46 protein-coding genes and 1 pseudogene (2 of these 47 only partly in view) are annotated in these 57671 nt (G+C 71.0%); 25 read left to right on the forward strand and 22 right to left on the reverse strand.

The genetic code is table 11. The features are described 5' to 3' along the window. From ACYVF7_RS31205 to ACYVF7_RS31215, 3 genes and pseudogenes are all read left to right on the forward strand, one after another. Positions 1–862, forward strand: the end of a protein-coding gene (locus ACYVF7_RS31205) for a condensation domain-containing protein (protein WP_460347785.1). Its footprint begins 923 nt before the window's first position; the window shows 862 of its 1785 coding nt (coding positions 924–1785); its start codon lies off the left edge, out of view; it ends in the stop codon at positions 860–862. Beyond that, positions 859–1523: pseudogene (locus ACYVF7_RS31210) on the forward strand (beta-ketoacyl [acyl carrier protein] synthase domain-containing protein); the annotation flags it as partial. The gene ACYVF7_RS31205 and the pseudogene ACYVF7_RS31210, both read left to right, overlap by 4 nt. Before the next feature lie 105 nt (positions 1524–1628). After that, positions 1629–13217 carry a type I polyketide synthase gene (locus tag ACYVF7_RS31215; protein WP_460358187.1) on the forward strand — a complete coding sequence of 3863 codons (11589 nt, stop codon included), beginning with the start codon at positions 1629–1631 and terminating at the stop codon, positions 13215–13217. 2 nt (positions 13218–13219) lie between these two features. Here ACYVF7_RS31215 and ACYVF7_RS31220 read toward each other — a convergent pair whose 3' ends face one another. Continuing rightward, on the reverse strand, positions 13220–14263 hold the full coding sequence (locus ACYVF7_RS31220; RefSeq protein WP_460347787.1) for a LuxR C-terminal-related transcriptional regulator: 1044 nt from the start codon (positions 14261–14263) through the stop codon (positions 13220–13222). A 462-nt stretch (positions 14264–14725) separates the two neighbouring features. Between ACYVF7_RS31220 and ACYVF7_RS31225 the strand changes: the two genes are divergently transcribed. Both ACYVF7_RS31225 and ACYVF7_RS31230 read left to right on the forward strand, forming a co-directional pair. Then, positions 14726–16093 (forward strand): ATP-binding protein, encoded by a 1368-nt coding sequence (locus tag ACYVF7_RS31225; protein ID WP_460358189.1) that lies wholly within the window; start codon positions 14726–14728, stop codon positions 16091–16093. Positions 16094–16211: 118 nt separating this feature from the next. Further along, entirely contained in the window at positions 16212–17546 is a 1335-nt protein-coding gene (locus ACYVF7_RS31230) for a helix-turn-helix transcriptional regulator (protein WP_460347789.1), read from the forward strand. 250 nt (positions 17547–17796) lie between these two features. Here the strand turns inward: ACYVF7_RS31230 and ACYVF7_RS31235 are convergent, their stop codons facing one another. The 3 genes from ACYVF7_RS31235 to ACYVF7_RS31245 are packed head-to-tail and all read right to left on the reverse strand — an operon-like array spanning position 17797 to position 20725. Next, positions 17797–18918: a hypothetical protein gene (locus ACYVF7_RS31235; protein ID WP_460347791.1), complete on the reverse strand. Its 1122-nt coding sequence runs from the start codon at positions 18916–18918 to the stop codon at positions 17797–17799. Further along, positions 18915–19973 carry a serine hydrolase domain-containing protein gene (locus ACYVF7_RS31240; RefSeq protein ID WP_460347793.1) on the reverse strand — a complete coding sequence of 353 codons (1059 nt, stop codon included), beginning with the start codon at positions 19971–19973 and terminating at the stop codon, positions 18915–18917. Before ACYVF7_RS31240 ends, ACYVF7_RS31235 begins: the two co-directional genes overlap by 4 nt. Beyond that, positions 19970–20725, reverse strand: a complete 756-nt coding sequence (locus ACYVF7_RS31245; RefSeq protein WP_460347795.1) for an IclR family transcriptional regulator — start codon at positions 20723–20725, stop codon at positions 19970–19972. The genes ACYVF7_RS31240 and ACYVF7_RS31245 overlap by 4 nt, the downstream gene beginning before the upstream one ends. A 172-nt stretch (positions 20726–20897) precedes the next feature. Here ACYVF7_RS31245 and ACYVF7_RS31250 point away from each other — a divergent pair, with 172 nt between their 5' ends. From ACYVF7_RS31250 to ACYVF7_RS31275, 6 genes are read left to right on the forward strand one after another with little or no spacing between them, the layout of a single operon-like run. Continuing rightward, the gene (locus ACYVF7_RS31250; protein WP_460347797.1) at positions 20898–22451 is read left to right on the forward strand and encodes an ABC transporter substrate-binding protein; all 1554 of its coding nucleotides are present in this window, start codon (positions 20898–20900) and stop codon (positions 22449–22451) included. After that, on the forward strand, positions 22448–23431 hold the full coding sequence (locus ACYVF7_RS31255) for an ABC transporter permease (RefSeq protein ID WP_460347799.1): 984 nt from the start codon (positions 22448–22450) through the stop codon (positions 23429–23431). The genes ACYVF7_RS31250 and ACYVF7_RS31255 overlap by 4 nt, the downstream gene beginning before the upstream one ends. Continuing rightward, positions 23431–24339, forward strand: coding sequence for an ABC transporter permease (locus ACYVF7_RS31260; protein ID WP_460347801.1), 909 nt, complete (start codon positions 23431–23433; stop codon positions 24337–24339). The genes ACYVF7_RS31255 and ACYVF7_RS31260 overlap by 1 nt, the downstream gene beginning before the upstream one ends. After that, positions 24336–25604, forward strand: a complete 1269-nt coding sequence (locus ACYVF7_RS31265; protein WP_460347803.1) for a threonine synthase — start codon at positions 24336–24338, stop codon at positions 25602–25604. Before ACYVF7_RS31260 ends, ACYVF7_RS31265 begins: the two co-directional genes overlap by 4 nt. Before the next feature lie 2 nt (positions 25605–25606). Beyond that, entirely contained in the window at positions 25607–26632 is a 1026-nt protein-coding gene (locus tag ACYVF7_RS31270; protein WP_460347805.1) for an ABC transporter ATP-binding protein, read from the forward strand. Then, a complete protein-coding gene (locus tag ACYVF7_RS31275) occupies positions 26629–27654 on the forward strand; it encodes an ABC transporter ATP-binding protein (RefSeq protein WP_460347807.1) in 1026 nt (341 codons plus the stop codon). The genes ACYVF7_RS31270 and ACYVF7_RS31275 overlap by 4 nt, the downstream gene beginning before the upstream one ends. A gap of 45 nt (positions 27655–27699) precedes the next feature. Here ACYVF7_RS31275 and ACYVF7_RS31280 read toward each other — a convergent pair whose 3' ends face one another. The 9 genes from ACYVF7_RS31280 to nagZ are packed head-to-tail and all read right to left on the reverse strand — an operon-like array spanning position 27700 to position 36385. Then, positions 27700–28710 carry an ABC transporter ATP-binding protein gene (locus ACYVF7_RS31280; protein WP_460347809.1) on the reverse strand — a complete coding sequence of 337 codons (1011 nt, stop codon included), beginning with the start codon at positions 28708–28710 and terminating at the stop codon, positions 27700–27702. Positions 28711–28741: 31 nt separating this feature from the next. Continuing rightward, entirely contained in the window at positions 28742–29773 is a 1032-nt protein-coding gene (locus ACYVF7_RS31285; RefSeq protein ID WP_460347811.1) for an ABC transporter ATP-binding protein, read from the reverse strand. Then, the gene (locus tag ACYVF7_RS31290) at positions 29770–30654 is read right to left on the reverse strand and encodes an ABC transporter permease (RefSeq protein ID WP_460347813.1); all 885 of its coding nucleotides are present in this window, start codon (positions 30652–30654) and stop codon (positions 29770–29772) included. The genes ACYVF7_RS31285 and ACYVF7_RS31290 overlap by 4 nt, the downstream gene beginning before the upstream one ends. Continuing rightward, the gene (locus tag ACYVF7_RS31295) at positions 30651–31628 is read right to left on the reverse strand and encodes an ABC transporter permease (RefSeq protein WP_460347815.1); all 978 of its coding nucleotides are present in this window, start codon (positions 31626–31628) and stop codon (positions 30651–30653) included. Before ACYVF7_RS31295 ends, ACYVF7_RS31290 begins: the two co-directional genes overlap by 4 nt. Beyond that, a complete protein-coding gene (locus tag ACYVF7_RS31300; protein ID WP_460347817.1) occupies positions 31625–33268 on the reverse strand; it encodes an ABC transporter substrate-binding protein in 1644 nt (547 codons plus the stop codon). Before ACYVF7_RS31300 ends, ACYVF7_RS31295 begins: the two co-directional genes overlap by 4 nt. A 7-nt stretch (positions 33269–33275) precedes the next feature. After that, positions 33276–33977, reverse strand: coding sequence for a PIG-L deacetylase family protein (locus ACYVF7_RS31305; RefSeq protein WP_460347819.1), 702 nt, complete (start codon positions 33975–33977; stop codon positions 33276–33278). Then, on the reverse strand, positions 33974–34216 hold the full coding sequence (locus ACYVF7_RS31310; protein ID WP_460347821.1) for a GNAT family N-acetyltransferase: 243 nt from the start codon (positions 34214–34216) through the stop codon (positions 33974–33976). The genes ACYVF7_RS31305 and ACYVF7_RS31310 overlap by 4 nt, the downstream gene beginning before the upstream one ends. Beyond that, positions 34114–34926 carry a GNAT family N-acetyltransferase gene (locus ACYVF7_RS31315; RefSeq protein ID WP_460347823.1) on the reverse strand — a complete coding sequence of 271 codons (813 nt, stop codon included), beginning with the start codon at positions 34924–34926 and terminating at the stop codon, positions 34114–34116. Before ACYVF7_RS31315 ends, ACYVF7_RS31310 begins: the two co-directional genes overlap by 103 nt. A 7-nt stretch (positions 34927–34933) precedes the next feature. Continuing rightward, a complete protein-coding gene (nagZ, locus tag ACYVF7_RS31320; protein ID WP_460347825.1) occupies positions 34934–36385 on the reverse strand; it encodes a beta-N-acetylhexosaminidase in 1452 nt (483 codons plus the stop codon). A 181-nt stretch (positions 36386–36566) separates the two neighbouring features. On the opposite strand from nagZ, the gene ACYVF7_RS31325 reads away from it, so the two are divergent. The 3 genes from ACYVF7_RS31325 (at position 36567) to ACYVF7_RS31335 (ending at position 39315) form a co-directional block, all read left to right on the forward strand. Continuing rightward, entirely contained in the window at positions 36567–37718 is a 1152-nt protein-coding gene (locus tag ACYVF7_RS31325; protein WP_460347827.1) for an exo-beta-N-acetylmuramidase NamZ family protein, read from the forward strand. A 144-nt stretch (positions 37719–37862) separates the two neighbouring features. Then, positions 37863–38504 carry a VanZ family protein gene (locus tag ACYVF7_RS31330; protein WP_460347829.1) on the forward strand — a complete coding sequence of 214 codons (642 nt, stop codon included), beginning with the start codon at positions 37863–37865 and terminating at the stop codon, positions 38502–38504. 73 nt (positions 38505–38577) lie between these two features. Continuing rightward, a complete protein-coding gene (locus tag ACYVF7_RS31335; protein ID WP_460347831.1) occupies positions 38578–39315 on the forward strand; it encodes a VOC family protein in 738 nt (245 codons plus the stop codon). Between the two features lie 131 nt (positions 39316–39446). Here ACYVF7_RS31335 and ACYVF7_RS31340 read toward each other — a convergent pair whose 3' ends face one another. Then, complete coding sequence (locus tag ACYVF7_RS31340; RefSeq protein WP_460347833.1) at positions 39447–39641, reverse strand: hypothetical protein; 195 nt, start codon at positions 39639–39641, stop codon at positions 39447–39449. A 162-nt stretch (positions 39642–39803) separates the two neighbouring features. On the opposite strand from ACYVF7_RS31340, the gene ACYVF7_RS31345 reads away from it, so the two are divergent. The 4 genes from ACYVF7_RS31345 to ACYVF7_RS31360 all read left to right on the forward strand — a co-directional run bounded on the left by ACYVF7_RS31345 (position 39804) and on the right by ACYVF7_RS31360 (position 43571). Further along, positions 39804–41204, forward strand: coding sequence for a glutamate decarboxylase (locus ACYVF7_RS31345; protein ID WP_460358191.1), 1401 nt, complete (start codon positions 39804–39806; stop codon positions 41202–41204). Between the two features lie 45 nt (positions 41205–41249). Then, positions 41250–42431 (forward strand): cytochrome P450, encoded by a 1182-nt coding sequence (locus tag ACYVF7_RS31350; RefSeq protein ID WP_460347835.1) that lies wholly within the window; start codon positions 41250–41252, stop codon positions 42429–42431. A 101-nt stretch (positions 42432–42532) separates the two neighbouring features. Continuing rightward, positions 42533–43090, forward strand: a complete 558-nt coding sequence (locus tag ACYVF7_RS31355; protein ID WP_460347837.1) for an EF-hand domain-containing protein — start codon at positions 42533–42535, stop codon at positions 43088–43090. 298 nt (positions 43091–43388) lie between these two features. Further along, positions 43389–43571, forward strand: a complete 183-nt coding sequence (locus tag ACYVF7_RS31360) for a hypothetical protein (RefSeq protein WP_460347839.1) — start codon at positions 43389–43391, stop codon at positions 43569–43571. 1 nt (position 43572) lies between these two features. Here ACYVF7_RS31360 and ACYVF7_RS31365 read toward each other — a convergent pair whose 3' ends face one another. Continuing rightward, positions 43573–44538, reverse strand: a complete 966-nt coding sequence (locus ACYVF7_RS31365; protein ID WP_460347841.1) for a LysR family transcriptional regulator — start codon at positions 44536–44538, stop codon at positions 43573–43575. A 125-nt stretch (positions 44539–44663) separates the two neighbouring features. Here ACYVF7_RS31365 and ACYVF7_RS31370 point away from each other — a divergent pair, with 125 nt between their 5' ends. The 7 genes from ACYVF7_RS31370 (at position 44664) to ACYVF7_RS31400 (ending at position 52481) form a co-directional block, all read left to right on the forward strand. Continuing rightward, complete coding sequence (locus tag ACYVF7_RS31370; protein ID WP_460347844.1) at positions 44664–46016, forward strand: MFS transporter; 1353 nt, start codon at positions 44664–44666, stop codon at positions 46014–46016. Beyond that, positions 46013–47386, forward strand: a complete 1374-nt coding sequence (locus ACYVF7_RS31375) for an acyclic terpene utilization AtuA family protein (RefSeq protein ID WP_460347846.1) — start codon at positions 46013–46015, stop codon at positions 47384–47386. Before ACYVF7_RS31370 ends, ACYVF7_RS31375 begins: the two co-directional genes overlap by 4 nt. Then, on the forward strand, positions 47383–47721 hold the full coding sequence (locus ACYVF7_RS31380) for an AtuA-related protein (RefSeq protein WP_460347848.1): 339 nt from the start codon (positions 47383–47385) through the stop codon (positions 47719–47721). The genes ACYVF7_RS31375 and ACYVF7_RS31380 overlap by 4 nt, the downstream gene beginning before the upstream one ends. Further along, the gene (locus tag ACYVF7_RS31385) at positions 47718–49322 is read left to right on the forward strand and encodes a tannase/feruloyl esterase family alpha/beta hydrolase (protein WP_460347850.1); all 1605 of its coding nucleotides are present in this window, start codon (positions 47718–47720) and stop codon (positions 49320–49322) included. Before ACYVF7_RS31380 ends, ACYVF7_RS31385 begins: the two co-directional genes overlap by 4 nt. Positions 49323–49462: 140 nt before the next feature. Then, the gene (locus ACYVF7_RS31390; RefSeq protein ID WP_460347852.1) at positions 49463–50665 is read left to right on the forward strand and encodes an acyl-CoA dehydrogenase family protein; all 1203 of its coding nucleotides are present in this window, start codon (positions 49463–49465) and stop codon (positions 50663–50665) included. Next, the gene (locus tag ACYVF7_RS31395; RefSeq protein ID WP_460347854.1) at positions 50641–51696 is read left to right on the forward strand and encodes a phosphotransferase family protein; all 1056 of its coding nucleotides are present in this window, start codon (positions 50641–50643) and stop codon (positions 51694–51696) included. Before ACYVF7_RS31390 ends, ACYVF7_RS31395 begins: the two co-directional genes overlap by 25 nt. Positions 51697–51722: 26 nt before the next feature. Continuing rightward, positions 51723–52481, forward strand: coding sequence for an SDR family NAD(P)-dependent oxidoreductase (locus ACYVF7_RS31400; RefSeq protein WP_460347856.1), 759 nt, complete (start codon positions 51723–51725; stop codon positions 52479–52481). A 27-nt stretch (positions 52482–52508) separates the two neighbouring features. On the opposite strand, the gene ACYVF7_RS31405 is transcribed toward ACYVF7_RS31400, so the two are convergent. The 7 genes from ACYVF7_RS31405 to ACYVF7_RS31435 form a co-directional block, all read right to left on the reverse strand. Beyond that, a complete protein-coding gene (locus ACYVF7_RS31405) occupies positions 52509–53549 on the reverse strand; it encodes an MBL fold metallo-hydrolase (RefSeq protein ID WP_460347860.1) in 1041 nt (346 codons plus the stop codon). Between the two features lie 92 nt (positions 53550–53641). Next, positions 53642–55138, reverse strand: a complete 1497-nt coding sequence (locus ACYVF7_RS31410; RefSeq protein ID WP_460347862.1) for a class I adenylate-forming enzyme family protein — start codon at positions 55136–55138, stop codon at positions 53642–53644. Positions 55139–55187: 49 nt separating this feature from the next. Next, positions 55188–55508: an EthD domain-containing protein gene (locus tag ACYVF7_RS31415; RefSeq protein ID WP_460347864.1), complete on the reverse strand. Its 321-nt coding sequence runs from the start codon at positions 55506–55508 to the stop codon at positions 55188–55190. An 18-nt stretch (positions 55509–55526) separates the two neighbouring features. Then, the gene (locus ACYVF7_RS31420) at positions 55527–55904 is read right to left on the reverse strand and encodes a hypothetical protein (RefSeq protein ID WP_460347866.1); all 378 of its coding nucleotides are present in this window, start codon (positions 55902–55904) and stop codon (positions 55527–55529) included. Further along, a complete protein-coding gene (locus ACYVF7_RS31425) occupies positions 55901–56311 on the reverse strand; it encodes a hypothetical protein (protein WP_460347868.1) in 411 nt (136 codons plus the stop codon). The genes ACYVF7_RS31420 and ACYVF7_RS31425 overlap by 4 nt, the downstream gene beginning before the upstream one ends. 286 nt (positions 56312–56597) lie before the next feature. After that, positions 56598–57224 carry a TetR/AcrR family transcriptional regulator gene (locus ACYVF7_RS31430; RefSeq protein WP_460347870.1) on the reverse strand — a complete coding sequence of 209 codons (627 nt, stop codon included), beginning with the start codon at positions 57222–57224 and terminating at the stop codon, positions 56598–56600. A 79-nt stretch (positions 57225–57303) separates the two neighbouring features. Further along, a protein-coding gene (locus ACYVF7_RS31435; RefSeq protein WP_460347872.1) for an acetyl-CoA C-acetyltransferase crosses the window boundary here: on the reverse strand, positions 57304–57671 show its 3' portion. 781 nt of this gene lie beyond the right edge of the window; only the last 368 of its 1149 coding nucleotides appear in the window; the start codon falls outside the window, past its right edge; it ends in the stop codon at positions 57304–57306.

Here is a 57671-nt window from a genome sequence, read left to right on the forward strand (position 1 = left end):
GATCGGCACGGAGACGCACGACTACGTCGGCACCTTGGCGCAGGACAGTCTGCTCGCGGTCGACGCGGACACCACCAGCTTCGACGAGCTGACTCGGCGGGCCGGCGGTGCGACGCTCCGGGCGGCCATGCACGGGCTGTACGACGTCGGACTGCGCTGGGCGCTTCAGTCCGAGATAGGCCACCGTCGCGGCGTGATGTTCCAGCGCGACTGCGCCTGCAACATCACCATCTTCGGCGACGAGGCGCGGCCGGCCGGGCCGCCGGAAGAGGTGCAGGCGGCGCTCGCCCGGACGGCCCTCCGCTGGCACATACCCCCGTACTTCCGGGTGCTGCTCCTGCTGCGCGTCATCGACTCCGACGGTGAGCCGCTGCTCGGCCTCACCACCGGCCACGCCGATCTGGTACCCGCCGCCGAGATCGAGTCACTGCTGCTCGGGATCGACCGGCTGCTGGCCGCGGCCGCCGTCGGGGACGTCGACCTGCGCCGCATGACCGAGCTCACCGGGCTGACGCCGATCGCCCGCGGCCCGGAGTGGCAGCGGGTGGACGGCTGCTGGATCGAGCTGCCGGCGGTACAAGGGCTGGTCGACGAGGCCGTCCGGGCACCGGCCCGGGTGTTCGCCCTCCCGGACGACGACGGCCGACCCACCCTGACCGCCTACATCGCCGCGGGTGGCTCCGTTCGGACACCGCACGAGGCCCACCGCGCCTGCATGAGCCTGCTGCTGGGCCGGTACACCGCGATGACTCCCGGCCGGTACGTGATCTGCGCCGAGGCGCCCCGGGATCCGGACGATCCGGCCGCTTGGCGCCGGCAGACCGTCCTCGCCGAGGGAGACGGCCGGGAGGAGCGGCGATGAGTCGCGTAGAGCCGATCGCCGTACTCGGCCTGGCCTGCAGGCTCCCTCAGGCGCCCGACCCGGACGGCTTCTGGCGGCTGCTGAGGACGGGCACGGACGCGATCACGGATCCGCCTCCGGGCGGCCGGAGGTCGCCCCGGGACACCGGCGAGGCGGATTCCTCGACCGGATCGACGATTTCGACGCCGAGTTCTTCGGGATCTCACCGCTCGAGGCCGCCGCCATGGACCCCCAGCAGCGGCTCATGCTGGAGCTCGCCTGGGAGGCCCTGGAGAACGCCCGAATAGCGCCGACCTCGATCCAGGACCGGCCGATCGGCGTGTTCGTCGGCACGATGTCCGGCGACTACGGCACGGTGCTCCACCGCAACGGACCGTCCGGAATCACCCAGCACACCCTGACCGGCTCCAGCCGCGGCGTCATCGCCAACCGGATCTCCTACCACCTCGGCCTGCGCGGCCCGAGCTTCGCCGTGGACAGCGGCCAGTCCTCGTCGCTGCTGGCCGTGCACCTCGCCTGCGAAAGCCTGCGCGGCGGGGAGTCGGAGCTGGCCATCGTGGGCGGGGTCAACCTGAACATCGTGCCCGAGAGCACCGTCAGCGCGGACCGGTTCGGCGGGTTGTCCCCCGACGGACGTTGCTTCACCTTCGACGCCCGCGCCAACGGATACGTCCGCGGCGAAGGCGCCGCCGCCGTCGTTCTCAAGCCGCTGAGCCGCGCTCAGGCCGACAGGGACCGGATCCACTGTGTGATCCTGGGCAGCGCCGTGAACAGCGACGGCAGCACAGGCACGCTCACCGTCCCGAACCTCGAGGCGCAGGAACGGGTGATCGAGCTGGCGACGCGCCGGGCGGGCGTCGGCCCCGACGAGATCCAGTACGTCGAACTGCACGGCACCGGCACGCGAGTCGGCGATCCGATCGAGGCGTCCTCGCTCGGCGCGGCCCTGGGGACGAGGCGGCCGGACGGCGACCGGCTGGCCGTCGGCTCCGCCAAGACCAACGTGGGACACCTGGAGGGCGCGGCGGGCATCGTGGGGTTGCTCAAGGTGGCCCTCAGCCTCGCGCATCGGGAGCTCCCGCCGAGCCTGAACTTCGTCACACCGAACCCGCGGATCCCGCTGGAGCGGCTGGGCCTGCGGGTCCAGACCGAACTCTCGCCGTGGCCGAAGCCCGACCGGCCGCTGGTGGCGGGCGTTTCCGCGTTCGGCATGGGCGGTACGAACTGTCACGTCGTACTGGGAGAGCCTCCGGCGCGACGCCCGGCGGTACGCGCGGCCGGCGGTGACCTGCTCCTCCCGTGGGCGCTGTCCGCGAAGACCGAGCAGGCCCTGCGGGCCCAGGCCGAACGCCTCCGCGAGTTCATCGAGGCGGACCCACGACTCCTGCCGGCGGACGTGGGGCGCTCGCTGGCCGTGACGCGGGCCTCCCTGCGGGAGCGCGCCGTCATCCTGGCCACCGATCGCGCGGAGTTCCTGACCTGCCTGTCGGCGGTGGCACGGGGCATTCCCGTCGACAACGTCGTACGAGGTGGGACCGACGACGGCGGCAAGGTGGTCCTGGTGTTCCCCGGGACGCGGCCCGGCGACGCTCTCGTCCACCTCACCGCCACGGCCGGCCTGCTGGACTCGGCCACGGGCCCCGGACGGGTGTTCCGCCGCCGGCTGGACGCGTGCGCCGAGGCGCTCGCGCGGCTCACCGGCTGGTCACCGCTCGACGTACTTCGGAGCACACCCGGATCACCCGACTTTGCGAGGCCGGAGGTCGCCCGGCCCACGGCGTGGGCCGTCGCGGTGGCGTTCGCCGCGACACTGCGATCATTCGGCGTACGGCCCGACGCGGTCGTCGGCCACCTCGACGGAGAGGTCGCGGCCGCCTGCGTGTCCGGTCTGCTGAGCATCACCGAGGCCGCCGAGCTGATCGTCCGCCGCGCCGGCACGGACGCCGGGCGAACCGACACGGACGGCGGGCGGGGCGGCGCGGGCGTCGAGCCCGGCAGCGCGGGCGATGGGCGAGCCGACGGGGGCCTCGGGCGGGCCGAGACGCCTGCCTCGACCGTGCCGGGTGCCGGGGAGATCCCCTGTTATTCGACGCGTACGGAGGACCGGCTCGACCGAGCCGCCGTCCATGCGGCGCCCGGAGACGCCTCCGACCGGCTCAGCCCTCTCCTCGACGCTCTGATCCGCGACGGGCACCGGGTCTTCATCGAGGCCGCGGCGGAACCGGTGCTGAGCGGCGCGATACGCGCCGCGCTGGACGCGACCGACCTGGACGGCGAGGCGAGCGGCGGCACGGCCGTCGCCGCCGGACCCGATCGCTCCGGCGTGCTGCGCTCGATCGCCCTGGCCCACGTCCACGGGGCCGACGTCGACTGGTCCGCCGTCTTCGAGGCGGAGGCGGCTCTGGTCGATCTGCCGACCTACGCCTTCCAGCGCACGCCGCACTGGATCACACCGGCCGTCAACGGGCCAGCCGTCACCGAGGCGGCCGTCGCCGGGCCGGCCGAGCCGGGCCCCTCCCCCGCTACGGTCACGACGTCGGCGCGGGCGGACGGCGCGGGCACGTGGCGAGGCATGATGGCCGGGCTGCCGGAGGGTGAACGGCGCAGGGCGGCGATCGCGCTGGTACGCGCGCAGGTGGCCGGCGTTCTCGGCCACGCGACGCCGGAGGCCGTCGGCGCGCGGCAGGCCTTCGGCGACCTCGGCTTCGACTCCGTCGCCGGCGTCGAGCTGAGCCACCGCCTGAACGCCGCGACCGGGTTGCGCCTGCCGGACACGCTGGTCTTCGACCATCCGACGCCGACCGCACTCGCCGATCACCTGGTCCGGGAGGCGCTCGGCACCGCGGCCGATCCAGTGGCGGCGGCCACCGCGGGGATGGGCGGTGAGCCGATCGCCGTGGTGGCGATGGCCTGCCGGTTCCCCGGCGGCGTACGTTCGCCGGAGGATCTGTGGCGGCTGGTGGACTCCGGCGTCTGTGCGGTGTCGGACGTACCCGCCGACCGTGGCTGGCAGGTGCCCGCCATCGGCGGATTCCTGGCGGACGCGGCCGGCTTCGACGCCGGCTTCTTCGGGATCTCGCAGCGCGAGGCGCTGGCCATGGATCCGCAGCAACGGCTGATGCTCGAGGTCGCCTGGGAAGCCCTGGAACGCGCCGGGATTCCCGCCGGAGCGCTCGCGGGCGGCGACACGGGCGTCTACGTCGGTGCCATGCCACAGGAGTACGGCCCGCGCGCGCATGAGGGGCCCGACGAGCTCAAGGGCTACCTCATGACGGGTGGCACCGGCAGCGTCATCTCCGGCCGGATCGCCTACACCCTCGGCCTCGGCGGTCCCGCGGTGACCGTCGACACGGCCTGCTCGTCGTCACTGGTCGCCGTGCACATGGCCTGCCAGGCGCTACGCCTCCGCGAATGCGGCCTGGCACTGGCCGGCGGCGTGACCGTGATGACCTCTCCCGCGATGTACACGGAGTTCGGACGGCAACGCGGGCTGGCCGCCGACGGCCGGTGCAAACCGTTCGCCGCCGCCGCGGACGGCACGAGCTGGGCCGAGGGCGCGGGGCTGCTGGTGCTCGAACGGCTGTCCGACGCCCGGCAGAACGGCCATCCCGTCCTGGCGGTGATCCGCGGCAGCGCCGTCAACCAGGACGGTGCCAGCAACGGGCTGACCGCGCCCAGCGGTCCCGCCCAGCGGCGGGTGATCCGTGCGGCCCTGGCCGCCGCCGGGCTCGGACCCGCGGACGTGGACGCCGTCGAGGCGCATGGCACCGGCACCTCGCTCGGCGATCCGATCGAGGCCGAGGCCCTGCTGGCCACCTACGGCCGGGACCGGCGGGCCGACCGGCCGCTGCTGCTCGGCTCGGTGAAGTCCAACATCGGGCATTCCCAAGCCGCCGCCGGTGCCGCCGGCGTCATCAAGATGATCACGGCCATGCGCGAGGGGGTCCTGCCCGAGACACTGCACGTCGACCGCCCCAACCCACGTGTGGACTGGTCCTCGGGCGCCGTCCGGATCCTGACCGAGGCGACCGGTTGGCCGGACACCGGCCGCCCCCGCCGCGCGGCGGTCTCGTCCTTCGGCATCAGCGGCACCAACGCGCATCTCATCCTCGAGCAGGCCCCGGCCACCGCGCCGCCACAGAGCGCCCCCGCTGACGGCGGTTCGCCCGCGGCCTGGCTGGTCTCGGCCAAGACGGAGGCGGCCCTCCGGGCGCAGGCGCAGCAGCTGAGGGACTATGTGGCCGCCCGCCCCGGCCTCGACACGAACGCCGTCGCAGCCGCCCTCGCGACGGGCCGTACCGTGTTCGAGCACCGCGCGGTGATCACGGCTTCCGGCCGATCGGGCCTTCTCTCCGGCCTCGGCGCGCTCGCCGCCGGTGAATCCGCTCCCGGCGTGCTCCGCGCCGCCGGCCCGGGCGGCAAGACCGCCTTCCTGTTCGCGGGGCAGGGCAGCCAGCGGCCCGGCATGGGCCGTGAGCTGTACGAGGCGTCCGAAGTCTTCGCGGCCGCGCTCGACGAGGCCTGCGCGCACCTCGACGCGTACCTGGACCGGCCGCTGCGCGACGTCATGTGGGCACCCGCCGGATCACCCGACGCGGAACTGCTCGGCCGGACCCGCTACACCCAGCCCGCGCTGTTCGCCCTGGAGACCGCGTTGTACGCGATGGTCCGGGAACGTGACATCACGCCGGACTATCTCATCGGCCACTCGATCGGCGAGCTCACCGCCGCTCATGTCGCGGGCGTGCTGTCGATGGCCGACGCCGCGGTGCTGGTGACCGCACGGGGGCAGCTGATGCAGGAGCTGCCGCAGGGCGGCGCGATGGTGTCGATCCGTGCCGCCGAGGACGCCGTACGCTCGCTGCTCACCGGTCATGAGAAGGACGTCGACCTGGCGGCCGTCAACGGCCCGGCCTCCGTCGTCATCTCCGGCGACACCGACGCCGTGCTCGCCCTCGCGCGGCGCTGCGCGGAACTGGGCTGGGCGACCCGGCGGCTGCAGGTCAGCCACGCCTTTCACTCACCGCACATGGACGGCATGCTCGACGGCCTCCTCAAGGTCGCCGGCGCCCTGACCTTCCGGCCGCCCACCATCCCCGTCATCTCCAATCTCACCGGCCGGATCGCCACCCCGGAGGAACTGTGCTCGCCCGCGTACTGGGCGCGGCACGCGCGCGAGGCGGTGCGTTTCCTCGACGGCGTCCGCCGGCTCGCCGAACAAGGCGTCACCTCGTACCTGGAGCTGAGCCCCGACGCCGTGCTCGCCCCGCTCGCACGGACGACCCTCGCGGGCCTGTCGTCCGCGCCCGACCCGGTGCCCAAGCCTGGTCCGTCACCCGCGCCCGGCCCGGTGCCGGAGGCCATGCCGATCCTGCAGCGCGGGCGTCCGGAGGTCGAGACCGTCGACCGGGCCGTCGGCTGGGCCCAGGCCCGCAGCGCCGACGTGACCCGGCACCCGCGCCGCGCCGAGCGGTCGGTCGCCTGCGCCGATCTGCCCACCTATCCCTTCCAGCGGCGGCGGTACTGGCTGACCGCCGCGTCCGAGTCACGACCGTCCCCGGAGGTTCCCGCCGAAGCGCGTTTCTGGGACGCGGTGCGCAGCGGCGACACCGGTGCCGTCGCCGACACGCTCGGAGTCACCAGCGCCGACGAATCGCTGCGCGCCGTCGTCCCGATCCTGTCGGACTGGCATCGGCGGCACCGCGAACGGGCGGCCACCGACGGACGGCGGTACCGCGTCACCTGGCGGCCGATCCCCACAGCGGTGGCTCCCGCTCCCCACGGCACCTGGCTCATGGTGGTTCCGGCCGGGTACACCGACCACGAATGGGTGGCCGCGTGCGCGGACGCCCTCGCCGACGGCGGCGCCGACGTCCGCAGGATCGTCGACGTCGACGGCGACATCGACCGAGGGACGCTGACGTCGCGGCTGCGCGCCGAACTCGGCGACGGCGCAGCGAGGCCGGGCGGCGTGCTGTCCCTGCTGGCGTTCGACGACCGCCCGCACCCGCGTCACCCGGAGATCTCGCGTGGCCTGTCCGCGACGCTGACGCTGGTGCAGGCCCTCGGCGACGCCACGCTCGACGTACCCCTGTGGATGCTGACACGCGGCGCGGTCGGCACCGGCCCCATGGATCCCCTCAAAGCCCCGGCGCAGGCGCAGATATGGGCACTCGGCCGATCTCTCGCCCTGGAACGCCCGCGGTCGTGGGGCGGCCTGATCGACCTCCCCGCCGACACCCGATCCGCGCACCTGCTGCGCACGGCCCTGAGCGGGCCCGGTCAGGAAGAGGAGATCGCGATCCGCTCCGCCGGGCTGTTCGGACGCCGGCTGGTCGCGGCGCCGCAGCCGGCCTCCGCCCGCGAACCCTGGCGTCCCGGCGGGACCGCCCTGGTCACCGGTGGCACCGGCGGTCTGGGCGCGCACGTCGCCCGTTGGCTGGTCGCCGGCGGTGCCGAACACCTGGTACTCGTCAGCCGCCGGGGAAGGGCCGCGCCCGGTGCCGCGGCCCTCGAAGCGGAGCTCACCGCGCGCGGCGCCGCCGTCACCATCGCCTCCTGCGACGTGGCCGATCGCGCGGCGCTGGCCGGCCTCATCACCACCGTGACCGCCGAACACGGCCCCATCCGGTCGGTGTTCCACACGGCGGGAGTCGGGCGGCGCGTACCGATCGACGAGCTCACCGCGAGTGAGCTGGCAGCGGCCTGCTCGAAGGCGGCCGGCGCCGCCAACCTGGACGACCTGCTCGGCGAGACCACGCTGGACGCGTTCGTGCTGTTCTCCTCGATCGCCGGCACCGGCCTGTGGTCCACCACCGGCCAGGCCGCGTACGCGACCACCAATGCCTTCCTCGACGCCCTGGCCGAGCGACGCCGCGCGCGCGGCCGCGCCGCGACCTCGATCGCCTGGGGTCTGTGGGCCGGCCCGGGGATGGGAGCGGATCCCGCGTTCGCCCGCCACCTGGGTCGGCACGGCGTCGAGGCGATGCCGCCCGAGCAGGCGCTCGCCGCGCTGCAAGCCGCGCTGGACGACGACGACGCTTGCGTGACCGTCGCCGACATCGCCTGGGAGCGGTTCATACCCCCGTTCACCGCGGCCCGCCCCCGTCCGCTGCTGAGCGACCTGACGGCGGCACAGGACGTACTGAGTCCGCCGGCGAACACGCCCGGCCGGGGACTACGGCAGGAGCTCGCGCCCCTTCCCGCCGCCAAGCGGCGGTCCCGCATTCTGCAGGTGGTGCTGAGCCACACGGCGGCGATCGTCGGCGGCTCCGCCGAGACGGTCGACCCGCGACGGCCGTTCCGCGATCTCGGCTTCGACTCCCTGATGACCGTCGAGTTGCCGGAACGGCTCACCGCCGCCACGGGCCTGGCGCTTCCCGCCACGCTCGCGTACGACCATCCGACGCCGGCCGCGGTCACCGACCACCTGTACGCCGAGCTCACCGGCGAGCGCTCGCACCTCGTGGGTCCGGCCGGCGCGGCGCCCGTACCCGAAGACCCTGTCGCCATCGTCGCGATGGCCTGCCGGTATCCGGGCGGTGTGCACTCCCCCGAAGATCTGTGGGACCTGCTGATGGCAGGCACCGACGCGGTGTCGGAGTTCCCCGCCGACCGGGGCTGGGATCTGGACGGGCTGTACGATCCGGCCGGCGAGCGGCCGGGCACGTCGTACACGAACCTCGGCGGCTTCCTGCACGACGCCGGGGAGTTCGATCCCGCCTTCTTCGACATCAGCCCGCGTGAGGCCCTGGGGATGGACCCGCAGCAGCGGCTGTTGCTCACGCTCGCGTGGGAGGTCATGGAACGCGCCGGGATCGACCCCGCCGCCCTGCGGGAGAGCGACACCGGTGTCTTCGTTGGAATGTCGCCGCACCAGTACGGCGGCGATGGCGCGCACGTTACCGAGGACGTGGCCGGCCATCTGCTGACCGGCACCGCGGCGAGCGTGAGCTCCGGCCGCATCGCGTACGGCTTCGGCCTTCGGGGACCGGCCCTGACGGTGGACACCGCCTGTTCGTCGTCCCTGGTCGCCGTGCACCTCGCCTGCCAGGCGCTCCGCTCCGGCGAGTGCGGGATGGCACTGGCCGGTGCCGCCACGGTAATGGCCGCCCCGATCGTGTTCACCGAGTTCAGCAGGCAACGCGGGCTGGCTCCCGACGGGAGGTGCAAGCCGTTCGCGGCGGCCGCCGACGGGACGGCGTGGGGCGAGGGGGCCGCGGTACTCCTCCTCGAACGGCTGTCCGACGCGACCCGCAACGGCCACCAGGTCCTCGGCCTCATCCGCGGCAGCGCCGTCAACCAGGACGGCGCGAGCAACGGGCTGACCGCGCCCAACGGGCAGGCGCAGGAACAGGTCATCGGCCAGGCACTCGCCGCGGCGGGGCTCGGCCCGGCGGACGTGGACGTCGTGGAGGCGCACGGCACGGGCACCACGCTCGGCGACCCCATCGAGGCCAGGGCGCTGCTCGCCGCCTATGGCCAGGACCGGGACGCGGGGCTGCCGCTGTTGCTGGGATCGATCAAGTCCAACATCGGGCACACCCAGGCGGCGGCCGGAATGGCCGGCGTCATCAAACTGATCATGGCGATGCGACACGGCGTGCTGCCGAAGACCCTGCATGTCGACCGGCCCACCCCGCACGTCGACTGGTCCTCGGGGACGGTTCGCCTGGTGACCGAGCCGACCGCCTGGCCCGGTGCGGGCCGGCCGCGACGCGGCGGAGTCTCGTCGTTCGGCATCAGCGGCACCAACGCCCACGTCATCATCGAGCAGGCCCCGCCGAAAGAGGACGGCTCCGTGGCAGCGGGACGCGTGCCGGAGCCGGAGACACCGGCGCCGGTGCCGTGGCTCATCTCGGCACGGACGGAGACGGCGTTGCGGGCACAGGCCGGCCTTCGCGACTTCGCCCGGCGTCACCCGGAACTCTCCCTCGACGACATCGCGCACGCGCTCGCCACGAGCCGGCACGCGTTCGAGCATCGAGCCGCCGTCGCCGGCCGGACCCATGCGGAACGCGTCGAGGCGCTCGACCGTTTCGTTCGCGACGAGGGGCCTTCCGGCGTCGTCCACGGCGTCGCGAAGGCGGCATCCACGGCGTTCCTCTACCCCGGGGAGAGCGTTCGGCGAACCGAACTCGAGCTGTACGAGGCGTTTCCCGTGTTCGCCACGGAGTTCGACGCCGTCTGCGCCGCGCTGGACGTCCATCTCGACGGTCCACTGCGCGACGTGCTCCGCACCGCCCCGGAGGGCCTCCGCTCCGCCCACGCGTACGCGGCACGTTTCGCGGTCGACGTCGCACTCACCCGGCTGCTCGAGCACGTCGGGCCGACCCCCGAGTGCGTCCTCGGGATCGGGGGCGGAAAGCCGGCCGCCGCGTACGTCGCCGGTGCCCTGTCCCTTCCGCACGCCGCGGCTCTGACCACCGCCTTGGGGCGGCTCACGCGAGGGCGCGATGACGCGGCTGCACTCCGCGAGTTCCGCGCGATCGTCGGGCGCACCCGATTCGGCGAGCCTGCCATCCCGATCGTCTCCGGCTCCACCGGCCGGCTCGTGACAGCGGAGGATCTGCGCGTCCCCGAGTACTGGACTCGCAGGGAGAAGCCCTGGAGCGGCGCCCGGCCGCTCGACGGCCGCGTCATGGTGCTCGGTCCCACCCCGCTCACCGAGCCAGCCACACCGTACGACCCGGGCACGCTGATTCCGGTGGTGCGGCCCGGCCACGGCGCACGGCAGGGCCTGACCGTCGCGCTGGCCGAGGCGTACTGTCAGGGCCAGGCCGTCACGTGGCGGAACGCCCTCCCCACCGAGCGGGGCACGCCCGTCGACCTTCCCACGTACGCCTTCGACCGCCGACGGTTCTGGCTGCCGCCCTCCGGCCGAGGCCGGGCCGCCGCCGCCCCGCACGCCGCGGACCGCCATCCCCTGGTCGATCAGGCGATCGAACTCGACGACGGCGGCGTGCTGTTCACCGGTGGCTTCTCGGCGCGTACGCAGCCGTGGCTCGCCGACCATTCGGTGCACGGTCACGTCGTCGTACCGGGTGTGACGTTCCTGGAACTCGCCGCGTGGGCGGCCCGGCAGACCGGTTGCGCCGAGGTCGTCGAGCTGACCCACAAGGCCCCTCTGATCGTGCCGCCGGAAGGCAGAGTCGAACTTCAGCTGCGGGCCGGACCCGCCGGCCCGGCCGGGCGACGGGAGTTCTCGCTGCGGTGCAGGGACGAGGCCGGATCCCATGGGCGCCCCTGGTCGCAGCTGGCCGTCGGCGTCCTCGGGCCGGCCACGTCCCCGCAGGCGGAGTCCGCGAAGACGGGCCCGCCCACGGCTCCCGACGGCGCGATCCCGATCGAGGTCGGGGACTTCTACGGGCGGTCCAACGCCCATGGCCGGTACGGCTGGGGTCCGGCGTTCCAGAGTCTTCGTGCCGCCTTCCGGCACGGCGACGATCTCTACGCCGAGCTTCGGCTGCCTGCGGACCGGCGTCTTCATCCCGGCCTGTTCGACCTGCATCCGGCCCTTCTGGACGCGACGATGCACGCGCTCGGCCTGGACGGCGTACCCGAGCAGATCACCGGTCTGCTCACCGATCACGGAGACGGCACCGCGCGGCCGCGCATCCCGTTCATCTGGAACGGGGTCACCGTCTCCGGACACGGCGCGCGCGAGCTCCTGGTGCGGATCTCGCCGGCCGGCCCGGGAGCGATATCGATCACGGCGTGGGACGAGACCGGACGGCCGGCGGTCAGCATCGAGTCGCTGGTCATGCGACCCGTCTCACCGAATCGGCTGGGGCGCTCGTCCGGCCGCCGCGGGGCGCTGTACCGCGTCGCCTGGCACGTCCTCGAGCCGCCGCATGAGGACCCGCGATCCGTTGTCACGGTGCCCTGCGCCGAACGGCCCGATGTGCACGCGGCGGACGTGGAGCCGCCGGCCGCCGTGGTCGTACGGCTGCCGCCGGTCGACCTCGCGCCCGCCGCCGCCCGTCGCGCGGCCCGCCGTACGCTGGAGCTCGCCCAGCAGTGGCTCTCCGACGACGCTGTCGCCGGCGTCCGGTTGGTCCTCGTCACGCAGCACGCGGTGGCCGCGCTACCCACCGACCCGATCGAGGACCTCGCCAACGCCGCGTCATGGGGCCTGATCCGCTCGGCTCAGGCGGAGAACCCAGGCCGGTTCACCCTCATCGACGTCGACCGGACACCCGCGTCCCAGGACGCGATCCCGGCGGCGGTGGCCACCGGCGCGCCACAGATCGTCATACGCGACGGCACCCTCCATCGGCCGGAGCCGGTGCAGGTTCCCCTCGTCACGGGCCGAACCGGTCGGCGTATCGATCCCGACGGGACCGTGCTCGTCACCGGCGGAACCGGCGGCCTCGGCGCGATGCTCGCCCGGCACCTCGTCACCGAGCACGGCGTCCGCCACCTGATCCTGGCGAGTCGCCGGGGCGATGCCGCGGAGGGTACCCGCCGTCTCATCGCCGAGCTGACCGGGCACGGGGCCGAGGCCAGGGCCATCGCCTGCGACGTCGCCGACCGTGTCGCGGTGGAGGCGCTACTCGCCGCGGTCCCGGCGGAGCACCCGCTCACCGCGGTCGTCCACGCGGCCGGCGTGCTCGACGACGCCGTGGTCACCGCCCTTTCCGCGGAACAGGTCGACGACGTCATACGGCCGAAGGCCGACGGCGCGTGGCACCTCCACGAACTCACCCGTGGACTCGAACTGGACGTCTTCGTGCTGTTCTCCTCCGTGGCGGGCGTGCTCGGCACCGCGGGCCAGGCGAACTACGCGGCGGCCAACGCCTTCCTCGACGCCCTCGCCGGCCACCGCCACTCGCTCGGACTACCCGCGATGTCGCTCGCCTGGGGGCTGTGGGATTCGGAGGGCATGGGCGGCCACCTCGGCCGTGCCGACCTCGACCGGATCCAGCGCGTTGGAATCACGCCGCTCTCGGTCGAGGACGGATTGGGGCTGTTCGACGACGCCCTCGCGGTGGCGGAGCCACTGCTCATGCCGGTCGATCTGGACCGCACGGCGACGCGTACCGGAACGGTGACCGCGCCCGCGCTCCTACCGTCCGGCCTCTCGCCGGGCGAGCGCGACGCGCTCCTGCTCGACCTGGTCGTCGGGCACGTCGCCGCGGTCAGCGGTCATTCCGCCGACTCGATCGAGCCGGACGCCACCTTGTTCGAACTCGGTCTGGACTCGCTCATGATCGTGGAGCTGCGCAACCGCCTCGCGGCCGCCGGCGGACTGGCCCTGCCGGCGAACGTCGCCTTCGACCATCCGACGCCCGCGGCTCTCGTCGATCACCTACGGGACAGGTTGGCCGGGGGCCGCGAACCGGCGGACGCCTGACGTCAGGAGGGAGGGTCGTCCGCGTACACGTCGGTTCCGCGGAACCAGCCACGTTCCGCCGCTCGCGCCCCGGCCTGGAACCGGCTGCGGGCGCCCAGGCGGTTCATCAGGTCGGCCGTGATCCGGCGACACGTCCTGGTGGAGATCCCGAGCTTGCGCGCGACCACCTCGTCGGTGTGCCCCTGGTACAGGAACCTCAGCAACTCGCGCTCCTGGTCGGTGAGGCCATGGTGGTCGCGTGTCCGGGGCGCGCCGAAATCCCGGCCGCGTTCCCAGGTCAGGTCGAACAGCGTGCACATCGCCGCGACCATGCCCTTGCCGCGGACCAGCACCGCGCCCAGCGCGGTGTGCTCAGGATCGACCGGGAGCATCGCCACCTCGCGGTCCACAATGATCATCCGGATCGGCAGCACGGGAACGGTGCGCACCTGACCGCCGAGCCACATGAGCCATCGAGCGTAGCCCGACGTGGCCGGATCCCGATCGATGGTGTCGAGGTAAAGGGTACGTACGTCGACCCCGCGTTCCAGCATCTGCTCGTCCAGCGGCCGACTCGCCGCCATATTCTCGGCGGACTGCGCGCCGTTCGGCATCAGGGACAGGAATTCATAGCGGGCATTGCGCGCCAACTGCACCAGTCGCTCACGGATCTCGTCGATGCCCGCGAGGCGCTCGAGGACGTCTCCGGACGCATGACGCGTGATCGCGTACTCCGCCGCCAGCACGGCGATGGCCGCCCGGTTCTCCGCGAGCTGGTTCTGCCGCCGGACCAGTTCGGCCTCTTGGTGCCGGATGAGGGCTTCCAGGGCGATGTCCGGACTCACCGGATACAACGCGCTCGGATTCTCCCAAGACGGCCGGAGCAGCGAGAGCCGTTGCAAGCGGTCCAGCGCGGTCTGGACGTCTTTCTCGCCCAGCTCCAGCCGCAGCGCCAAATCGGCGACGGTGCTGTCGGGATTCGCCAGAATCGTCAAGTACACCGACTCGCTGGTCGCGTCCAGGCCGAAACCCTGCAGCACTCCATTCGGCGAGGTCTGCGAATCCACGTGCCACCTACCTCGTACGCCGACGGCAGATTGCGATACCTCGTCACATGACAGTTCACCCGGCATAGAACGCCCCGATAGCCCTGCCAGGCACCGTCATATTAAGGTCCAGCCCGCCAACTCGTCTCTAGGCATCGGCTGCCATCTGGTTCGGCGACCGAACGACGTCAGCGACCGTAGTGGCTTGATCCAACAGGAAGTCGCCATACGCTTACTTAGCGTTGAAGTGGGTCGAGCGGCGTCATTTCCCGAAGTGGGTGATGGCTGACAGCATCCTGCCAGGGCATGTGCTGCCACTCAAAAGCGGCTGACAAAACCACAACGACCTGGGAAGCATGGTGGGAGCGCTCCCACACAGCCATCCGCATACCTGCCGATCCTTTTACGCCCGCGCCCGAAAATGGATTTATGTGAGGCCCTGGGGTGAGAGATATGAGTGCCCTGCCGCAGCGACATGAGACCATGCCGGCCACTGTGGCCCCGGCTCGGCATCGGCCGATCGGGCCGCTTATCGGGCGAGAGTCGCAACGCGGGGAGATCGAAGCCGACATTGCCGGTGTATCGCAAGGCCGCCCGGCCTTCATAGAAGTCAGCGGAGATCCTGGAATAGGCAAGACGGCACTGCTCGCCGAGATAGTGCGCATCGCACAGGCGGCGGGAATCGCTACATTCACCGGCCGGCCGCAGCCGGTCACCGCCGATCTGTCGTTCGGAGCGATCGTCGACGCCCTGGACGGTCAGCTCGCCGTCGCCGGGAGTGAACAGCTCGAGAGGTTACCGGCGGCTCAGCGAGACGTGCTGGCGGTCGTCTTTCCATCCCTCGCCGGCGCCTCCGCGCCGCCGGACGTCGCAAGGCCCTACCACCTGGGCCATGCCGTGCGCAGCCTCTTGGAGGCTCTCGCCTCGTCCCGGCCGATCGCCCTGGTCCTCGACGATCTGCATCACGCCGACGCGGGCACCATCGACGTGGTGCACCAGTTGATGTTCACGCCGCCGCGCGCCCCGGTCCTCCTGGCCTTCGCGCACCGGCACCGGCAGGCGTCCCCACGACTGCGCGCCGCCATGGACACGGCGCAGGGGGTCACCCGCCTGCACCTGGAGCCTCTGGCCGAACATCACGCCGACGCTCTGATCGATGAGGACATACCCGCGGAGCGGCGCAGAGAGCTGTATCGCGCGAGCGGGGGGAATCCGGGTTACCTCGAGGCCCTTCTGCTGGACGACGGCCCGCCCTGCATCGACGAGGCCGACATCGCCCCGGTGCCGCCGCGGTTCGCCTCGGTCGTGACCGCCGAGGTCGCCCGCCTGTCGGCCATGGCGAGGATGGTCGTCGCCGCGTGTTCGGTGCTCGGCGATCCGCTCACCGTACCGATGGTGGCCGCGGTCGCCGAGCTCGACGAGCAGGACGCCTATCCGGCCATCGACGAGATCGCCTCCCACGACCTCATCCGCCTCGTGGCGGGGACCGGGCGGTTCGGCTTCCGGCACGCCCTGGTCCGCCGCGCCGTCTACCACGACGTGAGCCCCGGCTGGCGGCTCGGCGCCCATGCACGGGCCGCCCAGACGCTGACCGGCGGCCGGGTGTCCGCCGTCGAGACGGCACCGCACCTCACGCGAGTCGCCACACCGCGCGACCGGACCGCGGTCGCGCTGCTCGCCGCCGCCGCGAACGAGGTCGAGGCCGCGTGCCCGCAACAGGCGGCCCAGTGGCGGCGGGCGGCGCTCGAACTGCTCCCCGACGAGGTGAACGAGCGCCGGCGACCGCGTCGGCCTGCTGCTCGCACTCGGCAGGGCCTGCGAATCGGCCGGGCGGCTGGAACAGGCGTGTGACGCCCTGGCCGAGGCCCTGCGGCTGATCCCTCCCGGTACCCCCGGTCGACGCACCGCGGCTGTCGCCGACCACGCCCGCATCCTGCACGGCCTGGGCCGATCCGGCGAGGCACGCGCCTTGATACGCGCCGAGTCGGCGCACGCCCAGGACGAGGCCGATCGCGCGGTCCTGGCGTTCGAACGGGCATGGCTTGAAACCGCGAGCGGGGACCCCGCCGCGGCGAGCGCCGACGCCGCACAGGCCTGCCGCATCGCCGATCGGCTCGGCCTGCGCCTACTCGGCTGCGCAGCGCGCGGGACGCTCGCCGTTTCGGCGATCCTCACCGCCGCGCCGTCCGCGGGAGGACTCGGCGAGCTCCCCCGGGCCGCCGCGTCCCTCGGCGCCCTTTCCGACGATGAGCTGACGGTACGTCCGGACGCGCCGCTCTGGATCGGCTGGGCCGAGCTTCTTCTCGAGCGCCCGCACGACGCGATACGGCATCTTGATCGTGCCGTGGCCGTCAGCCGGTCGGCAGGCCGGCGTGCCATCGAATGTCACGCGTTGGTGGCGCGCGTCGCGGCGCTGTGCGCCGGCGATCGGCTCACGGTGGCCGAAGAGAGCGCCGACGAGGCCGCGCAGGCGGCCTGGCTGTCCGGTAGCGCCGAGCTTCGCTCGCACGCGCTGGCGGCGCGCTGCCTCGTCGCGGCCCGCAGGGGCGACCTCGACGCCCTGCGACGCCGCCTGGCAGCGTCCAGGACGCCCGTGATCCGCGGCTGGTCCGGAGCACTCGCCGCCGAGATGATCGCGGAGGCCAGGCTGGCCGCAGGCGACCCTGACGGGTGCCGAGGCCTGCTCGAGGGTGATGCCAAACCCGCGGGCGGCTCGTGGTCCGGGGTCCGGCGGTACGAACTGCTCGCCCGGGCGGCGCTCGACGCCGGACAGCCTGAGGTCGCCGACGGCTGGGTCGCCATGGCCGAGGCGTTCGCCGGCCGGTTCGAGTCCACCGCACTGGCCGCCACCGCCCTGCTCGCCCGGGCACAGGTGCTGGTCGCCGCCGATCCGGCGGCCGGGGCGAAGGCCGCACTCGACGCCGCTGAGGCGCTGGACGCCGCCGGGCTGACGTGGGACGCGATACGGGCCAGGTGTGTCGCGGCGAAGACGTCATCCGGCACGTCGAAGCGGGCCGCCCCGGCGGACGTGACCACGTTGAGGGCAGAACACGCCGATTCAAAATCGCGACGACCGTCCCGCCCGCCCATCGACCGGTCGGGCACCACCTCTCTCACCGAGCGCGAACGGCAGGTCGCCCGGCTGGTCGGCGAAGGGCTGAAGAACCGGGAGATCGCCGACCGGCTTTACGTGGCGGAGAAAACCGTGGAAATGCACTTGTCGCGAATATTCGCCAAACTCGGCGTATCCAACCGTGTCGGAGTCGCCCGTACGCTCTACGCAACACCCATAGAACCACGTTGATCGCACTGCACAGAGAGGAATTTCCAAATGGACAGCCATTTCCTCAGCCCATCGGCCATGGCGAGAACAGCACCTTTTCCGTGCACGCGCCCTCACATCGGCGGGGGTGCCGGATGGGACGTCTGATCTAGAACTGTGCCCGCATGCTCCCTCCGGGAGCCTGATGCGAACGACCGGTCCGCCAGGATCCTCACCGAAACCGCGTCAAGCGCAGACCTACCTAAGAGGAAGCGGATTCCCCGACCTGGCACTACGCCCCTGCCGGACCAGCCGACAGCGCGGGATCGATCGATGTCACGTGCCCGTTCACCACGGTCGCCACCGGGACGATGTGTGAGGCGGGCGCCCGTTCGTCGCCGGCGGCGTCACGGTAGACGCGCTCCGGAGGGGTGGAGCGCGTCAGGCGGAACACCGTCGCGTGCCGTACGGTGCCATCGCCGTCGATCCAGGGCTCGGGGGTCCGCAGGACGCGACGCGGCCGCTCCGTCACCGCCGCGATCACAGACTCGATCGGCAGGCCGCAGCTCAGCAGTTTGGTCATGGTCGTGGGAAGGTCGTACACGGGCCCGCGGATATTGCGTACGTGGACGTCGGTGCTGATGGTGTGGGGCGGGAAGCCGGCCGCGATCGCCCGGCTCGCGACGGCGAAGCTGAAGCTCGCGGCCCCATGACCGACGTCGAGCAGCACTCCCCGGTCCAGCGCGCTCGCCAACGCCGGCTCGGGTCGGCCGTCCGGCCGCCAGGGGTTGCCGGTCTTGTCGTGGTAGCAGTGGGTGATCGTGTCGCCGTCGTCGAGCAGGTCGAGCACGTCCTCGATCAACGGTGGCGGCTCTCCGATGTGGACGAGCAGCGGGAGCCCGGCCTCCCGGGCGACCAGCCGGCCGAGCTGCAGGGGCTGCAGTCCCATCGCTCCGACGATCAGCCCGCTGGAGCGTACCTTGACGCCGCAGACGATGTCGCGGTGCCGGTCGATCGCCGCGAGCGTGGCGTCGACGTCGATGTTCCGGATATCGGCGGTCTCCCGCATGTGCACCAAACCGTACGAGCCGATGTTCACCCAGGCCCGCACGCGTACGTCGGCGGCCGGAATGACGTACTTCGCCAATCCGTCCAGTGTCTCGGCGCCCGCGCTGCCGGCGTCCGCGACCAGGTGCACCCCGGTGGCCAGGCCGACGTCGTCCGGCGGTACGCCGATGGTCGTCATGCCGTCATAGACGTGCGCGTGCAGGTCGACCCAGCCCGGGCTCACGCACAGCTCGCCCGGCGATCGCTCGTCCGGTGACAGCGACACGGTGCCGTCGGTGCGGGACTCCAGCCGGCACGTGCGTACGGCACCGGAGTCGATGACGCGCAGCGGCTCGCCGAGGATCATGACGCGGGCCTCCCCGCCAGACAGGCCGTGACGGCCGCGTTGTGGAACATCCGTCGTAGTCGGGTGATGGCGTCGGAGGTACGGACCGGGTGGACGCGATTGGTGAGCAGGACGACGAACACGTCGAGTTCCGGGTCGACCCACAGGCTGGTGCCGGTGAAGCCGGTGTGCCCGTACGCCGCGGGGGTGAGCAGGTCGCCGCCGCTGCAGTGGTGCGGGTCGCGGCCCTGCCAGGCCAGCGACCTGCGCAGGGGCAGGTGGTCGGTCCGGGGTTCGGTCATCACCGCGAGCGCGCGTTCGCCGAGGACTCGCCCGCGCCGTCCGCGGCCACCCCGGCACAGTGTCTCGCCGAGCGCGGCCAGGTCGGCCAGTGTGCCGAAGAGACCCGCGTGGCCGGCGATGCCGCCGAGGACCTCGGCGTTCTCGTCGTGGACGGTGCCCTGGACGACCCGGCCCCGCCACGGGCACTCCTCGGTGGCCGCCGCGCGCCGGTGGTCCGTCTTCGGCAGGAGGTACCGCGTCGCGTCCATGCCGGCGGGTTCGGTGACGCGCTCACGCACCAGGACGTCGAGCGGTGTCCCCGCGGCGCGCTCGGCGATCAGGCCGAGCAGGATGAAACCGGCCGAGCTGTACTCCACGGCGGTGCCGGGACGGGAGCGTAGCGGCAGACGGCCCAGCGCGGCCAGGAGTTCCTCGCGGACGCCGTGGCGGCGCCACAGCGGCTCTTGCCCCGGTAGGCCGGAGGTGTGGGTGAGGAGCTGGAAGACGGTCAGCTCGGCCTTGTCCGTGCCGGCGTACTCCGGCAGGTGTGCGGCGACCGGGTCGTCCAGGGTCAGCTCGCCGGACTCGACCAGTGCCATGACGGCGAGCCCGACGATGGGCTTGGTCACCGATGCCAGGTCCCACAGGGTGTCCTCGCGTACCGGGTCGCCGCCCCACGACAGGGTGCCGAGAGTGCCGCTCGCGGCCGTGCCCGTGCTGCCGCCGTACGCCCAGGCCGCGCCCGAGAACGTGCGCTCGCGCAGTGCGCGGGCGAGATGGGTTTCGGGGGTCATGTGTCGCTCCGCCGCCCCAGCGCCGCGGAGATGCGGTCGGCCGCCGTCACCACGAGCGGTCCGAGCACCCCGACGTCGTCGTCGTCCAGCGTGTAGGTCAGCGCCGACACGCTGGCCGCGCCGATGGGAGTGCCCTGCCGGTCGCACACGACGGCGCCGACGCAGCGGACGTCCCGCTCGTTCTCTTCGTCGTCGACCGCGTAGCCGCGCTCACGTACGGCGGCCAGTTCCTCGAAGAGGCGCTCCGGCTCGACGATCGTCGCGGGGGTGTGCCGGATCAGCGGCGACGTCGCGGCGATGATCGCCCGTACCTCCGCCTCGGGCAGCGATGCCAGCAGCGCCTTGCCGATGGCCGTGCAGTGCAGGGCCACCTGCATGCCGACGCGTGAGGACATCTCGTACGGCTGCCGGCCCGCGGCCTTCGCGAGGTAGACCGCGACCGTGCCGCTGCGCACGGCGAAGTGCGCGTTGTGCCCGGTCTGCCGCTGCAGGTTCTCCAGGATGGGCTTGGCCACGGCCCCCAGGTCACGGTCGGCCAGAGCCGAGCCGGCGAGCGCGAGCAGCGCGGGGCCGGACGCGTACGCGCCGTCGCCTCTGGTGACCGCGTAACCCTCCGCGGTGAGGATCTGCAGGATCCGGTGCGCGGTCGCCTTGTTGATGCCGGTCCGTTCGGCGATGTCGGCCAGCCGCCGGGGCCGGTCCGGGCTCGAGAGGGCGCGCAGCACGGCAAGCGTCTTCTCAACCGAGTTCATGACTGCACCTAACAAACGCAAAGGGTTGACCCGAATGGCGCAATGCGCGATATTCAACCATACGAGATGCCGTTCCACAATACGAAACGCAGATGAGCGCGACGTCCCCGTCCTCGCCCTTCCTCGTTGTCACCAGGGCGCCGGCCGCGGGGCGGGAGGAGGGAACCCTCACGTGACCGAGCGCACCATGATGGGCCGCCGGGACCTGCTCAGGTCCGGCGGCCTCGCCGTCGCCGGACTGTCGATGCCAGGCCTGCTCTCCGCATGCAAGGCCGGGTCCAACCCCGCCGCCAAGGCCGGTAAGGAGCTGCGGGTCGCCCAGGCCGTCGACGCGACGACGCTGGACCCGCAGAAGCAGGGCGATCTGCCCTCGATGAACGTCCTCATCAACATCTTCGACACGCTGACCGTGCACGACGTCAACGACAGGCTTGTCGGCGGCCTCGCCGAGCGCTGGGAATCGGTGTCACCCACGACCTGGCGCTTCCACCTGCGCAACGGTGTGACCTTCCACAACGGTGAGCCGTGCGACGCGAACGCCGTGAAGTACAGCCTCGAGCGCCTCATCGACCCGGCCACCAAGTCGCCCATCGTCGAGCTGCGTCTCGTCACCAAGGTCAACGTCGTCGACGCCCACACGGTGGAGGTGCTGACCAGCCGGCCGGATCCGATCCTGCCCGCGAAGATGTCGCTGTTCGGCGGCGTCATCGTGCCGCCGGGCTACATCAAGGGCCAAGGCGACGCCGCGTTCGCCGCCAAGCCGGTGGGCACCGGCCCGTTCGTCTTCCAGTCCTGGCAGCGCGACGGCCAGATCGTGCTGACCGCCAACCCGAAGTACTGGGGCGGCAGGCCGGCCTTCGACAAGCTGACCATCAAGGTGATGCCCGACCCGGCCGCGTCCCTGGCCGCGCTCCAGTCCGGCGAGCTGGACATCGTCTCCGGCCTGACGCCCGACGCGGCGCAGCAGTTGAACGGCACGACTGACATGAAGGTCGTCACCGCGCCGGGCATCCGCACGTTCTTCGTCTCCCTCGACACGCTGAGCGGCGGGCCGCTGGCCAAGAAGGAGGTGCGGCAGGCGCTGAACCACGCGCTGGACGTGCCGACCTTGATCAAGTCGGTGCTCAACGGGGCCGCGCAGCAGGAGTCGACGCTCATTCCGCACCAGTCATTCGGCTTCGATCCCGCGGCGCAGCCCTTCGCCTACGACCTGGCCAAGGCCAAGAACCTGCTCGCCCAGGCCGGCTACCCCTCCGGCTTCACCATCAAGCTGACGGCCTCCTCGGCCGACAAGGACATGGTGCAGGCCATCTCCGGCCAGCTGCAGAAGGTCGGCGTCAAGGCCGACGTGTCGCTCATGGACGCCGCGACGTTCAAGCAGCGACTGCTGTCGTCCAACAAGCAGGCCCTCGGCCCGATGTACTTCGCCGGCAACACCGGCTGGACGCTGGACGCCGAGAGCAACCTGCAGTCCTTCATCCGGCACGACCGCCGCCAGAGCCGCTGGAACAACCCCGCGGCGGACACGCTCATCGACGTCGAGGAGAACTCCATCGACCAGGCCAAACGCAAGGAGGCGTTCACCAAGCTCCAACAGCTGATGATCGACGAGGCGCCGTTCCTGTACCTGTACCAGATCAGCAATCTGTACGCGATCAACGATCGGGTGCAGTGGAAGACGAACTCCGTCGGCACTCTGGCGCTGGCAGGCGCCAAACTCGCATGAGCACTGACCTGACGGCACGCCCGATGCGGCGCCTGCCGCGCGTGTCGGTCGGCGACCGCGCTCTGTGGTCGTTCGTCGGCCGTCGGACCGGCCACGCGGTCCTGGTGCTGTTCTGCGTCGCGACTGTGTCGTTCTTCCTGGTCAGGCTCGCCGGTGACCCCGTACGGCAGATGCTTCCACCCGACGCCACGGCCGGGCAGGAACGCGCGCTGCGAACCGCACTCGGGCTGAACCGGCCGCTGGCGGGCCAGTACGTCTCCTACATGACCGGCCTGCTCCACCTCGACCTCGGGCAGTCGTTGTTCTTCCATCGCCCGGCGTTCGATGTGATCGCCGAGCGGCTGCCCGCCACGGCCCAGTTGGCGGCCGGCGCCCTCGTCGTCGCGCTGGTGGGGGCGATCCCGGCCGGCATCGTCTCCGCGCTGCGGCGCGGGACGGCCACCGACACCTCCGTGATGGCGGTCGTCCTGGTGGGCCAGTCGACGCCGGCGTTCTGGTTCGGGATCCTGCTCATCCTGGTCTTCTCCGTGAACCTGCAGGTACTCCCGGCCTCGGGCATGGGCGACCTGTCCCATCTCGTACTGCCCGCGGTCACGCTCGGGCTGTACTCGATGGCGATGATCGCGCGACTGTTGCGGTCGTCGCTGGTCGACGTGCTGGGTGAGGACTACATCCGCACGGCCCGGGCCAAGGGACTGTCCGGCCTGCAGATCGTGATGTCGCACGGCCTGCGGAACGCCTCCCTCCCGGTGATCACGGTGGTGGGCCTGGAGATCGGAAGCCTGCTCGGCGGGGCGATCCTCACCGAGCAGGTGTTCTCCTGGCCCGGCGTCGGGCGGCTCACGATCGAGGCCATCACCTACCGCGACTACCCGCTGATGCAGGCGAGCGTGCTCTTCCTGGCATCGGTGTTCGTCGTGGTGAACCTCGTCGTCGACCTTTCGTACGCCGTTCTGGACCCTCGAGTGAGGCTGAGCTGATGGCCACCGTGACAACGGACGCCACCACCAGGGCCCGGCCCGCGTCGGCCTCGATGCTGTCCGGTGTACGGCGGGCGCTGCGCCGCAACCACGCCGCCAAGGTCGCGCTCGGTGTTCTGGCGCTGGTCGTGGTGGTCGGCGTCTTCGCGCCGCTGATCGCACCCCACGACCCGAACGCCCAGCACCTGGAGCTCAAACTGCGCCCGCCGTTCTGGTCGGCCGGGCATCAGCCCGGATACCTGCTCGGCACCGACAAGCTCGGCCGCGACGTGCTGAGCCGGATCATCTACGGCGCGCGGATCTCACTGCTGGTCGGCGTCGCGGCGACGCTGTTGTCCGGTGTCGTCGGGACGGCGGTCGGCGTGCTCAGCGGCTACTACCGCGGCTGGCGCGAGCAGGTGTTCATGCGCCTGGCCGACATCCAACTCGCCTTTCCCACGATCCTGCTCGCCCTCGCGATCATCGCCGTGGTCCAGCCCGGCGTCTGGATCCTGATCACCGTGCTCGGCCTGACCGGCTGGGTGTCGTACGCCCGCGTCGTACGCGCGGAGGTCCTGTCGCTGCGCTCACGGGAATTCGTCGTGGCGGCGCGCGCGATCGGCGACAGCGACTGGCAGATCATGGTCCGTCACCTGTTGCCGAACCTCACCGCACCGCTGATGACCATCGGCACCCTCCAGGTGGCGGCGATGATCGTCGCCGAGGCGTCGCTCAGCTATCTGGGCCTCGGCGTGCCACCGTCCATACCGACCTGGGGAGGCATGCTCGCCGACGGCCAGCTCTATCTGCGCAGCGCCTGGTGGATCGCGGTGTTCAGCGGCGTTGCCATCATGCTCACGACATTGGCGATCAACGTAACCGGCGACATGCTCCGCGACGTCGCCGACCCGAAGGCGTACAAGAAATGAACCTGGCCTCCCATTACGTCTGCGACGACTGCCACGCGCGCACTCCGGCGGACGTCCCGGCCCTGCTGTGCGACGCGTGCGGTGGGCTGCTTGAGATGGAGTACGACCTGACCCGCGTGCCGGCACGCGACATCCTCGCCCGCGCGGCGGCGCACCGGGAGATCGGCGTGTGGCGCTGGGCCGATCTGCTCCCGGTCCCCGAGGGGACCGAGCCGCTCTACCTGGGCGAAGGCGACACGCCGCTGCTCACCACCCGCCGTCTCGGCGAGACGCTGAACATCCCCAACCTGATGATCAAGAACGACACGCTGATGCCGACCGGCAGCTTCAAGGACCGGGGCTTCGCGATCGCGGTCGGCTATGCCCGCGCGCTGGGGGTGAAGCAGGCGTTCACCTACAGCTCGGGCAACGCCGGTGCTTCGTTCGCGACGTACGCGGCACGAGCCGGCATCGACGCCACCGTGCTGGTGGAGGACTCCGCCCACGAGTCGAAGGTCGCCGCGATCGGCCTGTACGGTGCGCGGGTGCTGCGGCTGCAGTACCGCTCCAGCCTGGAGATCTTCGCGAGTGTCAGCGCGCTGACCAGGGCCGGCCTGTACTCGTTCGTCAACTTCATCAACCCGATCCGGCATGAGGGGATGAAGACCTACGCGTATGAGATCTGCGAGGCGCTCGGCTGGAAGGCCCCCGACGTCATGGTGCATCCCGTCGGCACGGGCGGTGGCCTGTGGGGGGCATGGAAGGGCTTTCGGGAGCTGCGGCAGATGGGGGTCATCGACCGGCTGCCCCGCATGATCGGCGTGCAGCCGAGTGCCTCGGCGCCCATCGTGCGAGCCTTCAACGAAGGGCTTCCCACCGCCGCACCGCACGGTGACGCCAGCCGTACCGTGGCACAGAGCATCGCCGGCGATGCCCCTATCCAGGGGGGAACCCGCGTGCTTTCGGCGATCTACGCGTCGGGCGGCCGTGCGGTCGCGGTCGACGACGGTGACCTGTTCGAGGCCATGCGGCTCCTCGGTGCCGAGGGCGTGACGGCCGAGCCGTCCGCGGCGGCCTCGGTCGCCGCGCTGCTACGGGCCCGGTCCCAGGGATGGGTGTCCGAGAACGACACGGTCGTCGCGGTCATCACGGGGTCCGGGCAGAAGCAGCCCGACGTTCTCGTACGCGCGGCGCCCCCGCCCGCGGGCGACGTCCGAGCCGACCCGGAGGAGCTGCTGAAGTGGTTCGGCGACGCCCGCCGCCTCTTGGACCGGGAGCGTGAGTAGCCGTGCCCGTACTCGAGATCAACGACCTGCACGCGGAGTTCCGGCTGGACACCGGAACGGTACGCGCCGTCAACGGCGTGTCGTTGTCGGTGGATGAGGGCCGGACCCTCGCCATCGTCGGCGAGTCCGGCAGCGGCAAGACGGCCACCGCCCTCTCCGTCCTGCGGCTGCACCCGACCCCGCCGTGCGTGTACACCGGCGGTGAGATCATCGCAGGCGGACGCGACCTGCTGACGCTGCCCGAGCGCGAAATGCGCCGGGTCCGCGGCAACGAGATCGCGATGATCTTCCAGGATCCGATGACCAGCCTCAACCCGGTCAAGGCCATCGGCGCGCAGATCGCCGAGTCGCTGCGCCGGCACCAGTCGCTGTCGCGCGGCGAGGCGCGCGAACGAGCGGTCGCCGCGCTGCGCGAGGTCGGCATCCCCAACCCGGAGGATCGGGCCGGTCAGTACCCCCATCAGTTCTCCGGAGGCATGCGCCAGCGTGCGATGATCGCCATGGCGCTCGCCTGCAGGCCGCGGCTTCTCATCGCCGACGAACCCACGACCGCCCTCGACGTCACCGTACAGGCGCAGATCATGGAGCTGATGGCGGATCTCCAGGACCGGTTCGGGATGGCGATCCTCTTGATCACACACGACCTCGGCGTCGTGGCGCAGGCCGCCGACCAGGTCCTGGTCATGTACGCCGGACGGCCCGTCGAGTCGGCCGGCGTCGATGACCTGTTCGAACGGTCGCGGATGCCGTACACCCGTGCCCTGCTCGCCTCCATGCCCCGTCCGGACATGCCCGGCGGCGCGGACCTCGATCCGGTCCCCGGCACACCGCCCAACCTGCTCGATCCGCCCTCCGGGTGCGCGTTCCACCCGCGCTGCGCGTTCGCCGTGCCGCAGTGCACGCGGCAGACGCCGCCGCTGGAGGAGAAGGCCCCCGGTCACGCCGCCGCCTGCATTCTCCCGGAAGGCGGCCGCACGACCGCGGAACCGGGCGGCGTGGCCACTCGACCCGCGAAGGAGAACCGATGAACGCCGCGCCCGAGCCGCTGCTGTCCCTGCGCGGCGTCCGCAAGGAGTTCCCCGGTCGCGGGATGGGTCATGGCGTGCCCGTCGTCGCCGTCGACGACGTGTCCCTGGACGTCCATCCCGGAGAGACGCTCGGACTGGTCGGTGAGTCCGGCTGCGGCAAGACCACCCTCGCCCGCCTGATCCTGCGGCTCGTCGACGCGACCGCCGGAGAGGTCTGGTTCGACGGCCGCGACCTGCTGACGCTGCCCAAGCGCGCCATGCTCGCCGTACGACAGGACCTCCAGGTCGTCCTGCAGGATCCGTACGCCAGCCTGAACCCGCGGATGCGGATCTGGCAGATCATCGCGGAGCCGCTGATCACCCACCGTAAGGTGCCGCGGGGCGTACGCGGCCGGGCCGCCGCCCGCGAAAGAGTGGCCGAACTGCTCGACGCCGTGGGGCTCGACACCTCCACGCAGGACCGTTACCCGCATGAGTTCTCCGGCGGGCAGCGGCAGCGCATCGGCATCGCCCGTGCCCTGGCGCTGGAGCCCAAACTCGTCATCTGCGACGAGCCGACCAGCGCCCTGGACGTCTCCATCCAGGCGCAGATCACCAAGCTGCTCAAGAAACTGCAGCGCGAACGCGGCCTCGCCTACCTGTACGTCTCACACGACCTGTCGATGATGCGCCAGATCGCCGATCGGGTGGCGGTCATGAACCTCGGCCGCATCGTCGAAGTCGCCGACGCCGAGGAACTGTTCACGAATCCGCGGCATCCTTACTCCCACTCCCTCCTGTCGGCCGCGCCGATCGCCGACCCGAAGGCCGAGCGGGCACGGCGCCGCGTCGTCCTGCGAGGTGAACCGCCATCGCCGGCCTCACCTCCCTCCGGCTGCGTGTTCCGCACCCGCTGTCCGGCCGCTCGGAGCGACTGTGCCGAGACCCGGCCGCCGCTCGAGGACAAGGACGTGCCTCGGCACGCGGTCGCCTGTCTCTTCCCCGTCCGCGAGACGGCGGAACTGCTGGCCGAGACCCGCTGAAGGGGAGAAGCGGCGATGCCCTTCCGTTCAGACGCGGCCGCGAGATCACCGCGTGGCCGCCTCCTCGTCGTGGTTCCAGCAGTGCACCCAGCGCTCGTCGCCGAGGTCGGTACGGTGCGGCACCCGCTCCGCGCAGATCGGCAGCGCGACCGGGCACCGGGGATGGAAGCGGCAGCCATCTGGCGGCGCGATCGGATTCGGCGGTTCCCCATGGGCCCCGGGGCGAGGGTCCTCGGTGCTCGGGCGGCCGGGGTCGGGTGACGAGGCCACGAGCAGTCGTGTGTAGGGATGGGCGGGTGCCTGGGTCACCTCCTCGCCGGGGCCTCGCTCGACGATCCGCCCGGCGTACATGACCATGATCTCGTCCGCGAAGTATCGCGCCGTCGCGATGTCATGGGTGATGTAGAGCAGGGCGAGGTCGTCCGCGCGGACCAGTTGCTCCAGCAGCCGGAGCACGCCCAGGCGAATCGACACATCGAGCATCGAGACCGGTTCGTCGGCGATCAACACGGTGGGGCGTGCGGCCAGGGCACGCGCGATCGCGACCCGCTGCCGCTGGCCGCCGGAGAGCTCGTGCGGGAGCTTGTCCATGAACTGGCCGACCGGGGTGAGACTGACCCTTTCGAGCAGTGTCTCCGCCTGCTCGGCCGCCTCGGCGGAGGATCGCGCGTGCCCGTGGATCCGCAGCGGCCGGGCGAGGTGGTACCGGACCCGGTGGAACGGGTTCAGCGACGCGAACGGGTCCTGGAAGACGAGCTGAACGTCCCGGCGGAACTCGCGGGACCGGGAGCCGCCGGATGCCCCTACGGGGTCGCCGCGCAGCACGACCTCGCCGGAGGTCGGCGGGTACACCTGGGCGAGCAGCCGGGCCACCGTGCTCTTGCCGCTCCCGCTCTCGCCGACGAGCGCCGTCACGGATCCGGCGCGCAATGCCAGCGACACGTCCTCCACCGCGCGGATCGGCGGACGCCTGCCCAGCACGCCTCGTCGCCTGGACCGGGCCGCCGTGAAGTGCTTCATCAGCTCACGGCCTTCGAGCACGACCTCTCCGGTCACCAGGTCACCTCCTCCACATGGGTATCGGCCGTCAACGCGTCTCCTCCCGTGGGGACAGCTCCGCGGGCAGGTCGCCCGCGTACACGCTCGCGTCGTAGAGCGCGCAGGCCACCTGAACACCGTCGCCTGCGGTCAGCAGGTCGGGCCGGTGCGACCGGCACGCGTCGACGGCGAACCGGCACCGCGGATGGAACGCGCAGCCGGGCGGCAGGGAACGCAGGTCCGGCGGTGTGCCGGGGATGCCGAGCAGTTCCTCCCGCGGACCGTGCAGCTTGGGGAACGAGCGCAGCAGGCCGAGGGTGTACGGGTGGCGCGGCGCCTCGTGCATGGTCCGGGGCGGCGCCGTCTCGACGACCCGGCCGGCGTACATGATCGCGATGTGATCGGCGATCTCCAGCAGCAGGGACAGATCGTGGGTGATGAAGACGACCGCGAAGCCGTACTCGTCCTTCAGTTCCTTGATCTGGTACAGGATGTCGCGCTGGACCACGACGTCGAGGGCGGTCGTCGGCTCGTCCATCACGATGATCTCAGGATTCAGGGCGAGCGCGATGGCGATCACCGCGCGCTGGCGCATCCCGCCGGAGAGTTCGTGCGGATGGCTTCGCCGGCGTTCGGCGCCGATCCCCACGCGCCCCAGCAACTCCACCGCGCGTTCCCGGCGGTCGGCCTTGCTCATGTCCGTGCGGTGAGTGCGGAGCACGTCGTCGATCTGCGCGCCGATGGTGCTGACCGGGTTGAGGGAGTTCATGGCGCTCTGGAAGACGACGGCCAGCTCTTTCCAGCGGAACCGGCGCAACGCCGCCCGGTCGAGCGTCAGCAGGTCCACCGGCTCGGCGTCGCCCGGCGGGCGGTAGCGGACCTCACCGGCGGTGACGTGGGCAGGAGGCCGCAGCAGCCGGCGCATCGCGTGCGCGAGCGTCGACTTCCCGCTGCCGCTCTCGCCGGCGATCCCCAGAATCTCGCCCCGCCGCAGGTCGAGCGAGACATCACTGACCGCGTGCACGGCACCGCCCGGGGCCGCGTACTCCACGCTCAGGCCGCGTACCTCCAGGACGTTCACGAGTGCGCCTCCCCGGCCGTCTCGAGCACGGCGGCGCGGCCGCGGCGCGTGCGGCGCGGCAGTCTCGCGGAGCGCAGCCGCGGATTGGCGATCTCGTCGATCCCGAAGTTGAGCAGCCCGAGGCCGGTGCCGATGAGGGCGATGCACAGGCCGGGCGGTATGAACCACCACCACGCGCCCAGCAGGAGCGCCTGGCCGTTCTGGGCGTAGTAGAGCATGCTGCCCCAGCTCACGCTGGACAGGTCGGCCAGGCCGAGGAACGACAGGCCCGTCTCGGTGAGGATCGCGGCGACCACGGTCGCGAGGAAGCTGGTCGCGATCACGGGGAGTTCCACCGGGAGGATCTCGCAGAAGATGATCCGCAACGGCCGCTCCCCCACGGCCCGTGCCGCCTCGACGAAGTCGCGGCGGCGGAGCGAGAGCGTCTGCGCGCGCAGGATCCGGGCTCCCCACGCCCAGCCCGTCAGGGCGATGACGACCGCGACCGACGCGACACCGCGCTTCGGCAGGTATCCGGCCAGCACGATCACCAGTGGCAGGGCCGGCAGGACGAGGAAGATGTTGGTCAGCACCGACAGGACCTCATCGACCACGCCGCCGAAATAGCCGCCGACCAGGCCGACGACGATCGACAGCACGGTGGCGATGACGGCCGACAGGCCACCGACCGTCAGAGAGACGCGCGCACCGAACACCAGCTGGGTGAGAACGTCCTGCCCGGTCTGGGTGGTTCCGAGCCAATGCTGGGCCGATGGCCCCTGGAGTGTGTCGCCGCTGGTGGCGGCCGGGTCACCGCCGACCAGCGGCGGCCCGGCCAGGGCCAGGAGGACGAAGAAGGCCAGGATCCCCAGCCCGAAGACGATCTTCGGCGAGCGCATCATGCCTCCTGCCGGGTGCGCGGATCGAGGAGCACGTAAGCCAGGTCGGCCAGGAGGTTCGCGGCCAGCACGGCCAGGGAGATGACCAGGAAGATGCCCTGCATCAGCGGGAAATCCTCGTTCTCCACAGCCTTGAGCAGGGTCGAGCCGATCCCCGGATAGGAGAAGACGATCTCGGTGAGCACCGACCCGCCGACCACGAAGCCGAGGGAGAGGGCGAAGCTCGTGATGTTCGGCAGGATCGCGTTGCGGGCCGCGTACGCCCACATCACCCGCCGGCTGGTGAGCCCCTTCGCCTCCGCCATGACGACGTAGTCCTCGCCGAGCGTGGTCACCATCACGTTCCGCATCCCGAGGATCCGGTCGGCGATCGAGGCCACGACGATCGTGATGGCGGGCAGCGTGGCGTGATAGATGACCGTCGACACGAACGGGCCGCTCCACTCGGGCTGGAGCGACAGCGCGTACGCGCCGCTCACCGGGAACCAGCGCAGCGTCACCCCGAAGACGAACAGCAGGGCCAGTGCCGCCCAGAAGTACGGCACCGCGTGCAAGGACGTCGTCACCGGAAGGAGGCCGTCGAGCCAGGACCCGCGCCGCCACGCGGCGAGTACGCCGATCAGCGTGCCCAGCGCGTAGCTGAGCAGCGTGGCGATCCCGACCAGTCCGATCGTCCAGGGCAGGCCGCTGCCGATGACGGTGGAGACCTTCTGCGGGAAGAACGTGATCGACCGTCCCAGCTCACCGTGGAGCAGGTTCCCCAGGTAGTCGAGGTACTGCCGCCCGAGCCCGGCGTCGCTGAACCCGAACGCCCGTTTCATCGCGGCGAGCGCCGCCGGGTCCACGTTGCCCTTCATACGGTCGGCGAGCAGCGAGACGGGGTCGCCCGGCATCATCCGCGGAATGAGGAAGTTCAGGGTGACGGCGGCCCAGGCCGTGAGCAGGTAGAAGCCGAACCGCCGGAGGAGATACCTCATCCCTTCGCCGGCCGCAGGTGGAGCAGGACGACTCCGAGGTCGGGTTGCTGGTACGGCGCCGGCACCGCGTACGGGTCCTGTTCGGTCGGCCAGCCGACGTACTTGTTCGTGCGGTACTGCGCCCAGGCGGCGCTGTAGAAGAGCGGCAGGAACGGCTGCTTCTCCATCATGATCCGGCCGAGTCCCTGGATCGCCTTCTGCTGCGCGGTCTTGTCGTCGGTGGCGGCGTACTCGGCGAGCAGTTTGTCGGTCGCGGCGTCCTTCCAGCGCTCGTAGTTGCCCGCGGCCATCTGGCCGACCGGTTTGGTGACCTGGCTCTGCAGGGTGAGGCGCATGAGGGTGTACGGGGTCGGACCGGACTCGCCGCCCCGGATCGTCATGTCGTACATGCCCTTGCCCACGCTGGAGACCCACTCCTGGACGGACACGCCCCGGGCCTCGACCTTCACGCCGATCTTGGCGAGGTCGGCGCGGATGAGCTGCGCGGCGTTGACGAAGTCGGTGAAGGGTGAGGGGACGAGCAGGGTGAAGGACAGCTTGTCGCCCTTGTCGTCGACCATGGTGTCGCCGGACTTCTTGAAGCCGGCCTGCTGGAGCAGCTGGGCGGCCTTCGCGGTGTCGACGGAGAACTTCGCGTCCTTGTACTCCGGCGGCAGATAGGCGTCGCCGCCCGGCATCGGCACGCCGGTCGGGTGGGCCACATGCGTGTAGCCGTGCTCGGCCACCTTGACGAGGTTGTCCCGGTCGACGGCCAGGCTGAGCGCCTGCCGCACCTCCGGCTTGGCGAACGCCGGCTTGGTCAGGTTGAGGTACAGCGAGATGAGCCCGCCGGGCGGGAAGTAGTACTTGTTGTGCGCCGGGTCGCCCTGCACGTAGATCTTCTGGATGTCGGGCACGAACGCACCCGCCCAGTCGATGGTCCCCTGTTGCAACCCGGTCTGCACGGAGTTCGCGGTGTTGGCCGGGAACCGCACGGCCGGCACCACGGGTTTGCCGGGCTGCCAGTACGCGGGGTTCTTCGCCAGCTCGTACACCTGGGAGGAGAAGGACTTCAGGACGTACGGCCCGGTGCCCACCGGCTTGGGATTGGTGAAGGTCGTCGGGTTCTGGTTCTCGAACAGGCGCTTGGGGACGATGCCGACGCTGCCGGCGATGTTCCAGATCTTGGCGTACGACGGCGTGCCGAAGCTCAACTGGACCGTGTCGGGGCCGGTCACCTTGCTGCCGGTCAGGTCGATGGCGCCCTTGTTGAGCTCAGGGTGTTGCCTGAGCGTGTCGAAGGTGAAGGCCACGTCGTCGGGCGTGAGCGGCTGCCCGTCGGAGAACTTCACGCCCTGCCGGAGAGTGAAGGTCAGGGTCTTGCCGCCATCGGACCACTGGTGCTTGAGAGCCAGCCACGGGGTGACGTCGTCGGCCCTCAGCCGGTTGAAGAACTCGAGCGGCTCGTAGATCAGGCCGATGGTCCCGATGTTGACGTTCTCCAGCGCGAACGGGTTGAAGTTGGCCTGCCACGAGCCCTGGTCGATCGCGTGGACGACGAGGGGTGGAGTCGCGCCGGCACTGTCGCCCGAACCGCCCGAGCAGGCGGAGACGGACAGCGCGACGGCGAGTAGGGCGGCGACGGACGTGCGGCGTTTCACAGCAGGGTCAGTCCTTTCCGAAGAAGCGTGCACGACGATCGAGAGCCCCCTTCGGTGTCGCGAACGCCTGCGCGTGACGGAAGCCGGCGGGCGCCCCTCGGACGACCGCGAGCGCGCGGTAGTAGTCGACGTACGGGAACCCGTACGTCTCACCTCGGGCGAACGCGTAGACGCTCATCGCCTGGGACCATGCCTCGTGGGCCTCGTCGGTCAGGCCCATGAAGACGTCGGGCCGGTAGCCCTCCGCGTCTTCCCAGTTGTCGGCGTAGTACAGCTCGGACGCCCAGTGCGCGGGCCGCTCCCGGGTGAGGGTGCGCAGCCCGGCGTAGAACCGCGCGTCCTCGACGATCCGGTGGGTGTGAGCGTGATCCTTGTGGATGCTCGCGCTCCAGTGCGTCAGGAGCACGTCCGGTCGCAGCTCGCGGATCAGGTCGGCGACCCGCAGCTTCACGTCCTCGTCCTCGGGGAGCAGCCCGTCCTCGTAGTCGAGGACACGGAGCCCGGCGCCGATCCGTTCCGCGAAGAGCTCGGCCTCCTCCCGTTTCTGCCGGGCGTACTCGCCGGGTGGCACCGTCGGGTGGCCGCGCTCCCCGAGGGTCAGATGGAGAAGTGTCGCCTGGTGGCCGGCCTGGATGTGCTGGGCGAGCACGCCGCCCGTGGTCAGGTCCATGTCTCCGGCGTGGGCGCCGATGGCGAGGATGTGGGTCATCCCAGCCGACACCTCATGACGTGGAACCTCCGCGTGATCGTGTAGCCGGCCTTGGCGTAGAGGTGACCGGCCGGGCTCGCCTCGCCGGTCCACAGGAACCAGGAGGAGTGCAGCCCTTCGGCACGCATCCGGGTCATCACCGCGTGCAGCAGGATCTTGCCGAGCCCGGTGCCGCGCTCGGCCGGGTCGACGCCGAACGGGCCGAACCGTTCCGGGATGCCGCGGTACGCGCCGTACATCGCGAACCCGGCCGGCCGGCGGTGCGGGCGAGCAGGATCCGGTCGCGCGGGATGCCGCCCAGGACGGCGTTCCGTACGGCCTCTCCCCAGTCCGGGTTGAACACCTCCCCGGCGAAACGGATGAGCTCGGGCAGCTCGCCGTCGTCCGGTGAGCGGAACTCGTACCCTTCGGCCGTACGCGCGGCCTGGAGGGCACGGACGTCGTCCGGGGTGACATAGCCGACGAGGCCGCGGTCCATGGCCACCGGTGAGTAGAGGTCGGTGAAGCCCAGCGCCCGCAGCGTCGCGTACCCGGCCGGGTACGCCTCGGCGTCGGCGCCGGGCAGGAAGTAGTTCGGCGTGTAGGAGGCGAAGTCGGCCCGGGTGCGGCCGGCGGCGCGCAGGAAGCCCAGCGCCTCGTCGAGCAGCCGCCGCCCGACGCCCCGCCGCCGGTGCCGGGGATCGACGAAGAAGAACGGGATCCAGCCGGTCTCGGGTTCGAGGTCGGTGCCCGCGAGCGGCGTGAGCCGCCTCACCGCGTAGGCGCATCCGGCGACCCGGCCGTCGGCCACGGCGACGCGCAGGCCGTCGGGGTCGAAGTTCGGATCGAGGAGGACGCTGTCGCGGAACCAGCCGGGCGTGATCGGGTCGTGTGGAAGGCAGAGGTTCCAGGCGTCGACCAGGTCACGTGCGTCGTGAGGGACGAACCCTCGGATGGTGATGTCGGTCATCAACGCCTCACCTTCCGTCTTCCGGAGCACCCAGCAGCGCCTCCGCCGCGGCCCGTACCTGCGCCCGGCCTCCGCCGTACGTGCAGAGGAACCGTCCAGGTGCCAGGACCTCGTCGGAGGGAAGGCCGGTCGAAACGACGACGGCGTCCGGCCGCCGCGCACACAGCTCCTCGATCGTCCGGCGCTGCCATTCGTGGCGGTGCGCGTCACGCACGGCGACGACGAGCGGCCTTCCGGCCGCGGCGGGGAGTACGGCGTCGGGATCGGGCTCGGCGGTCAGCGTCACCCCGTCGACCCGCGGGTCGAGCTCCTGGAGTGTCGCGAGCAGGCTGGCCGCGCGGCCGCCGATGCCCGCGCGGTCGGGGGTGACCCGGAGTTGTACGACGTAGGGCGGGCCGGCGAGTGGCAGCGGGGTCGCGTCACCGGTGGACACCAGCAGCGCGCGCCGTGCCGCTCGGAGACCGAGCGCCGGATCGGCCTCGGCTTCCGTCTCCGGGTCCGTCCACTCGGCCAGGGCGTTCACGCGCTCCGCGGCCTGCGTGAGCCGGGCTCTGAAGGCCGGCCGGGATCGTGCCTCGCGGGCCAGCGCGTGCCGTACGGCCTGCTGAGTGTCCCAGTCGGTGTCGAGGCACAGCAGGTCGGCGCCGGCGCTCATGGCGCGTACGGCTCCGGCCTCGATCCCCATCGTGTCCTGGATGGCGTTCATGTTCAGCGCGTCGGTGATCACGACGCCCTCGAAGCCCATCTCCGCGCGAAGCAGTCCGGTCAGGACGCGTTCGCTCACGGTGGCGGGTTCGGTGTCGAGGGCCGGGACGAGGACATGGGCGCTCATGACCGAACGCGCCCCCGCCTGGATGGCGGCCGCGAACGGCGGGAGATCGATCCGGCGCAGGTCGGCCTCGTCACGCGAGACGGTCGGCAGGGTGAGGTGGGAGTCTCGATCGGTGTCGCCGTGCCCGGGAAAGTGCTTGGCGCACGCCGCGACACCGCGCGACTGGAGACCGCCGACGAACGCGGCCGAATGCGCCGCCACGACGCCGGGGTCCGCGCCGAAGGACCGGACGCCGATGATCGGATTCATCGGATTGGTGTTGACGTCGGCGACGGGCGCCAGGTCCAGGTTCACGCCGAGTGCGGCCAGTTCGCCGCCGATCGCCGCGGCCACGTCCCAGGTCAGCGCCGGGTCGCCGATCTCTCCGAGGGCCCGGTGGCCGGGATAGGACGATCCGGTCGCGGCCTCGAGCCGGGTGATGTCGCCACCCTCGTCGTCGACCGCCACCAGGACATCCGGCGAGGCCGCCCGCAGATCGGCGATCAGAGTTCGGAGCTGCTCGTGGTCCCGGATGTTGTCGCGGTAGAGGATGACCCCGCCGAGGCCGGCACGCAGCCATGCGGCGAGTTCGTCGAAGAGGGCATGCCCTCGCATGCGTACGAGCAGGCAGCGGTCAAGATCCGTCATGGCTCCTCGGTAAATTTCCTTCGATCGGCCAAGCCGTAGCGTTGATAGCTTACGATCAAGAAGGCGATCGCACTAGGGATCAGATCGCTCGCATTGTGTGTCCGAAAAGGCGGGTTTATCGCTGAAGCCGCCGCGCCGGGCATTGCCGGAACCGCCGACTCGTGAGGTCCGGGGAGAGGAAATGCGCGTTTCTCCAGGGATCGAGCGGTTGCTTGATGGCGAGGTCTCCTCGCAGGTCAAAGGCGCCGCGATCGGACTGCTGGCGTCGGCCGCGTCGGTCACGCCCGGCCTGCGTCACGACCTCGACGCACTGCTGGCGGCGGGCTTCCAGATCGTGTCGGTCTTCGGACCCGAGCACGGGTTCCGCAGCACCGCGCAGGCCGCCGAATCCGAGTCCTCGACGGTCGACGCGGACACCGGGATCCCGGTCGTCGACACCTACCAGCGAGAGCCGGCGGAGATCGCCGAGCGTGTGCGTGCCGCCGGCGTGGAACTGCTGCTCATCGACCTGCAGGACGTCGGCGCCCGGTTCTACACCTATGTGTGGAGCATGTACGACCTGCTCGTGGCGGCGGGCCTGGCCGGAGTGCCGGTCCTCGTCCTCGACCGGCCCAACCCCGTGGGCGGCGACATCGTGGCCGGGCCGATGCTCGCCGCGGAATTCGCCTCGTTCGTCGGACGTGCGCCCGTCCCGCTGCGGCACGGCATGACCATCGGCGAACTGGCCCGTCTCTTCGCCGATCTGATCGGGGACGTGCGGGTCGAGGTCGCGCCGATGCGCGGGTGGCGACGGGAGATGCGGTTCGGCGACACCGGGCTCGTGTGGGTTCCTCCGTCACCGAACATCCCTACCGCCCTCACCGCCGAGTGCTACTCCGGTACCGGTCTGATCGAGGGCACCAACCTGTCCGAGGGCAGGGGAACGACGACACCGTTCGAGGTGCTCGGCGCGCCCTGGCTGGACGCGCGCCTCGCCCGCTCGATCGCGGCGCTGGAACCGCCGGGCGCGGCGGTGCGGCAGACCACCTTCGTTCCAGCGTTCTCCAAGCACTCCGGCACACCGGTGCACGGCCTCCACCTTCACGTCACCGATCCCCGGCGATTCGACCCCGTCCACACCGCCGTCGCGATCCTCACCACCGTCCGCCGCCGCTGGCCGGACGACTTCGCATGGCGGACCCCGTTCTGCGACAAACTGGCCGGCTCGGCGGCGCTGCGCGAATCGATCGACGCGGGCGCGGACACGGCCGACATCACCGCATCATGGGAGGACCCCCTGAACGCGTTCCGAGCCCTCCGGGAGCGTTATCTGCTGTATGCGCCGGGTCGGTAGGCCGACGCGGCCGGCAGGGGGCGTCCGGAGCGCGGGACTGTCCTGCCGAAAAAAGATACGCCCGCGATACAGGCTTTCGTCTTCAATGCAGGCATGGATCACAGCGCCCCACTATCAGCCCCAGCCCGTCGTAGGCGCGGGATCGTGATCGTCAGTCTGGCGATCCTCGGTGCGGCGATCGCTGCGTTCGGCCCGGTCGACATGGTGCTGGGGATCCTGACCATGCCGCTGCGCAGGCCGGGGTGGTACGTCTTGTTCGGTACGTTCAATGGCGTGGCCCTCATCACGGTGGCCGCACTGCCGTTGGCCGCGCTGGCGGTGTGGGCTCTGGCACGCCGTCGGAGTGCCGCCGGCGTCACGTCGGCGTGGCGGATGTCGCTGGCCGAGGTCGGCATCGTCTACGGGACGGTGCCGTGGGTCTGGATGATCCTGCTGCCGGGCGACGAGGCCGGCGCCGTCGTGAGCCTGGTACCGCTGCGGGACCTGCTCACGATGGATACGGGCCAGGTCGTCGGCAACCTGCTGGTGTTCGCGGCGCTGGGGTTCTTCACCCCGCTGCGGTTCGCGGCGCTGGCGTCGGTACCACGGGTCCTGGCGCTCGCGGCGGGCTGCTCGGCCCTGGTCGAGACCGCGCAGTACGTTCTGCGGCTGGACCGGGTGTCCTCCGTGGACGACGTACTGCTCAACACCGCCGGCGCCGGGCTGGCCGCCCTGGCATCGCGCCACTGGTGGCGCGCTACGGCGTCGTCAGACCGACCCCGATCGGCCCCGGTACCGGGACGCTGAGCTGCCCCGATCCCGCCGGAAACCCGGTCCGGCGGAGCCTACAACCGGTACGTGAGCCTTTACGATCTTTGGTATGGCTACGAGACTGGTGCAGATCAATATGAAGGCCCATGACGCCTCCGCGCTCGGCCGGTTCTGGGCGGAGGCGCTCGGCTGGGCCATCGACAGCGAGGAGCCCGGCTTCACCGGCCTCGTACCCGTCGGCTTCGCCTACCCCGACCCCTCCGCCGTCTGCGTCGACCTCATCACCCGTCCGGAACCCAAAACGGTCAAGAACCGGGTGCATCTCGACCTGGCCACCACCTCGGCCGCCCACCAGGCGGAGCTGGTCGCGCGCCTCAAGGAGCTCGGCGCGACCTCCGCCGACGTGGGCCAGGGTGACGTTCCCTGGACGGTCATGGCCGACCCGGAGGGCAACGAGTTCTGCGTTCTGGAACCCCGGCCGATCTACCGGGACACCGGACCGATCGCCGCGGTGGTCGTCGACTGCGCCGACCCGCGCGCCATGGCCCGATTCTGGGGCGAGGCGATGGACTGGACCCTGCACGAGGTCACCGACGACCACGCGGTCATGCGCTCCGCCAAGGCCGTCGGCCCCTACCTGGAGTTCATCCCCACCCCCGACCCCAAGACCGTGTGGAACCGCGTCCACCTCGACATCTCTCCCTACCCCGGCGACGACCTGGCAGCAGAGGAAGCCCGCCTGCGCACTCTGGGCGCCACCGACCCCGGCATCGACCAGTCCGACCTCCACTGGACGGTCCTCGTCGACCCCGAAGGCAACGAGTTCTGCCTCCTCACCCCCCGCTGACCTCGTACAACGGCTCCGGGCGGTTTCGGGTCAGCGGCGGGACCGCTCGGCGGTGACAGGCTCCTTCCTGCCCGGTCCGGGCGATGACCCGGGCCGGACGACCCGCTGACGCCACCCGAGGATCGACGGTCTCAGGGCTGAATGTTCTCCAGGTCCTCGAGCAGGCTGGGGTGCGTCGGCTGCCACCCGAGGGCGTCACGGGTATGGGCACTGGACGCCGGCTGGTCCATCGCGAAGATCGGACCGAACGGGCCGAAGGTCTCCACCGGCACCGCCTCGACCGCCAGGCCCAATCGCCGGCCGATGACCGTCGCGATGTCTAGCACCGCGTCGCCCTCGTCGTCGACGGCGTGCCAGGACGTCCCGGGCGGTGCCGACTCTGCACCCGTACCAAAATGTGACCCATTCGGTAGTCACGTAACTACTGTGAGTATCCCATGCTGGTGGTCGGCAATCATGGCCTCTGCCCCGACAGGAGCGTGATCGACATGGTCAAGCAGGTGCATCGCGAGGGTCGGCACGTGGAGTTGGTCATGAAGCCGCTGTACAGCGGGCTGGTGCGCGGCGGGATTCCCCGCTACCGGCTGGCGCCCGGTCCGATGGCGCCGGACTCGGCCGCCGCGTTGGTCCGGGACGAGATCATGCTGGACTCCAACGCCCGCCTCAACCTCGCCACCTTCTGCACCACCTGGATGGAACCCCAGGCCAAGGAACTGATCGCCGATTCCCTGGACCGCAACCTGATAGACCACGACCAGTACGCCCAGACGGCGGAGCTGGAGACGCGGTGCGTGAACATACTGGCCAACCTCTGGAACGATCAGGGCACCAACGGCGTCGGGTGCTCGACCGGCGGCTCCAGCGAGGCCACGATGCTGGCCGGGCTGGCGATGAAGTTCAACTGGCGTACGCGGCGACGAGCCCAGGGCCTGCCCGCGGACAGGCCCAATCTGGTGATGCCCAGCGTGGTGCACACCTGTTGGCCGAAATTCTGTCGCTACTGGGATGTCGAGCCGCGCTACGTGCCGATCCGGGAACCCGGCTTCACCGTCGACCCGTCCGAGGTGGCGAGCCTCTGCGACGAGAACACCATCGGCGCGGTGGCCATTCTCGGGTCCAGCGCGCTGGGGATCTACGACCCGGTGGCCGAGATCGCGTCCGCGTTGGATCGTCTCCAGGCCGAACGGGGAGTGGACGTGCCGCTGCACGTCGACGCCGCGGTGGGCGGCTTCATCGCTCCGTTCCTCGAGCCCGACCTGGTGTGGGACTTCCGGGTGCCTCGGGTGCTGTCCATCAACACCTCGGGCCACAAATTCGGGCTGGTCTATCCAGGCATCGGGTGGATCATCTGGCGCGACAAGAAGGCGCTGCCGAAGGAGCTGATCTTCGAATGCGAGCTGCTCGGCGGCAGCGTGCCCACCTTCACGCTCAACTTCTCCCGATCCGGCGCCCCGGTGGTGGCGCAGTACTACACCTTCCTGCGCCTCGGATTCGATGGCTACCGCGCGGTGCAACAGGCCTGCCGTGATGTGGCGTCCTATCTGGCCGAACAGATCGCGAAGATGCCCGGGCTGGAGGTCATCTCCGATGGAACTCATCTGCCGGTCGTGGCGTTGCGGATGCGGCCCGACACGACCACGACCGTATTCGACGTACACGACCGGATGCGCAAGCACGGGTGGCAGATACCCGCCTACTACCTGCCCGGCGCCCTCGACGACGTAGCCGTGATGCGCATGGTGATCCGCAACGGCTTCAGCCGCGACACCGCGGACATACTGCTGAACGCACTGCGCGCAGAGCTGGCCGAGCTGTTTCCCGCGCCCACGGCGGAGGCCGACAAGCCCGCCATTCCGACGCCACGACGGAATGGCCCCGTCTACCACTGAAAGCCATCCTATATAAGGGCGTCCTTCTGGGGAAGGTGTTCGGAGATGGGCGAGTTCGCGGAGAGCATCACGATCGATCAGTTGAATGACGATCCGTACCTGATCTATGCGCGGTTACGGGAGGAGGAACCCGTCGCCTATGTTCCGGCGCTTGATCAGTGGATGGTAACGCGGAATCAGGATGTCCGGACGGTGATCAGCCTGTCAGAGACGTTCATTTCCTATTTCTCGAAGTCTTTGATCCTCAAGGTCTGCGGCGAGGGGAACATGCTTGCGACCGATGGGGACCCGCACAGCGACCTCCGCAGGTGCACCGATGATGACTACGCCCGGGAGACGCTGCCGGCGGGCCTTCGGGATCATGTGCGGATGTTGGCCGACAAGTATGCCGATGAGTTGGAGCGCTCTGGGGCACCGGCCGATCTGAAGGAGCAGTACTTCGCGCCGGTCGCCGTGTTGTCGGAGGCGCACATCCTGGGTCTCGATCATATCGATCCGGAAGTCTTCATCAGGTGGGCCGACGGCATGAACAGCGCCATCACCAACTTCGAGAAGGATCCGGCCAGGACCCGGCTCGGCGAAGCCACCCGGGCCGATATCGACCGGGTCCTCATTCCGTACCTTGAGGAACTCGAAAAGAACCCGATCCATTCGACGCTGTCCAATCTTCTGCACTCCGGACGTCCTGCAGGCCGACCTCGTCCCATCCAGGAGATCCTGCCCACGGTCCGGTTGATCTTGACCGCGACCGAGGAACCCGGCAACGGCGCCAGTTCGACGATGCTCGGTCTTCTCGACAACCCCGACCAGCTCGAAGCCGTGAAGGCCGATCCGTCCCTGCTGGAACACGCGGCCCATGAGGGCCTGCGCTGGCGACCCCCCGTGGGTGCCCTCATGCGGTCCGCCGCCCGCGATTTCGAGCTGGGCGGCGCCACCATCCCGGCGGGCAGCGGTGTGGCGGCCATTGCCGCCTCGGCCAACCGCGACGAGAGGGTCTACGAAAACCCCGACGCATTCGACATCCACCGACCGATGCGACCGCACGCCTCGCTTGGCTACGGCAGTCACCGCTGCCTGGCCTGGGAACAAGTCCCAGAGATCATCCGCATCAGCATCGAAGTGCTGCTGGAGCGTTTTCCAACGATCCGCCTGGATACCGACAAGTCGCCGGTGCGCTACTACGGCTGGCGCTACCGCGGGCCGAGTGGTCTCCCTGTTCGCTGGTGACCAGAGGTCCACATCTCGAGCAGCTCGCGCCACAAGTGTGGTGTCCGAAATCTTGGACACGAACACCACGCCGATGATCACAATTAGCGATCGGAGTTCCTATGAAACATGAGTCCGCACAGGTTAGTTCCGGCGCCCACGAACGACTGCTCCTGCGATTCCGCATACTCGACTCCGACGGTAACGGCTACCTGGACGAGACCGACTTCGACCGGCTCGCCACCAAGGTGCTCAGCGCACTGGGCGAGCCGCGCGAGTCGGCGAAGGGCCAGGCGGTTCTCGACGGGCATCACCACTTCTGGGCGGGCCTGTGCGCGTCCCTCGACGCCGATGGTGACGGCCGGATCAGCCTGGCCGAGTATCTCGCCAGATTAGGCGACCCCGGCGACGCGGAACAGGCCGTGACCGACTACGCGACATCAATGGCCGCGCTGGTCGACCGGGACGACGACGGATACGTCGAACGGGACGACTTCCTCACCTGCATGACCGCGAGCGGGTTCGCGGAGGCCAACAGCGCGGCCGTGTTCGAGGAACTGGACGAATCAGGCGACGGCCGAATCCCGGTCGACCATTGGGCCGCGGCGATCGTGGACTGGTACAGATCCGAGCGCACCGACATCCCCGGTCATATCCTCGTCACACCGCCTGACGCTTGATCATCTGTTACCTGGCGCCATGGGGTGGGCTCGTCGGCCCACCCCACCTCAGATCAGCGTCTGGTCGGGACGGTGGTCGAATCCCACATCAGTGGGGTCTCGTCGTCCGCCAAGGTCGGGCCTGCGGGACCAGCCGCCACTCCTGTGAGCCGTCCTCGACCGCGTTCTGCAAGGTCAGCGGCGCCCCACGGGAGGTGCCGGTCAGGTACACGTTCGTGTTCTCAACCGCCTGGAACCTGTAGTCGCCGTCGTCGGCCTGCCGGCGGCGTTGTAGACCAGGCGCCCATCGGGAAGCCTGATGATGACCGGGCTGCCGTTCATCATGCTGTCCGACCAGGACAAATACCCTCTCACCCTCGGGCTGTACACGTTCCTGGGCCAGGGCGCGGGCGACACCGACCTGTACCCGCTGGTCATCACGGGCTCGGCCGTGTCCATCGTCCCGCTGATCGTGCTGCTCCTCATCCTCCAGCGGTTCTGACCTACTGGCCGGCGGACTGAAAGCCTGACCCCGGCACGGTCGGTGCGGCCCAGCGGACGCCGGCGGGCATCGGAAACGCGTCGGCGTGCAGCGTCGCCAGGAGGTCGAGGAAGTGGCGGGCGGCCGGGGCGGGTGCGCCGCGGTCGGGCAGGATGACGTCGAGCCGTCGTTCGACGACCGGGCCGGTGAGCGGCCGGTGCACCAGGCCGGCGAAGCTCATCAGGGCCTGCACGAGAGCCGGCAGCGCGGACACGCCGAGTCCGGCGGCCACCAGGCCGCCCACCGTGGCGACGTTGGCCGCCTCGACGACCTGGGCGGCGCTGACTCCGGCGGTCGCGAACGCCGCGTCGGTGAACATCCTGACGCTGGAGTCGGCGCCGATGGCGACGAACGGCTGAGGCGCCAGATCGGACCAGGTCAGCGTCGCCCGCTCGGCCAGCCGGTGCCCGGGAGGCAGCGCCGCGAAGAACCGGTCGAGGGCCAGCGCGCGGCGTCGCATCCGCGGGGGCGCGCCGTCCGGGATCGTGATGGCCAGGTCCGCGTCGCCGTCCAGCAGATGGCCGGTGACCGTGCCGGCCAGGCCGTCGAGGATCCGTACCGTGATCCCGGGGTGCTGCTCGTGGAAGGCCGACAGGACGCGCGGGAGCAGGACCGCCGCGACCGACGGCAGCGTCGCGATGGTGACCGTGCCGTGCTCACCCGCCAGATAGCGAGCGAGGTCGTTCATCCCGGTCCGATGCGCCGCGAGGATCCGGTCGGCGACCGCCAGGAGCTGGCGGCCCTCCGCAGTGAGCGTCACCGTCCGGGTCGTGCGCTCGAAGAGTGACACGCGAAGAGTCCGTTCCACTCCGGCGACCGTCCGGCTGAGCGCCGACTGCGAGAGGCACAGGCGCTCGGCGGCCGCGGTGAAACTTCCCGCCCGGGCCACCGCTTCGAAGGCCGCGAGCTGGCGCAGCGACAGATTCATGCGTCCAGATCATAAATGGTTGCGATATTGATGTTGGACGCATCTCTGTTCCGAGGTGAACAATCCGCAACACGGCGGCAACGAAGCCGCGACCCCCACCCGCGTCTCCTGCCCGGGAGTGGCCCATGCCGCGTACGGACGTCACCGAATTCATGAAGGACAGCAGGCTGGGCCGGGTGCACATCTCGGTCGCACTGCTCTGCGGGATCACTCTCCTGGCCGACGGCTACGACGTCGGCGTCCTCGGCGCCGTCATACCGGCGCTGACCAAGTCCTGGCACATCTCCCACACCGCCGCCGGGCTGCTCGGGTCGGCCGGGCTGGCCGGAATGCTGTTCGGCGGCATCGGGCTCGGCACCGTGGCCGACCGCATCGGCCGCAAACCCAGCCTGATCGTCTCGCTGGCCGTCTTCGGCGCCTGCGCCGGGCTCAGCGCGGCGGCCTCCGGTCCAGTCGTCTTCGGCGTCCTGCGGTTCTGCGCCGGGCTGGGTCTCGGGGGCGCGCTGCCCCTCACCGCCACCCTGTCCGCGGAGTACGCGCCGCGCCGCTGGCGGTCCTCCTTCGTCATGTGGACCTCCATCGGGTACGCGACGGGGGCGCTGCTCGCGGCGGCCGTCAGCCGCGCCGCCATCGGCTCGTGGGGCTGGCGCGGCGTGATCCTGACCGGCGCGTTCCCGCTCCTCCTGGTGCCCGTCCTGGCGCTGTTCCTGCCGGAGTCGCTGGAGTGGCTCGTGCGCGGCGGCCGTACGGACCGGGCCCGCCGGATCATGGCCGCGGTGGCCGGTCCGGAGAAGGTGGCCGCCGACGCGGAGCTCTACGCCGCGCCGTCGGCCGGCCGGGTGCCGATGGCAAGGCTGTTCGAGCGCCGCTACGTGCTGCGCACGGTACTGCTGGCGTTCGCCTTCTCCGGGTGCCTGCTGATGCTGTACGCCATCTTGACCTGGCTGCCGACGCTGGTCGCGAAGTCGGGTCTATCGGTGGCCGGCGGCCTCACGATGCTCATCCTCCTCAACGGCGGCGGCGTGGTCGGCATCGTCATCAACGGCGCACTGGCCGGACGCGTCGCGGTCTCCCGCATCGTGCTCGCCTCGTACGCCTGCGTCGCGGTCTCCCTGATCGTCCTCGGATTCGCGCACTCCGACCTCACGATCGGGCTGCTGGCCTTCCTCGCCGGGATGTTCGCGTACGGCTCGTCGGTCGCCGAGAACGCCTACTCCACCCTCGTCTATCCCGATGAGCTACGCGGGACCGGCACCGGCTGGTGCCTGGGCATCGGCCGGGTCGGCGCGATCGCCGGGCCGTACCTCGGCGGCGCGCTGCTGGACCACGAGGTCCCGCTCAAGCTCGCCTACCTGGTGTTCGCCTCCGCCGGAGTCGTGTCGCTGGCCGCGGTGACGATCGTGCAGCGGCACCGTACGGGCGGTGGCGCCCACGGCACGATCGCCGCCGGCGCCACGCTGGGACCGGTCGAACCGTGACCGTGACCCGTACGGCACCCCGGCCTTCAGCGTCCGCACCGCAGAGGCGAACGGTTCGCGTCGGCTGCGGCGCGGGGTTCGCCGGCGACCGCGTCCAGCCCGCGGTCGACCTGGTCGACCGCGGTGAACTGGACTACCTGGTGCTCGAGTGCCTGGCCGAGCGCACCACCGCACTCGGGCAGTTGCGCCGGCTGGCCGATCCGGCCGCCGGATACGACCCGTCGCTCGACCGGCGGATGCGGCTGCTGCTGAAGCCGCTGGCGCGGACCGGGACGCGGTTGGTCACCAACATCGGATCGGCCGACCCACTCGCCGCCGCGCGCCGGGTGCTGCGAATCGCCGCGGAACTGGCGGTGCCGGTGAGCGTCGCCGCGGTCACCGGCGACGACGTACTCGACCGGATCGACGTCACCGCACCCGCCTGGGAGGACGGCCGGCCGCTCATCGAGCACGGCGAGCTCGTCTCGGCCAGCGCATACCTCGGCGCGGACGCGCTGCTGCCGGCCCTGCGAAGCGGCGCGCAGGTCGTCATCGGCGGCCGGATCGCCGACCCGTCGCTGTTCGTGGCACCGCTGGCGCACGAGTTCGGCTGGTCCCTCGACGACGTGGACCGGATCGCGGGAGCGACGACGATCGGCCACCTCCTGGAGTGCGGGGGCCAGGTCACCGGGGGCTACTTCGCCGATCCGCCGTACAAGACCGTCCCCGACCTGGCGAACCTCGGCTACCCGATCGCCGAGGTCGGCGAGGACGCCGCCGGCGTGGTCACCAAACCGCCGGGCACCGGCGGCCGCGTCGACCGGATGACCGTCGCCGAACAGCTCGCGTACGAGGTGACCGACCCGCGGGCCTACCTGACCCCGGACGTGACCGCCGACTTCACCACGGTCCGGATCCACGAGACCGGACCCGACCGCGTCCGGGTGACGGCGACCACCGGCGCGCCGCGCCCGCCGACCCTCAAGGTCAGCGTCGGATACCGCGCCGGGTTCCGCTGCGAGGCGGAGATCTCCTACGCCGGCGCCACGGCACTGCACCGGGCACGACTGGCCGGCCAGGTCGTCGCCGACCGGCTCGGCGGCCTGATCCCCCGGCTGCGGACCGACTACATCGGAGCCACCGCCCTGCACGGCGACGACCTGGGCGGCGGCACCGAACCGTACGAGTGCCGGCTGCGGATCGCCGGCATCGCGCCCACCCGCGAGGCCGCCGAGGCCATCGGCCACGAGGTCGCCGCCCTCTACACCACCGGGCCAGCGGGCGGCGGAGGGGTCCGCGTCACCACGGAAGAGGTCATCGGCATCGTGTCCACTTCGATCGAACGGTCGCTCGTGGAACCCCGCGTGCACCACCCGGTGGCCGATCGATGAAGGTCAGGCTCGCCGAGATCGCCCACTCACGCGCCGGGGACAAGGGGACGCTGGTCACCCTGTCGCTGATCCCGTACGACCCTCGTCACCACCCGGACCTGTGCCGCCTGGTGACCGCGGACGTCGTCCGGGACCACCTGGCCGGGCGCGTCCACGGGCACGTCGTCCGGCACGAGATGCCCAACCTGCCCGCGCTGCTCTTCGTCTGCCGGCGCGACCCGGACGACACGGTCACCGCGTCGCTCTACCTCGACACCCACGCCAAGAGCCTCAGCAGCGCCCTGCTCGAGCTCGTCGTCGACCTGCCCGACACACCGGAAGGACGCCCCGCATGACACGACGAGGCATGCGCCGTGCCGTCGCCATCCTGGCCGCCGTGGCGGCCGTCGCTCTCATCGCGCCACCCGCGCAGGCCGGCGCCACTCCCCCGAGCGGCACCGCTTCCCCGGGCGGCGCCACGCGCACGGCCTGCGCGCGCGTCCGGCACCTGCCCGGTGCCCGCGTGACCGCCGCCGAGCAGGTTCCGGCCGGTTCCTACACCACCTCCGACGGCCAGACCTTCACCGGCCTTCCGGCGTTCTGCCGGGTCGCCGCGGTCACGGCGCGTACCGTGCGGTTCGAGGTCTGGATTCCGTCCGGCACCTGGTCGGGTGACTACGAAGCGGTCGGCAACGGCGGCTTCGCCGGCACCATCTCGTACGCGGCCATGGCCCAGGCGCTGCGCACGGGGTATGCCACCGCCTCCACCGACACCGGCCACTCCGCCTCCGACACCACCGGCACCTGGATCAGCGATCCCGTCCTCCTCGCCGACTGGGGACATCGTTCGATCCATCTGATGACGGAACCCGCCAAGGCGGCGATCGCCGCGTACCACGGGCACCGGCCGCGCCACTCCTACTTCGTCGGTGGCTCGACCGGCGGCGATCAGGCGATGGAAGAGGCCGAATACTTCCCACGCGACTACGACGGCATCGTCGCGATGGCGCCTGGAATGGCCTACAGCCACCTCATGATGAGCTTCATCCACACCGCCCTGCCGTCCGAACGCGACCCCGGCGCCTACCTTCCGCCGGACAGGCTGGCGCTGCTGAACCGCGCGGTACTGTCGGCGTGCGCGGCCGACAAGGCGGTGCCCTCCGACGACTACCTCACCCGGCCTCAGGACTGCCGTTTCGACCCCGCGACGCTGCTGTGCCCCGGAGACGGCGGCACCGCGTCCTGCCTCACCGCGCCGCAGGTCGCCGCCGCGAAGGCCATCTACGCGCCCGTCCGCGACCCGCGCACCGGCCGGGAGCTGTATCCGGGGTTCGTCCGCGGCAGCGAGGCCGACCCGGAGAACGGTTCCGCGTCCGGCGCGGGCTGGTACAGCGTTCAGAGCTCCGGCGGAAACAGCCTGGCCCGGCAGTACGCGCAGCCGCTGTTCGGCCGCGCCGTGTTCGGCGACCCGAACTGGGACTGGACCGGCTTCGACTTCGGCCGCGACGCCGACGCGGTCGGGGCCAGGCTCAGTCCCGTCATCGACGCGACCAGCCCGGACCTGCGGGCGTTCGCGGCCCGCGGCGGGAAGCTGATCATGACGCAGGGCTGGTCCGACGCCTACAACGCCCAGACGCTCCCGATCGAGTACTACGACGAGGTCGTGCGGCGGCAGGGCGGCCTGGCACGCACCCGCTCCTTCTTCCGGCTGTTCATGCAGCCCGGCGTCGGGCACGTCGCCGGCGGTCCCGGGCTCGACGCTTTCGACGCCATCGGGACCGTCCGCGCGTGGGTCGAGCGAGGGACCGCACCCGACAGCATCACCGCTTCCAAGGCGTCTTCCGGGCAGACCCGGCCGTTGTGCCCGTATCCGCAGGCGGCCGCCTACAACGGCGACGGTGACACCCGCGTGGCATCGAACTTCCACTGCTCGCCCGACGACAGGTCCACGCGATGACCCGCATCCAATCTCATGAACCCTTGCCAACCTGAGTTCAATTCAGGAAGATGGAAACGCGCCCGCTGGTGCGCGTGCGCTTTCGGGCGGTCCAGACGTCGTCGTACGGCGGATGCCGCATGGCCAGGCCAGGGGTGAGGGTGTCCATCGATTTCGAGATCGACGAGCGGACCGCCGACATCGCGCGGCGCACCACCGCTTTCGTCCGGGATGTCGTGCTGCCCGAGGAACAGGCGTCCGACGGGAACGTCCACGCCGGGCCGGAGCCGCTTCGGCGTCGGCTGCAGGAGGCGGCCCGGACGGCGGGCGTGTTCGCTCCCCACGTCGGCGCGGAGTGGGGCGGGCTCGGGCTGGACCTGCGCGGCCAGGCCGTGGTGTTCGAGGCGGCGGGGTACTCGCTCCTGGGCCCGCTCGCACTCAACTGCGCGGCGCCCGACGAGGGCAACATGCACCTGCTCGAGGTGGTGGCGACCGAGAAGCAGAAGGAACGGTACCTGCGCCCGCTGGCGGCCGGCGAGGTGCGCTCGTGCTTCGCGATGACCGAACCCGCGCCCGGCGCCGGATCCGACCCCCGCGCGCTCGCCACGACCGCGACGAGGACCTCGGGCGGCTGGCGGATCGACGGCCGCAAGTGGTTCATCAGCGGCGCGGACGGCGCCGCGTTCACCGTCTGCATGGCCCGTACCAGCGGGGTCCCCGGAGACCCCGGCGGCGCGACGATGCTCCTCGTCGACGCCGGCAACCCGGGAATGAAGATCGTCCGGAACATCGACACCCTGGACCAGGGCCTGTTCGGCGGGCACAGCGAGATCGTTTTCGACGGTTGCGAGGTCGGCGACGACGCGGTGCTGGGCGAGGTGGACCAGGGCTTCCCGTACGCGCAGGTACGCCTCGGCCCCGCCCGGATGACCCACTGCATGCGCTGGCTCGGGGTGGCACGCCGTGCCCAGGACATCGCCCTGGACCGCGCGGCCGACCGCTCCGCGTTCGGCCGGCCGCTGGCCGAACTCGGCATGGTGCAGCAGATGCTCGCCGACAACGAGATCGACATCGAGACCGGCCGCGCGGTGCTGTGGCGGGCCTGCTGGGAGCTGGACCGGGGGCGCACGGCCGCCCAGCACACCTCGATCGCCAAGACGTACGTCTCCGAGGCGGTGAACCGGGTCGTCGATCGAGCCGTGCAGGTGTGCGGAGCGCTCGGCATCTCGGGCGACGCCCCGCTCTCGCGGCTGTACCGGGAGGTGCGCCCGTTCCGCATCTACGACGGCCCCTCCGAGGCCCATCGCTGGGCGATCGCCAAACGCGCGGTGCGCGCGGCATGGGAGCGGAGGGCGGCACGGTGACCGGGCCCGAGAGCCATACGGCCGTCGTCGGCGTCGACGGACCCGCGCTGCAGCGCCACTTCGAACGCCACCTCCCCCAGTGCGCGGGGCCGCTTCGGGTCACGCCCCTGCACGGCGGGCGCTCCAACCTCACCTATGAGGTGACCGACGGGACGCACCGCTGGGTCCTGCGCCGGCCGCCGCTGGGAGTGCTCACCCCCACCGCGCACGACATGGACCGCGAGTACCGCGTCGTCGCCGCGCTCGGCAGCACCGGGGTGCCGGTCGCGCGCGCCGTGCTGTCGTGCCCCGACCCCACGGTGATCGGGGCGCCGTTCTCCGTCGTCGACTTCGTCGAGGGGACGGTGCTGCGCGACGGCGACGAGGCGGCCACGCTCGATCCCGCCGACGCGCGACGTAGCGCCGAGGCGCTCGTCGATGCCCTGGTGGACCTCCACTCGGTCGATGCCGCCGACGCCGGGCTGGACGGCTTCGGCCGTCCCGAGGGATACCTGGAGCGTCAGGTACGGCGGTGGCGCGGTCAGTGGGACAAGATCGCCACCCGCGCGCTGCCCGGAATCGGCGAACTCCACGGCCGCCTGGCCCGGACCCTCCCCGTGAGCGGCGCCCCGGCGATCGTGCACGGCGACTACCGCCTGGACAACGTCATCCTGGCGCCCGGCGACCCCGGACGGATCGCCGCGATCGTGGACTGGGAGATGGCGACGCTCGGTGATCCCCTAGCGGACCTCGGGATGCTGCTCATGTACTGGGAGCCGACCTGCGAGCCGGTGCTGGGGGTACGCCACGTCCCGACCGCCAACCCCGGCTTCCCGTCGGGCCGGGAACTGGCCGAGCGGTACGCCGAGCGGTCCGGCCGCGACCTCGGGGACCTGCGCTTCTACCGGGCTCTGGCGTACTTCAAGCTGGCCGTCATCGCCGAGGGCATTCACGCCCGCCACCTCGCGGGCCGGACCGTCGGCACCGGATTCGAACGGGTCGGATCGGCGGTGCCCGCGCTGCTGCGCTCGGGATTGGAGCTCCTGCCGTGACCGACACACCGAGTGAGGGAGGGCCCGTGCACGGCCGACTGTCCGGACAGATCGCACTGGTCACCGGTGCGACCGGTGGCATCGGGGAGGCGACCGTACGCCGACTGGCCGCCGAAGGCGCCGCCGTGGCGGTGACCGACGTGGACGCCGGTCCCTGCGAGGCCCTGGCGAAGGAACTGACGGCCGGCGGAGGGAGCGCACTCGCTCTCGCGCTGGACGTCACCGACGAACAGCGGTGGTGCGCCGCGGTCGAACGCGTCGTCGCCGAGTTCGGCGGCCTGTCCGTGCTCGTCAACAACGCGGGCATCGCCGAGATGCGAACCGTCGAGACCGAGACCCAGGAGACCTGGGACAAGGTCATCGCCGTCACCCAGACCGGCGTCTGGCTCGGCATGAAGCACGGCGGGCCCGCGATCGAACGCGCCGGCGGCGGCTCCATTGTCAACATCGCGTCGATCTTCGGTACGGTCGGCGGGTTCGGCGGCCAGTTCTCTTACCACGCCGCGAAGGGCGCGGTCCGCCTGATGACGAAGAACGCCGCGCTGCACTGGGCGGAGCGCGGCGTGCGCGTCAACTCGATCCATCCCGGCTTCATCGAGACGCCGCGTTCGCGGAACCTGTGGCGCGGCACGCCCCGCCACACGGCGATGGTCGAGGGCACCCCCATGCGGCGGCTCGGCCGGCCCGAAGAGGTCGCCGGGGCGGTGGCGTTCCTGGCCTCCCAGGACGCGGGCTTCGTCACCGGCTCCGAACTGTACGTGGACGGAGGCTGGACGGCCCGCTGAGTCACCGGCGGGAGCCGCCCGCGCGGCTCATCGGATCCGGGTGTACCGGTTGACCCCGGCCACGGACGCGACGCCGACCCGGCCCTGCAGGACGAGGACGTCCAGGTGCGCCGCCGTCTCATTGATCGCGAGCATCCGATTGAAGGCATTGAGCTCGCCGAACGGCACCTGCCGACGCGTCCAGCCCAGCCTGCGCGCCACCGCGTGGGCGTCGAGCGTCTCCTCCCCCAGTGCCGACAGGCTCTTGGCCAGCCGGTCGTCGTGGTGGGCGAGCAGTTCGGCCACCCGCGCATGGGCGCTGTCGGTGACCGGCCCGTGCGCGGGCAGCAGGCGGGCGTCGGCGTACCGTGTCATGAGCCGCAGCGAGTCCAGGTAGTCGGCGAGTGGCCGGCCGCCGGACTCGGCGAGTTCAAAACCGATGGACGGGGTGATGTGCGGCAGGACATGGTCCCCGGAGAACAGCAGGCCCCGCGATTCGTCCAGGTAGACGACATGTCCCCTGGTGTGTCCGGGCGTCGGTACGACCTGTAGCCCGATGTCGCCGAAGCGCACGGCCTCCGCGCCGAGCCAGCGATCGGGGGCCTGCCAGACGGCGGGATCGTAGCCGCCGTGATCCATCGCGCCGATGCGGTCGGCCAGTTCCCCGGCCCCTGCCCGGCGCAACGTTTCAAGGGAGCTCGCGGGTGTGTCGCTGCGCAGCCGGTGGAGCATCTCCAGGCCCGGGCGTTCCCCGACGCCCAGGTAGACCCGCGAGCCCAGCAGCCGGCGCAGTTCCACGGCGTGCGTGTAGTGGTCGCGGTGGATGTGTGTGACCAGGATGTGGCCGATGTCCCCGAGGTCCCGGCCGATGGCTGCCAGGCCCTGCTCGAGCTCCTTGCGCGCCTCAGGGATCGCCCACCCACCGTCGATCATGACGATTCCGCCGTTGCCGGCCGGGTGCTCCAGAACATAGACGTTGACGGCGCGTAGGCCGTCGTCGGGCAGCGGGAGTGGAATGCGGTGCACTCCGGTCCGCACGGTCTGGACTCCCCGCGCGGCCCATTCCCCGTGGTCGAACCGCGCCGTCATCACCGTTCCCCTTCCCGGAATGCCGCTGTGCTCGGCCGGCGGGACGCCCCGCCGTTCGCGGAGGTACCGCCGTTCGCGGACGTTTCGCCGCCTCAGGCCGGATCGGCCGCGTGGTCGCGCAGCCGTGCGGCCAGGTCCCGGGCCCCGGCCCGGTCGAGCTTGCCGACCTTGGTCTGGGGCAGCTCGGCGACGCTGTGGACATACTCGGGCCACTTGCTCTTGGACAGGCCGACGCTCCCCAGGTATCCGGTCACCTCGGCGAGCTCGATGTCACGGCCGTCCTCGGTGACGACCAGCAGCGCGACGCGTTCACCGAGCACCTCGTCGGGGACCGCAGCGACGCACGCCGACGCGACCCGCGGATGGCCGGCGACGGCGCGCTCGATCTCGGTGATGTCGATGTTGCGGCCCCCGCGGATGATGACGTCCTTCTCCCGGCCCATGATGCTGATGGTGCCGTCCTCGTGGGTCATCAGCAGGTCGCCGGTGGGAAGGTAGCCGTCCGCCGTCAGCTCGGGCGGATGGACTCGCCCGTCCCGGGCGTAGCCGAGGAAGAGGGACGGGCCGCGCACCTGCGCCCGGCCGGTCACGCCCGGGCCGGCCACCCGCCCGTCGAGGGTGATCGCGCGAACGTCCGTCCCCGGGAAGGGCCGTCCGTCCCTGCCGAGCCGGATCTCCTCAGGGTCGCCGGGACCGGGGGACGTGTGTCCGAGGCATTCGGACATGCCGAAGACACGCAGGATCTTCGTGCCCAGGGACCGTTCGGCGCGGGCGAGGGCCCCGCGGTCCATGGGCCCGCCGCCGACGGTGATCGACCGGACGCGGCGGAGGGCACCGGAGCCGGCAGCCTCGGCCCCCATCTGCAACGCCATGGTCGGGACGCACATGGTCCAGCGGACGTCGGCGCCGGCCATCCGCTCCAGCGCGACGGCGCGGTCCCACTTGCCCGTCAAGACGAGCGGACCGCCCAGCAGCAGGGCGAGGTAGACGCCGAAGCAGTACGCCGCCGTCGACGACAGCGGCACGATCGCGGCGACGGCGTCGCCGCGCGACAGGCCGTTGATGGCGATGGTGCTCGCCGCGGCATAGCGCAGGGCCTCCTCGGACTGGACGACGCCCTTGGGGCGTCCGGTCGATCCGGAGGTGAGGCCGATCAGGACACCGCCCGACCACCGCGACACGTCGCTCGGCCGGGACGCGGACCGCGCCTGCCAGCCGCCGAGCACCGTGCCCGCCGAGGCCGGCAGCAGATCGTGCACCGCCCATTCCGCCACCGCCGAGGGCTCGGCGACGACGGCGTCCGGGCGGATGTCCTCCCAGGCCGCGGCGAACTCCTGAGGTGTCGTGTGCCGGTTGACCACCGCCAGCGTCCCGCCCCGCAGGCCGACGGCGAGGGTGGCGGCGACGGTGCGCCACGAATTGTCGGCCTGGAGCATGACGGTGCCGCCCGCGACGGCGGACAGTGCTCCGGTCAGCCGGGCCGCCTCGTCGAGCAGTTCCCGGGCCGTGTGGGGGCCCGTGTCGTCGATGACGGCGACGAAATCGGCCTCCTCGGCCCTCTGCTGGAACTCCCGCGTTACCTGTCGCATCTTGCTTCCTCGCTGCGCTGTGCCCCGACCTGCGTCCGCCCTGGCGGCCTCAGGCGGTGAACATCTCCGCCTCGTGGCCCATGACGGCGATACGGCGGCCCTTCATGTCTCCGACCTGTGCCACCGCGTCCGCCCACTCAGGGCTCGCGAGGGCCTTCTTCAGATCCTCCGGAGAGTCGAAACCGAGCACGGAGATCCCGTCCCAGCCCTCGGATCGCTTCTCCAGCGCATCGTCGATCTCGGTGTGCCGCCAGGCCCGCAGTCCGGGCAGGCGGTAGGTCAGTTCCGCGTGGTCGCCCCGCCACCAGTCGATGAACTGCTGGTGGGTCCAGTCCGAAGGCCGGGACGCGAGCAGAATCAGGTTGTACACGACCGTCTCCCTCTCTGGTCAGTCGAAGCGGATCTCGGACGACCGGCCGATCAGCAGGCGCTGCAGCCGTCCTTCGCCGTTCACCCGCCCGGCGGCGACGAAGCTGGCCTCGGGGACGCCGCCGCGCCGTACTTCTCCCAGGAACAGTTCATCCCGGCCGACGGTGGTCGCCGACAGCAGGTGGTGGGTCCGGGTGCCCTTCTCGCGTTGTTCGAGATAGCCGACGAGGGCCGCGCGGTCGCCGGCGAAGTCGGTGGCGTCGCCGTCTCCGGTGGAGAACAGGATGGACAGCGAGAAGTCATCGCTGATCAGGTCGAGGATCTTCGACGGCTCGTCACCGTCGAGAAGCTTGAACCATTCGGTGAGGAACGGCGCCGCGGTGGAGGACTCGGTCATGCCCGGCTCCCGCCGGTCGCGGTCGTCGAGGCGGCGGATCGGGTCCCGGCGCTCTGCTCGGTCCAGTCGACCAGTTGGAACGAGGTGCTGAAGAACGACTGGTAGCGCGCCAGAAGCCCGCCGGGTGAGACCACCGCCGCCGACAGGAAGGAGCCGACGTAGCGCCCGCGCTCCGTCACCACTCCGTAGACGGTCTCGGTGTCACCGTCTCTGCTGTAGCGCAGGACCTCGTGTGCCCGGTCGACCGGATTGCGTCCGGCGATGTAGGACGCGAAGTCCTCCCGGGACGTTCCGGTGACCTCCCTGCCCGGCAGGGCGATGAGGAAGCGGAAGTCGGGTTCGAGCAGCTCCAGTGTCTGCTCCGGATGCTGGCTGTCCATGCTCGCCAGATATGCACGCAACGCCATGAGTGTGCGCCCTTTCAACCGGCGGCCGTTCGACGGCCTGAGGTGTCGCCGGCGGACCGACGGAGACGCCGCTGGCCGCGGCGAAAATACAACTTGAGCCAAGTTCAGTTCAATTAGGATCGTAACGAGAGGGAAACACACCTGGCAAGAGCCGTCGCGGGACCGATCGCGGCGGTCTCCGGCACGAGCAACGTCGAAGGAGTCCGAGAGCGGACCGTAGGACCACGCCGAAAAGCCCTCCGGCGGACGAACGTCCGCCGGAGGGCACGGCAAGAAACCGGAGTCGTCACATGGCGACGATGCGCACGCAGGCGTCCTCGATCAGATCACTGATCTCCGACAGCGGCGTGGGCCCGGACGGCCGGTACCACCGCCACACGCTGACGATGAGGCCGAGCACGCTCGCGCCGAGCAGCTGGGCGTCACGCAGCGGGAACGCCCCCTGGGACATGCCGCGCACGAGGAGGTTCGTCCAGTCCCGCTCGACCACCTGGACCAGCTGGCGGGCCGCCACCCGCTCGGCCTCCTCGCGCTTGGACTTGCGCGTGCCGGACAGCAGGTCCATGTGGTTGTGCAGGATGCGCATCTGCAGAACCTCCTGGTCGGAGACGTCGTACGCCGCGCGGACCGCCGACCGCAGCGCGTCGACCGGCTCGGCGACGCCCGTGGTCGCCTCCGTGAACTTGTCGTGCGACCGCTGCAGCTCCAGTCGCATGATGGTGAGCAGGCAGTGGGTCTTGGACTCGAAGTAGTGGTAGAGCGCGGTCTGCCCGATGCCGACCCGCTCCGCGACGGTGGACCACTTGGTGGCCTCGAAACCCGTCTCACCGAAGCAGTCGACCGCCGCCGCGAGGACCGCGGCACGCTTGGACCTCGGCCCCGCCTCCGGTTCTTCGACGAAGCTCGCCGCCATGACCTGCCTCCTGACCGTGGATCACCCCGTCCGCAACCGAGGGTAGACCCAACCTGAACTCGGTTGCGAATCGGCTGAATCACAGGCGCTCGACGACGGTGGCATTGGCCATGCCGCCGCCCTCGCACATTGTCTGCAGACCGTAGCGTCCCCCGGTTCTGCGAAGCTGGTGGACGAGCGTGGTCATCAGCCGGGCGCCCGTCGCCCCGAGCGGATGTCCGAGCGCGATCGCGCCGCCGAAGGCGTTGACCCGCTCCTCGTCGGCGCCGATCTCCTTCTGCCAGGCGAGCACGACCGGCGCGAAGGCCTCGTTGATCTCGATCAGGTCGATGTCGCCGACCGACATCCCCGCGGTCTTCAGGACCTTCTCCGTGGCGGGGATCGGACCGGTCAGCATGAGGATCGGGTCGGAGCCGACCACGGCCATGGCGTGCACGCGGGCCAGCG

It is taken from the genome of Actinoallomurus acanthiterrae (assembly GCF_054775715.1).

Coding starts and splice junctions, on each gene's coding strand:
- ACYVF7_RS31225 (WP_460358189.1), top strand. CDS start 14,726: ATGCCGGCCACTGTGGCCCCGGCTCGGCATCGGCCGATCGGGCCGCTT.
- ACYVF7_RS31235 (WP_460347791.1), bottom strand. CDS start 18,918: ATGATCCTCGGCGAGCCGCTGCGCGTCATCGACTCCGGTGCCGTACGC.
- ACYVF7_RS31240 (WP_460347793.1), bottom strand. CDS start 19,973: ATGACCCCCGAAACCCATCTCGCCCGCGCACTGCGCGAGCGCACGTTC.
- ACYVF7_RS31245 (WP_460347795.1), bottom strand. CDS start 20,725: ATGAACTCGGTTGAGAAGACGCTTGCCGTGCTGCGCGCCCTCTCGAGC.
- ACYVF7_RS31255 (WP_460347799.1), top strand. CDS start 22,448: ATGAGCACTGACCTGACGGCACGCCCGATGCGGCGCCTGCCGCGCGTG.
- ACYVF7_RS31260 (WP_460347801.1), top strand. CDS start 23,431: ATGGCCACCGTGACAACGGACGCCACCACCAGGGCCCGGCCCGCGTCG.
- ACYVF7_RS31265 (WP_460347803.1), top strand. CDS start 24,336: ATGAACCTGGCCTCCCATTACGTCTGCGACGACTGCCACGCGCGCACT.
- ACYVF7_RS31275 (WP_460347807.1), top strand. CDS start 26,629: ATGAACGCCGCGCCCGAGCCGCTGCTGTCCCTGCGCGGCGTCCGCAAG.
- ACYVF7_RS31290 (WP_460347813.1), bottom strand. CDS start 30,654: ATGATGCGCTCGCCGAAGATCGTCTTCGGGCTGGGGATCCTGGCCTTC.
- ACYVF7_RS31295 (WP_460347815.1), bottom strand. CDS start 31,628: ATGAGGTATCTCCTCCGGCGGTTCGGCTTCTACCTGCTCACGGCCTGG.
- ACYVF7_RS31305 (WP_460347819.1), bottom strand. CDS start 33,977: ATGACCCACATCCTCGCCATCGGCGCCCACGCCGGAGACATGGACCTG.
- ACYVF7_RS31310 (WP_460347821.1), bottom strand. CDS start 34,216: ATGTACGGCGCGTACCGCGGCATCCCGGAACGGTTCGGCCCGTTCGGC.
- ACYVF7_RS31315 (WP_460347823.1), bottom strand. CDS start 34,926: ATGACCGACATCACCATCCGAGGGTTCGTCCCTCACGACGCACGTGAC.
- nagZ (WP_460347825.1), bottom strand. CDS start 36,385: ATGACGGATCTTGACCGCTGCCTGCTCGTACGCATGCGAGGGCATGCC.
- ACYVF7_RS31325 (WP_460347827.1), top strand. CDS start 36,567: ATGCGCGTTTCTCCAGGGATCGAGCGGTTGCTTGATGGCGAGGTCTCC.
- ACYVF7_RS31335 (WP_460347831.1), top strand. CDS start 38,578: ATGGCTACGAGACTGGTGCAGATCAATATGAAGGCCCATGACGCCTCC.
- ACYVF7_RS31345 (WP_460358191.1), top strand. CDS start 39,804: ATGGTCAAGCAGGTGCATCGCGAGGGTCGGCACGTGGAGTTGGTCATG.
- ACYVF7_RS31350 (WP_460347835.1), top strand. CDS start 41,250: ATGGGCGAGTTCGCGGAGAGCATCACGATCGATCAGTTGAATGACGAT.
- ACYVF7_RS31355 (WP_460347837.1), top strand. CDS start 42,533: ATGAAACATGAGTCCGCACAGGTTAGTTCCGGCGCCCACGAACGACTG.
- ACYVF7_RS31360 (WP_460347839.1), top strand. CDS start 43,389: ATGATGACCGGGCTGCCGTTCATCATGCTGTCCGACCAGGACAAATAC.
- ACYVF7_RS31365 (WP_460347841.1), bottom strand. CDS start 44,538: ATGAATCTGTCGCTGCGCCAGCTCGCGGCCTTCGAAGCGGTGGCCCGG.
- ACYVF7_RS31370 (WP_460347844.1), top strand. CDS start 44,664: ATGCCGCGTACGGACGTCACCGAATTCATGAAGGACAGCAGGCTGGGC.
- ACYVF7_RS31380 (WP_460347848.1), top strand. CDS start 47,383: ATGAAGGTCAGGCTCGCCGAGATCGCCCACTCACGCGCCGGGGACAAG.
- ACYVF7_RS31385 (WP_460347850.1), top strand. CDS start 47,718: ATGACACGACGAGGCATGCGCCGTGCCGTCGCCATCCTGGCCGCCGTG.
- ACYVF7_RS31395 (WP_460347854.1), top strand. CDS start 50,641: ATGGGAGCGGAGGGCGGCACGGTGACCGGGCCCGAGAGCCATACGGCC.
- ACYVF7_RS31405 (WP_460347860.1), bottom strand. CDS start 53,549: ATGACGGCGCGGTTCGACCACGGGGAATGGGCCGCGCGGGGAGTCCAG.
- ACYVF7_RS31410 (WP_460347862.1), bottom strand. CDS start 55,138: ATGCGACAGGTAACGCGGGAGTTCCAGCAGAGGGCCGAGGAGGCCGAT.
- ACYVF7_RS31420 (WP_460347866.1), bottom strand. CDS start 55,904: ATGACCGAGTCCTCCACCGCGGCGCCGTTCCTCACCGAATGGTTCAAG.
- ACYVF7_RS31425 (WP_460347868.1), bottom strand. CDS start 56,311: ATGGCGTTGCGTGCATATCTGGCGAGCATGGACAGCCAGCATCCGGAG.
- ACYVF7_RS31430 (WP_460347870.1), bottom strand. CDS start 57,224: ATGGCGGCGAGCTTCGTCGAAGAACCGGAGGCGGGGCCGAGGTCCAAG.